Source organism: Ancylobacter sp. (assembly GCF_965249975.1).
Taxonomy (GTDB): domain Bacteria; phylum Pseudomonadota; class Alphaproteobacteria; order Rhizobiales; family Xanthobacteraceae; genus Ancylobacter.
In genome coordinates this window covers 1-54,762 of sequence record NZ_CBDFNE010000006.1, presented here as the reverse complement: position 1 = coordinate 54,762, position 54,762 = coordinate 1, and the positions used below count along the sequence as shown (strand labels likewise).

The window sequence follows — 54,762 nt, the reverse complement described above, 5'->3', positions numbered from 1 at the left end:
GCCGGCCGCCACCGAGCGGAGCGACCTCGCGCTCCTGCAGCACCCGCAACAGGCGCGATTGCAGCGCCAGCGGCATATCGCCGATCTCGTCGAGAAACAGAATGCCGCCATCGGCCTCACGCAGCAGGCCGCGCCGCCCCTGCCGGCGGGCGCCGGTGAAGGCGCCATCCTCATAGCCGAACAGTTCGGATTCGATCAGCGTTTCGGGAATGGCGGCGCAGTTCACCGCCACAAAAGGCCCGCCAGCGCGGGCGCTCTGGCGGTGAATCTCGCGCGCGGCCATTTCCTTGCCGGTGCCGGTCTCTCCGCGGATCAGCACCGGAACGTCCGCCGCCACCATGCGCACCGCGCGGCCGAGCGCCGCCCGCTCCTCCGCCCCGAGCAGCGGCCCCTCCTCTCGGGGCACGCGGGAACGCGGCGCCGGCTGCGGCCGGGTGCGGGCGCCCTCGAAGCGGCCGAACAAGGTGCGCCCGCCCGGCTGGCGCAAGGCGTGGGTGTCGCCGTCCGAGCCCGGCAGCCGTTCCAGCAATTCGCCGGCGCGCCTGGCGCCGAGCGCCGACCAGTCGGCGCCGACAAGGCCGAGCCCGGCGCGATTGGCCGCCACCAGCCGGTCGTCTTCGAACACCAGCACGCCCTCGCGCGAGGTGCCGAGCAGCGCCCGGTCAGCCTGCAGGCGCAGCACCCGGCGGTCGGAAAAACCCTCGTCGAAGAAGCGGTGCTCGATCTGCTCCACCGCCAGCCGCACGAGGCCGAGCGCGTGGCGGTGGTCCACCGCCGCCGGGCCGGACATGTCGAGCGCGCCGACCGTGTGGCCATAGGGGTCGAGGATTGGCGCGGCCGAGCAGCTGAGAATGGCGTGGGGGTCGTAATAATGCTCGCCGCCATGCACGGCGATCGGCCGGCCTTCCACCAGCGCCGTGCCCACCGCATTGGTGCCGGTGGAGCTTTCGCCCCACAGCACGCCCGGCCGCAGCGCCACCTGCGCCGCGCGCGCGGCGAAATCGGCATTGCCGAGCGCGTCGAGGATCATCCCCTCCGCATCGGTGAGAATGACCACGCAGCCGGTCTGCATGGCATCGGCATAAAGGCTTTCCACCTCCGGCCGGCACAGCCGGCGCAGCCGCTCATGCCGCTCGGCGATGGCGCTGAGTTCGTGCGCGGTGAGCGGTTCGAGGCGCGGCAGGGCTGCATTGTCGAGCCCACGCTCGGCACAGCGCTTCCAGGAACGCAGGATCGGCTCGGGCAGCAGCGCCGCCAGCGGGCGGTCGTGCAGACCCTGCTGGAAGAACTGCCGGCGCGCGGCCAGCACGGCGCGCGGCGAGACCTCTTGGCGCATGCGATCCTCCCGGAGTGTTGCAAAATGCCACACATGTCGCAGGTCTTGTTGTTCTTTCCGACAGTTTCTACCAAGTTTTCCGGCGGCGTCTATCGGTAGAATCCTCACGCCCTCGCGAGTACTGAGCGAAAGTGAGGTATTTCAATATTTTGCCGTGTCGCAACGACGATTTTGTGCATTGCGAGAGAAGGACTGGCACGGGCGGTGCAATCTTGAGTGTCCCTATCAGGGAGGATCCAATGAACAAGCCAGAACTCGCCATCACCAAGCAGTCTCCGTTCAAGGCCCGCTACGGCAATTTCATCGGCGGCCAGTTCGTCGAGCCGGTCTCCGGCCGCTATTTCGACAACACCTCGCCGGTGACCGGCGGCAAGATTTGCGAAGTCGCGCGCTCGGACGCCGCCGACATCGACAAGGCGCTCGACGCCGCCCATGCCGCCAAGGCCGCCTGGGGCAAGACCTCGGCCGCCGAACGCGCGCTGATCCTCAACAAGATCGCCGACCGCATGGAGGAGAATCTCGACCTCCTCGCGCTGGCCGAGACCTGGGACAATGGCAAGCCGATCCGCGAGACGACGGCGGCCGACATTCCGCTCGCCATCGACCATTTCCGCTATTTCGCCGGCGCGGTGCGCGCGCAGGAAGGCGGCATCAGCGAGATCGACCACGACACCATCGCCTATCACTTCCACGAGCCGCTCGGCGTGGTCGGGCAGATCATCCCGTGGAACTTCCCGATCCTGATGGCGGTGTGGAAGCTGGCTCCCGCGCTCGCCGCCGGCAACTGCGTGGTGCTGAAGCCCGCCGAGCAGACCCCGTCGAGCATTCTGGTGCTGGTGGAACTGATCGCCGACCTGCTGCCCCCGGGCGTGCTCAACGTGGTCAACGGCTTCGGCCTCGAAGCCGGCAAGCCACTCGCCAGCTCGAACCGTATCGCCAAGATCGCCTTCACCGGCGAGACGACGACGGGCCGGCTGATCATGCAGTATGCCAGCCAGAACCTCATCCCCGTCACGCTGGAACTGGGCGGCAAGTCGCCGAACATCTTCTTCGCCGACGTGGCGGCCGAGGATGACGACTTCTTCGACAAGGCGATCGAAGGCTTCGTCATGTTCGCGCTCAACCAGGGCGAGGTCTGCACCTGCCCGAGCCGCGCGCTGATCCAGGAAAGCATCTATGACCGCTTCATGGAGAAGGCGCTGAAGCGGGTGGAAGCCATCATCCAGGGCTCGCCGCTCGACCCGGCGACCATGATCGGCGCCCAGGCCTCCTCCGAGCAGCTGGAGAAGATCCTCTCCTATATCGACATCGGCAAGCAGGAAGGCGCCGAGGTCCTCATCGGTGGCGAGCGCAACAATCTCGGCGGCGACTTCGCCGGCGGCTTCTATGTGAAGCCCACCGTGTTCAAGGGCCACAACAAGATGCGGATCTTCCAGGAGGAGATCTTCGGCCCGGTCGTGTCTGTGACCACCTTCAAGGACGATGCGGAAGCGCTGTCCATCGCCAATGACACGCTGTACGGCCTCGGCGCCGGCGTGTGGACCCGCGACGGCAACCGCGCCTACCGCTTCGGCCGCGCCATCGAGGCCGGCCGCGTGTGGACCAACTGCTACCACGCCTACCCCGCCCATGCGGCGTTCGGTGGCTACAAGCAGTCGGGCATCGGCCGCGAGAACCACAAGATGATGCTCGACCACTACCAGCAGACCAAGAACATGCTGGTCAGCTACTCCCCGAAGAAGCTCGGCTTCTTCTGAGCCTCAATGCGGGGCGCTTGCGCAGATGGCAGGCGCCCCGCAATGAGCCGTCATCCCCGGGCCCGGCCCGGGGATTCGTGCCTTTCATCCGTGCGCAAGGCGTGAAAAACCGGGACAAGCCCGGCCATGACGGCTTGCCCGGTGAGAGTTGCCCGCTGCGTGCTTCGAGTCGCGGCGCGATGCGCCGCTCCTCAGCACGACGAAGGCGTGGGAGTGATTACTTCCCAGGTTCCTCGTCATCCTGAGGTGCCCGGCACTGCCCGGCCTCGAAGGACGCACAGCCTCTCCCGGCTCGCGCCCTCTCTCCGCGCGATACCGCCCTCCCCGGGCTTGACCCGGTGATGCCGGCTCCTCACCTTTCACTCCAATGCTCAGTCCCTGAGACGAGGGACAGGAAGGGAGCCCCCCATGGACACGCAGACCGCGCCGCCACCCGCCACCGCAGGCACCATCCCCCGCGTTCTCGCCACCGAGGCGGCGCTGGCGCTGATCGACACCTTGCGGGCGCAGCATGGGCCGCTGCTGTTCCACCAGTCCGGCGGCTGCTGCGATGGCTCCTCGCCCATGTGCTACGCCCAGGGCGACTACATGCTCGCCGACCGCGACGTGCGGATGGGCGTCATCGGCGGCGCGCCCTTCTATATGAGCCCGTCGCAGTTCGAATATTGGCAGCACACCCAGCTCATCATCGACGTGGTGCCGGGGCGCGGCGGCATGTTCAGCCTGGAAAACGGGCGCGACGTGCGCTTCCTCACCCGCTCGCGGCTGTTCACCGACGACGAGCTCGACCGCCTCGCCCCGCTCGCCTATGGCCCGGACGCGTGAGCGCGGGGTCCAGAGCAATTCCCGCAACAGTGCCGAACGGCCTTTGCGAGAGGACTTGCGTCTAATCAGACAGTTAGAGCCGTTCCGGTAAATGCGAATTCACCGGAACTACTCTAGCGCGGCGTCAGCGCGGTCACCGCCAGCGCGGTGGCCGCCGCCCGATTCTCGACGCCGATCTTGGCGTAGATCTGCTCCAGATGCTTGTTCACCGTGCGCGGCGACAGGCCGAGAATCTCGCCGATGTCGCGATTGGCCTTGCCGCGCGCCAGCCACACCAGCACCTCCGCCTCGCGCAGCGTCAGATTGAGCTTGGATTTCAGCACCTGCTCCGGCGGAATGCCGGAATCCTCGACAATGCGCAGCAGCAGCTCCTCCGGCCCGATCTGCCCGACAAAGGACAGCTTCAGCCGGCGCGGCGAACCCTCGACCGACACCTCCACCGCCGCCATCTCGCCGCCGGCGCCATCCCCGTTGCGCCCCTCCAGCCAGCGCCGCACCGGCTCCGGCAGGGTGAAGCTGTCGCCCGGCGCGGCGGCGCTGAGCGCGGTCAGCAGCGCGGTCGCCTGCGGCGTCGACCACAGGACGCGCCCGGCGCGATTGGCAGAGAGCAGATAGCGCCCGGCGGCATCGAGCGCCGCGCGGGCGCTGTGGGTCTGCCGTGCATTGGCGAGATGCACGCGGATGCGGGCGATCAGCTCGTCCGGCGCGATCGGTTTGGTCACATAATCCACCCCACCGGCCTCGAGCCCCTTCACGATCTGCTCGGTTTCCGACAGGCCGGTCATGAAGATGACCGGCACATGCGCCACCGCCTTGTTGCGCTTGAGCTGCCGGCACGCCTCGAATCCATCCATCCCGGGCATGATCGCGTCCATCAGAATCACGTCGGGGGTAATGCGCTCGACCAGCGCCAGCGCGTTGGCGCCCTCGGTGGCGACCAGCACGGTCGTCCCCGCCGCCTCCAGCGCGTCGGTGAGCAGGCTGAGGGTTTCGGGCGAATCGTCCACCACAAGGACGATGTCGCGGCGCTCCACGCTAGGATTCATTGGCGCGCATCGCCTCCAGGACGGACATGTATTGCTTGAGATCGAAGGTTTCCATCAGCTCGCGCATATGGGCGACGAAGGCCTTGCTGTCGGGCGAGGCGCTTTCGATCTCCCGCAGCTTGGCCTGGATGCCGCGCACATAGCCGATCTCCCCCAGCTTCATCAGATCGTCGAGATGCACCCCGGCCGGTGCCCGAAGCTCGCCCGGCTTGGCGGCCTCGCCGGCGGCCAGCGCCGCGAGTTCGCCATCGCCCACCCATTCGAGATCGAGCAGCGCCGCCATCTTTTCCAACAGCGTGCGCAGATGCACCGGCTTGACCAGATGGTCGTCATGCTGGGCGAGGCCATCGCCATGGATTTCCCCGGCATTGGCCGAGATCATGATGATGCGCAGCCGGCCGAAGCCCTCGTCGCGCAGCTGCCGCACCACCTCCCAGCCATTCAGCCCCGGCATGGAGATGTCGAGCAGCAGCAGGTCCGGCTCCCATTCGCGCACCATGTCCAGCGCCTGCACCCCATCGGCGGCGGCGAGCACGGTGAAACCAAGCGGCACCAGCAATTCATGCATGAGGTCGCGATGGGCGATGTCGTCGTCGGCCACCAGCACCGTGCGGCGCGCGCCCGTATAGCCGGCGATATGGCGGTGCTGGATCGGGCCGAGGCGCGAGGGGTTGGTCACCTCCGACAGCATCATCTTGACGCGGAAGACGCTGCCCTCCCCCGGCGCCGATTTCAGCGCGATCTCCCCGCCCATGATCTCGGTGAGCAGCTTGGTGATGGTGAGGCCGAGGCCGATGCCGGCGGTGGAATAGGTGCCCGCCCGCTCCCCGCGCTCGAACGGCTCGAAGATGCGCTTGTGGTCGGCGGCGGGAATGCCGATGCCGCTGTCCTCGATCTCGAACTCCGCCACCTGGTTGCGGTAGCCGACGCGCAGCGCCACGCGGCCGCGATCGGTGAACTTGATGGCGTTTGACAGCAGGTTGATGAGGATCTGCCGCAGCCGCTTCTCGTCGGTGAACACCACCGCCGGCAGGCGCTCGGGCCGCACATAGACGAAATCGATGCCCTTGGCGGTGGCCTGCAGCCGGAACATATCGACCAGCTGGTCGAGAAACTCGCCGATCCGCACCTCGTCGCGGGTGAGATAGAGCCGGCCCGCCTCGATCTTGGAAATATCGAGCAGCCCGTCGATCAGGCCGGACAGATGCTCGGCCGAGCGGCGCACCACGCGGATGGCGTCGCGCCGGTGCGGAGGAATGGCGACGTCGCGCTCCAGGAGCTGGGCATAGCCGAGAATGGCGTTGAGCGGGGTGCGCAGTTCATGGCTGATGCCAACGACATAGCGGCTCTTGGCGAGATTGGCGGCCTCGGCGGCTTCCTTGGCCTTTTGCAGCTTGGCGTCGGTGCGCTTATGCGCCTCGATCTCGCGCATCAGCAGCGCGGTCTGGCGGTTGCTCTCCTCCTGCGCCACCCGCCGGCTTTCCTGCGCCAGCACGAACAGCCAGGCGGCGACGCCGGCGATGATGAGCAGGATGAAGTAGAGCGTGAACAGCACATTGCCGACCGTCTCCGCCTGGTCCGGCGGGGCGAAGGTCGACTGGAAATAGATCACCCCCAATATGCCGCCGATGACGGTCGCCAGCAGCGCCATCACCCCGATATAGTGGCCGAGGCGGGAATTGAGCTGCGCCACCATCCAGCCCGGCAGCGTCGCCCGCAGCGCCGCCAGAATCTGGTCGGGGAAGCGCGCCTCCTCCTTGCAGCGATCATTGCAGCGCGCATCGAGCGAGCAGCACAGCGAGCAGATCGGCCCGGCATAGACCGGGCAATGCGCCATGTCCTCCGGCTCGAATTTGTGCTCACAGATGCAGCATTTGAGCGTGTGGCGCGCCTCCCAGTTCTTCGCCGTCCGCCGCGCGATGTAGTAGCGCCCGCCCGTGGCATAGGCGATGCCGGCGGCGGTGACGAAGGACACCACCAGAGCGAGGAACGGCGCGAAGGCCTTCAGCGTCGGGCCGAGAAAGCCGGCGAAGGCGATGACGCCCACCAGCGTGCCCGCCAGCAGCGCGCCGACGCCGACGGGGTTGATGTCGTAGAGATGCGCCCGCTTGAACTCGATGCCCGGCGGGCTCCAGCCCATCGGCTTGTTCACCACGAGATCCGCCACCAGCGCCGCCACCCAGGCCACCGCGACGATGGCGTAAAGGCCGAGGATCTGCTCCAGCACCTTGTAGATGCCGAGCGCCATCAGCATCAGCGCGATGGTGACGTTGAACACCAGCCACACCACCCGGCCCGGATGGCTGTGGGTGAGGCGGGAGAAGAAGTTCGACCAGGCGATCGAGCCCGCATAGGAATTCGTAACGTTGATCTTCAGCTGGGCGAGGATGACGAACACCCCGGTGAAGGCCAGCGCCACCTCGGGCGAAAACACCGTTTTGAACGCCACCAGATACATCTGGGTGGGCTCGGCCGCGTGCAGGAACGGGATGCCCTGGGTGACGGCGAAATAGGCCAGAAACGAACCGCCCAGCATCTTGATGCCGCCGGGGATGATCCAGCCCGGCCCCGCGCTCAGCAGCGCCACCCACCACAGCGCATTGCGCCGTGCCTCGGTGCGCCCCGGCGCGCGGCGCGGCAGAAAGCGCAGGAAATCGACCTGCTCGCCGATCTGCGCCACCAGCGCGAACACCACGGTCGTCGCCGTGCCGAACAGGACGAGATCGAAGGAACCGTCGGGATGGCCGAAGCGGCCGGTATAGGCCGTCCAGCCGGCGAAAGGGTCGTTGTCGAGGGCGAGGATGAAAACGAAAGGGATGATGTTCAGCACCAGCCAGACCGGCTGGGTCCAGAGCTGGAACCGGCTGATGAAGGTGATGCCGTGCGTCACCAGCGGGATCACCACCAGCGCGCTGATGAAATAGCCCACCATCAGCGGCACGCCGAAGCACATTTCCAGCGCCAGCGCCATGATCGCCGCCTCGATGGCGAAGAACAGATAGGTGAAGGAGGCGTAGATCAGCGAGGTCAGCGTCGAGCCGATATAGCCAAAGCCCGCGCCGCGGGTCAGCAGGTCGATATCGACGCCGAACTTGGCGGCGTAATAGCTGATCGGCAGGCCGGCGGCGAAGATGACGACGCAGACGACGAGGATCGCCGCCACCGCGTTGGGAAAGCCATAGGCCAAGGTGATGGCGCCGCCGATCGCCTCCAGCGCGAGGAACGACACCGCGCCGAGCGCGGTATTGGCGACCCGCAGCGCCGACCAGCGCCGCGCGCTCTTGGCCGTGAAGCGGAGCGCGTAATCCTCCAGCGTCTCGTTGACGACCCACTGATTGTAGCGACGCCGAACGCGAACGATCTTCTGCTCCGCCGCCATGGGGGTGTGCCTCGCCGTGCCAACGCCAGACATGCTTCCGTGCCACCCTCCCCCGGGGATTTTCTTGTTTGTTGCACCGCGACGGCGGCGGGTTGCCACCCGCGCCGACGCCACCCCCAAGCATAAATCATTCCACACGCCGGACAGGCCGAAGACAGCTTAGCGCGGCGACTTATCCTGCATTAAATTACCTTTCCATTCGCCATCACAGCATTAAATGCCCAATAATCGGGCTAATTAGCGCCGGTTCTGTCCACTTTCCCTACACTTACCTCGCGCGCGCGCGAAAAACTCTATTCGACGCGAGGGAAAAACCTCCGCGTCGGACATACGATCCATTTTCGCCTTCACAGTGCGCGAGACACGACGTTTCCCCTATACGTCAATCGACGTATTGCTGCATCGCGACATCGACCGCCACGATCCGGCCAATGCAAGCACAAGAGAAGCTTGTTGAGGCCACGTCAAACCCGTGGAGGGGAATCGTATGTCTTCGAAGAATGATCCGTCGAACACGTTTTCAGCGACGCGGCGCAAGCTCTTGATGGGTATTGCCGCGCTCCCGGCCGTACCTGTTCTTGCGTCCACCGGCCTTTTTTCAACCCCGGCACAGGCCCAGGCCCCGGCGACATCGGCGGTGAACACCACCGGCCTCGCCGTGACCGACACGGAGGTCACCGTCGGCATCCTGCATTCCGTCACAGGCACCATGGCGATCTCCGAGACCGGCTCGGTGCAGGCGGAAAAGCTGGCGATCGAGCAGATCAACGCCATGGGCGGTGTGCTCGGCCGCAAGATCAAGTTCATCCAGGAAGACGGCGCCTCCGACTGGCCGACCTTCGCGGAGAAGGCCAAGAAGCTGCTGGTCAACGACAAGGTCGCGGCCATCATGGGCTGCTGGACCTCGGCCTCGCGCAAGGCGGTGCTGCCGGTGGTCGAGCAGTATAACGGCATGCTCTACTACCCGACCTTCTATGAAGGTCTGGAGCAGTCCAAGAACGTCATCTACACCGGCCAGGAAGCCACGCAGCAGATTCTCGCCGGCCTCGACTGGGTGCAGAAGACCAAGGGCGGCAAGACCTTCTACCTCATCGGCTCGGATTATATCTGGCCGCGCACCTCGATGAAGATCGCCCGCAAACACATCGAAGGGCATCTCAAGGACTCCTCGGTCGTCGGCGAGGAATATTTCCCGCTCGGCCACACCCAGTTCAATTCCGTCATCAACAAGATCAAGCTGAAGAAACCGGACGTGATCTACGCCGCGGTCGTCGGCGGTTCGAACGTCGCCTTCTACAAGCAGCTCAAGGCCGCCGGCATCGACCTCAACAAGCAGACGCTGCTGACCATCTCCGTCACCGAGGACGAGATCGACGGTATCGGCGGTGAGAACTTCGCCGGCGCCTATAGCTGCATGAAGTACTTCCAGTCGCTCGACAACCCGAACAACAAGGACTTCGTCGCCGCCTTCAAGAAGATGTGGGGCGAGAAGACCGTGATCGGCGACGTGACGCAGGCCGCCTATCTCGGCCCGTGGCTGTGGAAATTCACCGTCGAGAAGGCCGGCTCCTTCGATGTCGACAAGATCGCCGCGGCCTCGCCCGGCATCGAGTTCACCAAGGCGCCGGAAGGCTACGTCAAGATCCACCCGAACCATCACCTCTGGTCGAAGACCCGCGTCGGCCTCGCCCAGCCGGACGGCCAGTTCAAGGTGGTGTTCGAGACCCCGGACCTGATCGAGCCCGATCCGTTCCCCAAGGGCTACCAGTGATCGGCTGACGCTCCCACCCGGAGAGGGTCCGCCCTCTCCGGGACTTCACGCCGTTGATGCCAAGAGCGCGCTCGCGCGCCCGCCGGGGGATTCCTGAATGTTCGCTGACTATTCGCTGGCCGAGCTTGGCTCGATTTTCGTGATGCAGGGCTTTGCCGGCCTCATCCTGTTCTCGGTCTTCGTGCTCATGGCGCTCGGCCTCGCCATCATCTTCGGCCAGATGGGCGTCATCAACATGGCGCATGGCGAGTTCATGATTCTCGGCGCCTATGTCACCTATTTCACCTCGCAATTCTTCCTGAATTATCTGCCTAGCCTGTTCGGCGCCTACTTCTTTCTCGCCATGGTGCTCGCCTTCTTCGCCGCCGGCGCGCTCGGCATGGCGGTGGAATGGCTGATGATCCGGCGGCTCTATAAGCGCCCGCTCGACACGCTGCTCGCCACCTGGGGCCTCAGCCTCATTCTTCAGCAGGTCTACCGCTCCGTCTTCGGCCCGCGCGAAGTGGGCGTGGAGCTGCCGAACTGGATGATGGGCTCGATCTCGCTCACCGACTCGATCGAAGTGCAGATCAACGGCCTGTTCGTCATGGGCCTTACCATCGCCATCACCGTTGCCGTCGCCCTGCTGATGTACAAGTCGGCCTGGGGAAAGCAGGTGCGCGCCGTGGTGCAGAACCGCGTCATGGCCGGCGCCGTCGGCATCAATACCGAGAAGATCGACCGCTACACCTTCGGCCTCGGCTGCGGCATCGCCGGTGTGGCCGGCTCGGCCTTCACCATGATCGGCTCGACCGGCCCGACCTCCGGCCAGCTCTACATCGTCGACACCTTCCTGGTCGTCGTCTTCGGCGGCGCGCAGAGCCTGCTCGGCACCATCGCCTCCGCTTTCACCATCTCGCAGGCCCAGTCGACCATGGAGTTCTTCCTCTCCGGTTCGATGGCCAAGGTCCTCACGCTGCTCGGCGTGGTCATCATCCTGATGCTGCGGCCGCAGGGCCTGTTCGTCATCAAGGTCCGTCGCTGAGGAGGCGCATATGAGCAAGTCATCCGGCCGCACCTTCTTCCTGCGCCCGCAGGACATGATCGGGATCGCGATCCTGGCCTTCATCCTCCTCGTCGTGCTTCCGCTGGCGCTGGACAATTTCCGCCTGCAATTCGTCGGCAAGTACCTCACCTACGCCTTCGTCGCGCTCGGCCTGGTGCTGTGCTGGGGCTATGCCGGCATCCTCTCGCTCGGCCAGGGCGTGTTCTTCGGCCTCGGCGGCTACTGCATGGCCATGTTCCTCAAGCTGGAAGCCTCCAGCGTCGAGAACACCAAGATCCAGACCACGCCCGGCATCCCGGACTTCATGGACTGGAACCAGATCACCGCCCTGCCCTGGTTCTGGGAGCCCTTCAAGAGCTTCACCTTTTCCACCGTCGCCGTCGTGCTGGTGCCGGCCTTCTTCGCCCTCATCCTCGGCTTCGCCCTGTTCAAGCGGCGTGTGGGCGGCGTGTATTTCGCCATCATCACCCAGGCGCTCGCCGCGATCATGACCATCCTGATCATCGGCCAGCAGGGCTATACCGGCGGCATTAACGGCATCACCGATCTGCGCACCCTGCATGGCTGGGACATCCGCACCGACAGCGCCAAGACGATCCTCTATTTCGTCTGCGTCGGCCTGCTGCTCGCCTGCATCCTGCTGGCCTTCTACGTGAAGTCGTCCAAGCTCGGCCGCATCCTCGTCGCCATGCGCGACAAGGAGGACCGCGTCCGCTTCTCCGGCTACGACGTCGCCAGCTTCAAGATCTTCGTCTTCTGCCTGGCGGCGGCGCTGTCGGGCATTGGCGGGGCCATGTTCGCCCTGCAGGTCGGGTTCATGTCGCCGTCCTTCGTCGGCATCGTGCCGTCGATCGAGATGGTGATCTACACGGCGGTGGGCGGGCGCCTGTCCATCCTCGGTGCCATTTACGGCACGCTGCTGGTGAACTGGGCCAAGACCTCGTTCTCCGAGAGCTTCCCGGAACTCTGGCTGTTCGGCCTCGGCGGCCTGTTCATCGCCGTGGTGCTGATCTTCCCGAACGGTATTGCCGGCCTCTGGCAGAGCTACATCGCCCCGCGCCTCGGCCCGCTTTTCGGCGGCGCGGCCCGCCGGACGACGCCCCCTGCCCCGACGCCGCCCGCCGCCCCGTCCCCCGGGACGGCCGCCCCCGCCGCCGCCGAATAGGAGCCGGAGCCATGAACAGCCAAGTCATCACCGACTCCATGAACAAGGACTTCGTCCTGGCGGTGGAAGGGCTCACCGTTTCGTTCGACGGGTTCAAGGCGGTCAACGACCTGTCCTTCTATGTCGACGAGAACGAAATCCGCGTCATCATCGGCCCCAACGGCGCCGGCAAGACCACGGTGCTCGACCTCATCTGCGGCCGCACCAAGGCGACCACCGGCTCGATCCGGTTCAAGGAGCGCGAGCTCACCCGGATGAAGGAGCATGAGATCGTCCGCGCCGGGGTCGGGCGGAAGTTCCAGAACCCGTCGATCTATGAAGACCTCACCGTCTTCGAGAACCTGGAAATTTCCTATCCCAAGGGCCGCTCGGTACCGGGCGCGCTGACCTTCCGCCGCGACCGGGCGGTGAAGGAGCGGGTGCAGGAGGTGGCGGAAACCATCTTCCTCGCCGACCAGCTCGACCAGCGGGCCGAATATCTCTCGCACGGCCAGAAGCAGTGGCTGGAGATCGGCATGCTGCTGATCCAGGACCCGGAACTCCTGATGCTCGACGAGCCGGTGGCCGGCATGAGCGTCTCCGAGCGCAAGAAGACCGCCGAACTGCTCAACACCATCATCAAGAACCGGTCGGTGATCGTGATCGAGCACGACATGAAGTTCGTCGAGGACATCGCCCACAAGGTGACGGTGCTGCACCAGGGCAAGATTCTCTCGGAAGGCTCGATGGCCAAGGTCCAGGCGGACCCGAAGGTCATCGAAGTCTATCTCGGCCATTGAGGGGGGCGGATCATGCTGAACGTATCCAGGCTGCACGTCTCCTATGGCGAGAGCGAGGTTCTGCACGGCCTCAACTTCACCGTGGCGCCGAACGAGATCATCGCCATCATGGGCCGCAACGGCATGGGCAAGACCACGCTCATGAAGTCGCTCATGGGCATCGTGCCGACCAAGAGCGGCGCGGTGAGCGTCGGCGCCACCGACATCACCCGGCTGAAGAGCTATGAGCGCGTCAAGAACGGCGTCGCCTATGTGCCGCAGGGCCGCATGATCTTCTCCACCATGACGGTGCAGGAGAACATCGAGACCGGGCTGATCCCGCGCGGCGAGAGCAAGGTGCCGCCCGACATTTACGAGCTGTTCCCCGTCCTTCTGGAAATGAAGGGCCGGCGCGGCGGCAACCTTTCCGGCGGCCAGCAGCAACAGCTCGCCATCGCCCGGGCGCTCGCCACCGCGCCCAAGGTGTTGCTGCTCGACGAGCCGACCGAGGGCATCCAGCCCTCGATCATCCGCGACATGGCCCGCACGCTGAAGCGCATCCGCGACGAGCGCGGCCTGTCCATCGTGGTGTCGGAGCAGGTGCTGTCCTTCGCCCTCGACATCGCCGACCGCGTGCTGGTGATCGAGAACGGCGAGATCGTCCACGAGGACAGGCGCGCCGATGTGGACGAGGCCAAGGTCGCCCGATTCCTGTCGGTCTGAGCCCCGCCGGACCGCTCCACCCGCCTTTACCGCTTGCCCAAGATCCCAGCTTGTCCACGGGGAGTGAGACGCATGACCGAGACGCTTATCAAAGTCGACCTGAACCAGTCGGCCTATGACAACGACATGGTTCACAACCGCTGGCACCCGGACATTCCGATGGTGGCCTGGGTGAAGCCGGGCGATGATTTCATCGTCGAGACCTATGACTGGACCGGCGGCTTCATCAAGAACAACGATTCCGCCGACGATGTGCGCGACATCGACCTGTCGATCGTGCACTTCCTTTCCGGCCCCATCGGCGTGAAGGGCGCCGAGCCGGGCGACCTCCTGGTAGTCGACCTGCTCGACATCGGCGCCATGCCGGACAGCCAGTGGGGCTTCAACGGCTTCTTCTCCAAGAAGAATGGCGGCGGCTTCCTCACTGACCACTTCCCGCTGGCGCAGAAGTCGATCTGGGACTTCAAGGGCATGTACACCTCCTCGCGCCATGTGCCGGGGGTGAACTTCGCCGGGCTGATCCATCCCGGCCTGATCGGCTGCCTGCCCGACCCGAAGCTGCTGGAGACCTGGAACACCCGCGAGCAGGCGCTGATCGACACCAACCCGACCCGCGTGCCCGCGCTCGCCGTGCCGCCCTTCGCCGCCACCGCCCATATGGGCCGGCTGACCGGCGACGCGCGGGACGCCGCCGCCGCCACCGGCGCGCGCACCGTGCCGCCGCGCGAGCATGGCGGCAATTGCGACATCAAGGACCTGTCGCGCGGCTCCAAGATCTACTTCCCCGTCTATGTCGAAGGCGGCGGCCTCTCCATGGGCGACCTGCATTTCAGCCAGGGCGACGGCGAGATCACCTTCTGCGGCGCCATCGAAATGGCCGGCTGGGTTCACCTCAAGGTCGAGGTGCTGAAGGGCGGCATGGCCAAGTACGGGATCAAGAACCCGATCTTCAAACCCTCGCCGGTGACGCCGAACTACAAGGACTATCTGATCTTCGAGGGCATCTCGGTCGACGAGGCCGGCGGCCAGCATTATCTCGACGTGCACATCGCCTATCGCCAGGCCTGCCTCAACGCCATCGAATATCTCAAGAAGTTCGGCTATTCCGGCGCCCAGGCCTATTCGATCCTCGGCACCGCACCGGTGCAGGGCCATATCTCCGGCGTGGTGGATATCCCCAATGCCTGCGCCACGCTGTGGCTGCCGACCGAGATCTTCGACTTCGACATCAACCCCACCGCGGCCGGACCGACGAAATTCCTCGACGGCTCCATCGACATGCCGCTGTCACCGGACCTTTGACCCCCTCTTACGTCCGGTGCATGCGGGGCGACGCACAGCGTCGCCCCGCCCTTACCCTTAGCAAACATGGGGCGACGCCACGCGTCGCCCCGCTCCCTCTCAGGAAACGCCCAAGGGGTCGCGCTCAAGACCCGTACACAGGGACATGCCGATGCCCGTCTATGAATATGAATGCGAAAGCTGCGGCGATTTCACCGCGATGCGGCCAATGAGGGAGTATCAGGCCCCGCAGCCCTGCCCGGATTGCGGCGCGATGGCCCCGCGCGTGATGCTCACCGCCCCGCATTTCTCCGGCATGTCGCGCGAGAGCCTCACCGCCCATGCCACCAATGAGCGCGCCAGCCACGCGCCGATGACCACGGGCGAATATGCGGCGAAGAAGCACCCGTCGAGCTGTTCCTGCTGCTCAGGCGGCATGAAGAGCCGCTCGAAAAAATCGAAGACCGCCACCGCCGCCTCAGGCGCCAAGAGCTTCCCCTCCGCCCGGCCGTGGATGATCAGCCATTGAGGCCCTGAGCGCCCTCATTCCCGGGCTTGACCCGGGGACCCAGCCTTTCGGCCGTATGCAATGTCGCCGCTGGGTGGCCGGGTCAAGCCCGGCCAGGGGGGTGAAAGGTGGTGCGAAGCGACACGTCTCCTGCGGCCTTCGCGTCTCGCAACGTCATCCTGAGGTGCGAGCCAAGCGAGCCTCGAAGGGTGACGGCCGGGCTCGCCCTCACTCCCCAATCGCCACGCCCTCGCGGCGGGGGTCGGCGGCCCCGAGCAGCCCCTGCGGCGTGATCGCCACCGCCTGTACGCCGGATGTCATCGCCCCGACCTTCACGCTGAAGCCGAGCGCGGCGAGGCCCGGCGCCAGCGCCTCCGCCGCCGTTCCCGCCTCGATCTCCACCGCGTCGAAGCGGGCCAGCACATTGGGCGCGGCGATGGCGTCGGGCAGGCTCATGCCCCAGTCGAGATGGGCGATCAGCGTCTTGGCGACATAGCCGATGATCTGGCTGCCGCCGGGCGAGCCCAGCGCCAGCACCGGGCGCCCCTCCTTCAGCACGATGGTGGGGGTCATTGAGGAGCGCGGCCGCTTGCCCGGCTCCACCCGGTTGGCCACCGGCACACCGTCCTTGTGCGAGCGGAAGGAAAAGTCGGTCAGCTCGTTGTTCAGCAGGAAGCCGCCCACCATCAGCCGCGAGCCGAACCCCGCCTCGATGGTCGAGGTCATGGAGACGACGTTGCCCTGCGCGTCGACAATGGTGATCTGGGTGGTGGAGGGCAGTTCCGGCGCCAGCCCGTCCGCCCGCTCCGGCGCCACCGAGGCGTGGTCCCAGGTCGGCTTGCCGGGCGAGACCTCGGGCAGCGCATCGTCGCCGGCCAGCAGCTTGGCCCTCTGGGCGAGATAATCGCGCGCCAGCAGCCCCTTGATCGGCATCGGCACATAGTCGCTGTCGGCCATGTAGCGTTCGCGGTCGGCGAAGGCGAGGCGCGAGGCGTCGGCGATCAGTCGCCACGCCTCGGGCGAGGTCGGGCCGAGCGCCTTCAAATCATAGGGCTCCAGCAGGCCAAGGATCTGGCCCAAGGTGAGCGCGCCGGACCCCGGCGGGCCCATACCGCAGACCTCCAGCCCACGATAGGCGCCGCACACGGGAGGACGCTCCTTCACCCGATAATCGGCGAGATCCTCCCCGTCCAGCAGGCCGGGATTGGCCGCGCCGCGCACCGCCGCGACGATTTCCTGTGCCAGCGCGCCGTCATAGAACGCCGCCGCGCCGCCGTCGCGCAGCAGGCGCAGCGTCTGCGCATAGGCCGGGTTCTTCAGCAGCGTGCCCGCCGCCCGCGGCACACCAGCGGCATCGAGGAAATAGGCCTTTGCAGCGGGATCGCGCGCGAGCGTGTCGACATCGCCGGCGATCAGCCCGGCAAGGCGGGGCGAGAGGGCAAAGCCGTTCTCCGCCCGCTCCAGCGCCGGAGCGAACAGCGCCTCCCAGCCGAGGCGGCCAAAGCGGCGATGCACCGTCTCCAACAGAGCCGGCGTGCCCGGCGTGCCGACCGAGCGCCCGCCGACCACCGCCTCCATGAAGGCGAGCGGCTGGCCCTGTGCGTTCTGGAACAGGGTCGGCGTCGCCGCGCGCGGGGCGGTCTCGCGCCCGTCAAAGGTGGTGAGCGTGCGGGTCGCGGCGTCCCAATAGACCAGGAAGCCGCCGCCGCCGAGGCCGGAGGATTGCGGCTCGACAAGGCCGAGCATCAGTTGCACCGCGACCATGGCGTCGACGGCGTTGCCGCCCGCGCGCAGCATCTGCGCGCCCGCTTCCGCCGCCAGCGGGTTGGCGGCCGTCACCATCCAGCGCGTGCCGGTGGCGGATTTGGGCGCAGCCGCCAGCACGCCCGCCGCCTCCGGCGCCCGCACGTCGGAGGCCTGCTGCGCCTGTAGCGGGCTCATCGTCAGCACCAGGGCGATAAGCCCTTGCCACAGCTTCATGTCCGTCCGCTCCTGCCTGTCGTGCACTCAAGATTGCGCGCCGTAACGCGATGTGAACAGCCGAATCCCGCCCCGCACTGCAACAAGCGCGTGACCTTTCCACGAATCGGTCTAAGCTCCAGTTGTCGTCAACAATCGAAAGGAGGTGATCCAGTGTCTGATCGTCTTGATCCGCGGTCGTCGGTATCCGTGACCTGGACGCTTGCCTCTTCTGAGGTTCGTTCCGCGTGATGCGATACGTCGCGCTGCCCTTCTAGGCAGTTACTGGACCGAACCGCGGTCTGACATGGGAAGGGCTGCCCTCGCGGGCAGCCCTTCTTTCTTGGGTCACCGCACCTCACCGCAAGGACTACTTTGCCGAAGCCGATCCTCATCTATATCGACGCCGATGCCTGCCCGGTTAAGGACGAGACCTATCGCGTCGCCGCCCGCCACCGGCTGAAGGTGTTTCTCGTCGCCAATTCCTGGATCGCCATCCCGCGCGACGCCGAAGTCGAGCGTGTCATCGTCGCCGCCGGGCCGGATGTCGCCGATGACTGGATCGTCGAGCGGGTGGAAGAAGGCGACCTCGTCATCACCGCCGACGTGCCGCTCGCCGCCCGGGTGGTGGCGAAGGGCGCAGAGGCCATCGGCCCGACGGGGAAACCCTTCACCGCCGCCTCCATCGGCATGCAGCTCGCCACCCGCAATCTGATGGCGGACCTGCGCGAAGCCGGCGAGATCACGCGCGGGCCCCGCCCCTTCTCCCCGCGCGACCGCTCGGAATTTCTGCAATCGCTGGAACGCGCCGTGCAGCGTTTGAAACGAAAGGGCTTTGTGGCGGGTTGAAGGGGCAGAAACCAGGAGACGTCGATGCTGCAGGCCTGCCTCAACGGAGCGCGCGACCGCGCCTTCCATGCCTACACGCCGCTCACCCCCGCCGAGCTTGCGGCGGACGCTGCCGCCGTGGTCGCTGCCGGGGCGAGCGAACTGCACCTGCACCCGCGCGACGCTTCCGGCGCCGAGACGCTGGACCCCGCCATGGTCGCCGCCGCGCTCGAGGCCATCCGCGCCCGCGTGCCGGATGTGCCCATCGGCCTGTCCACCCATGCCGGGATCGCCCCCGGCGGCGCGGAGCGGCTGAAGGCGGTGAAGGGCTGGAGCGTGAAGCCGGACTATGTGTCGGTCAATCTGATCGAGGACGACGCGCCCGAGATGATCGCGCTCGCGCTGTCGCGCGGCATCGGCGTCGAGGCGGGGCTGTGGTCGGTGGCGGATGCCGAGCGCTACATCGCCCTGCCCGAGGCGAGGAAATGCCTGCGCATTCTCATCGAGATCAATGAGCAGGATGTCGAGGAGGGGCTTGCCGTCGCCGCCGCGATCCGCAAGCTTCTGGCCCGCGCCAGCCTCGACGTGCCGGTGCTGCAGCACGGCTATGACGCCACCGTCTGGCCGCTCTATCAGGATGCGCTGATGCGCGGGCTCGACGGACGCATCGGGCTGGAAGACGGCAAGCACCTGCCCGATGGCAGCGAGGCGGCGGACAATGCGGCGCTGATCAAGGCCGCCTTCCGCCTCGCCCGCGTGCCGCCGAACCTGCCGCCAGAAGCGGTGCCGCCGCTGGCGGGGTGAGGACATTCCCGCCAACAAGAGGCCTCAGCCGCCGAGAGGCCTCAGCCGCGCCGCGTCGGGATCATGTCCGCCACGCGCCGCTCGTCCGGGCGCTCGCTGCCGGCGAGCCCGGCCGCCACCCCAGCGCGGTCGGCGTCGGAGCGGTTCTGGCTCATCTTGCGCTTGCCCTCCAGCCGGGTGATCGGCAGCCGCACCCCGACAATGCCGCGAAGCTGCGCGGCGACAAAGGCCTCCGGCGCGTCGCTCACCGCCCAGGGCTCGGCGCGCGGCTGCTCATACAGCGCGGTGAGCCGCGTCACCGCCTCCAGCAGCCGTGCGGGATCGTCGAAGAACTCGGGCACGCCATAGGCGTGAACGGCCTCATAATTCCACGTCGGCACCACCTTGCCGTGCTCGGCCTTGGCCGCGTACCAGCTGGGCGTGATGTAGGCATCCAGTCCCGAAAACAGAACCAGTGCCTCGCCAATCGGCGCCGCCTTCCATTGGCCATTGGCCCGGGCGAGATGGCCGTAGAGCACACCATGCTCGCCCTCGCTCGGGTCGAGAAACAAAGGCAGCGGCGTCGCCATCAGCCCCTCGGCGGTGGCGGTGACCAGCGTCGCCAGCCGCGCCTCGCGCATGATGCTGTGCAGAATAGCGGGGTCGTCTTCGCGGAAGGCGGGCGGCGTATACATGAGAAGCCCCGGCAGGGATGGTGGCTGCCGGCACTCTACAACCGGCCCGCGCCGCAGCCTATTTCATCGTGCCTATTTCATCTCCACTTCGACGAAGCTCATCGGCGCGTCGCCGGCATTGCGTACATCGTGGCGGATGCCGGCGGGGCGGGAATAGGCGCCGCCGGCGCTCATGCGCACCTGCGTCACCACCCCGTCGACATCGATCTCCATCAGCCCGTCGGTGACGAACACGATGGCATAGTCCATCGCGTGCTCGTGCCAGCCCGTGGTGGCGCCCGGCGCGAAGTCCCAGCGGGTGATGCGCACCCGCGCATCGTCCGCCAGCTGGGTCGCGACGGCCGGAATGGTGCAGGCGAAGGCCATGAGGTCTATCCCGAGTTCCGCAGCCCGGCGGAGATGCCGTTAATGGTGAGCTGGATGCCTTGCAGCACCTTCTCGTCGGTATCGCTGGCGCGGTATTTGCGCAAGAGGCCGACCTGCACATGGTTCAGCGGGTCGATATAGGGGAAGCGGGCGCGGATCGAGCGTTCCAGCAGCGGGTTGGAGCCGAGCAGGGCCGGCTGCTGCGAGATCGCCAGCAGCGCGTCGATGGCGCCCTGGTGCTCGGTGCGGATGCGGCCGAAAATGCTCTCGCGCAGCTCCGCGTCCTCCACCAGCGCCGCGTAGCGCGAGGCGATGGCGATGGAGCTCTTCGACAGCACCATGTCCATGTTGGACAGCTGGGTGCGGAAGAACGGCCATTCCCGGTACATCTCCTGCAGCAGCGGCAGCCCGTCCGGGTGCGCGTCCAGCCACTGGCGGACGGCCGTGCCGAAGCCGTACCAGCCCGGCAGCATCAGCCGGCACTGCGCCCAGGAAAACACCCAGGGAATGGCGCGCAGATCCTCGATCCGCCGCGTCTTCTTGCGCGAGGCCGGGCGCGAGCCGATGTTCAGCGTCGCGATCTCGTTGATGACGGTGGATTCCCAGAAATAGTCCTCGAAGCGCGGGGTCTCGTAGACCAGCGCCCGATAGGCGGCGAAGGCGGCGTCGGAAAGCGCCTCCATCACGGTGAGATATTCCTCGCGCGGCGCCATGGCGTCGCCGGAGAGCAGCGTCGCCTCCATCGTCGCCGCCGCGAGGATTTCGAGATTGCCGCGCCCCACCGCCGGGTTCGAGTACTTCGACGAGATGATCTCGCCCTGTTCGGTGATGCGGATCTGCCCCTGCACCGCCCCGCCCGGCTGAGCGAGGATGGCGTCGTAGCTCGGCCCGCCGCCGCGCCCGACCGAGCCGCCGCGCCCATGGAACAGGCGCAGCCGCACGCCATGGCGCTTGAACACCTCGATCAGCTCGATCTCGGCCTTGTAGAGCTCCCAGCCGGAGGTGAGGAAGCCGCCATCCTTGTTGCTGTCGGAATAGCCGAGCATCACCTCCTGCACGCCGCCGCGGCTGTCCACCAGCTTGCGGTATTCCGGCAGGCGGAACATCTGCTCCATCACCTTGGCGGCGTTGCGCAGATCGCCGATGGTCTCGAACAGCGGCACGATATGCACCGACGCCGCGCCGGCGGGGTCGACCAGGCCGACTTCCTTCAACAGCAGCGCCAGCTCCAGCATGTCGGAGACGCTCTCCGCCTTGGAGATGATGCAGGTCTGGATCGCCTCCGGCCCGTAAATCGCGTGGATGCGGGCGCAGGTACGCAGCATGGCGAGTTCGCCCACCGTCTCGTCGGAATAGGCGGCGAAGGGCGAGGTCAGCGGGCGCGCCGTGGTCAATTCGCGCAGCAGCAGCGCGACGCGGGTGCCCTCCGGCAGCGCCTTGTAGTTCGTGCCGGGTGCGGCGACCTCGAACAGCTCGGCGACGCAGCGCTCATGCACGTCGGAATTCTGCCTGGAATCGAGCACGGCGAGGTGGAAGCCGAACGCGTCCACCGCCCGCCGCAGCGCCCGCAGCTTGCCGCCGGCGATGGCGCCCGACTTATGCGCCTTGAGCGAGGCGTCGATGATGTCGAGATCGGCGCGCAATTCCGCCGCCGAGCCATAGGGCCGGGCCGCCGGCATCTGGGTAATGCCCAAGAGATCGGCAACTTCCAGCCGGAAGGCGGTGGCGCGCAGGCGCGAGGCGATGGCGGTCACCGCGAGGCGGTAGGGCTCGTTGCGCCGGTGCGGCGAGAGATCGGGCGAAGCGTCGACCAGCGCCAGCAGGTCGCTCGACACGCTCACACGGATGGTGCTGATGGAAAGTTCGGCGCCGAGGCTGTCCAGCTCTTCCAGATAGAAGCGCACCGCCTGAGCGGACTGCATGCGCATCGTCTCGCGCGTCACCTCGGCGGTGACGAAGGGATTGCCGTCGCGGTCGCCGCCGATCCAGCTGCCCATGCGCAGGAAGGAGGCAATTTCCGGCGCCTCCCCCGTGCGGCCTTCCATCGCCGCCAGCCGGTCCTCCAGCGCGGCATAGAGCGTCGGCAGCTGGCGCAGGAAGGTGTAGTCGTAATAGGAAAGCCCGTTCGCCACCTCGTCCAGCACGGTCAGCTTGGTGCGGCGCAGCAGGTTGGTCTGCCACAGCATCAGCACGCGCCGGCGCAGTTCCGCCGCCGCCATCTCCTGCTCTTCCGGCGTCGGGTCGCGGCGGGCGCGGTCGGCCAGCAGTTCCGCCACCTTCATCTCATGCGTCAGGGTGGAGCGGCGGCGCACCTCGGTCGGGTGGGCGGTTAGCACCGGGCTCGCCAGCGCGGTGGTGAAGAAGGCGCGCAGATCGTCGGTGGAAATGCCGGCCTCGCGCGCCCGCTCCAGCGCCCGCGCCACCGTGGCGGGGCCGGCCGCGCTGCCATTTGCCGCCGCCGCGCGCATGCGGCGGATGACGTTCTGGTCCTCGGCGATGTTGGCGAGATGCGAGAAATAGGAAAAGGCGCGGACGATGGAGATGGTCTGGTCCGGGCCGAGATCGCTCAGGATCGCTTCCAGCTCGTGCCTTGCGCCCTCATCCTCCTCGCGATGAAAGCGGGTGGAGACGCGGCGTATATGCTCCACCAGCTCATAGATCGCCTCGCCCTCCTGGTCGCGCAGCGTGTCGCCCAGCACGCGACCGAGCATGCGGATGTCTTCGCGCAGCGACAGGTCGAGTTCGCCATCGGCTTCAGGCTCGGCATCGGAAAGGGCGATGGTCAGGGCAACGGACATGGCGATACTCCTTAAGGCGTAGACAACTTAGCAATTAGCATGCCGTCGATGACACCCGTGCGGGCGCGCTTATCCCCGGCAAGGCGGGGCGCAGCGCGGCGGCAGACCGTCACGGGCGGGATCGCGTTACCTGCGGCTGGCGAGGCACACGGCAAGGTGCGGCTTGCGGGCCACACACCCACAGGTTTCTCAGCCTCGCCCCAGAGCCGCCGCGATTGTGAACGAATCCCCCGCCAGGATGAACGCCATGCTCAGGAAAGCTTCATGGTTGAGGGTTCATAAAGAGCGCATGAAGCGCCGACCTGCGGCGGTGCTTTTCGAAACAACCGGCCGAAAGCCGTGTTGAGCCGACAAGGCCGGCCGCGAGGCCGGGTTTAATTCACAGCGTAACGCGTATCAGGAAGGACGACGACAATGCCCCCCGTCATGAACCGCAACGAGGTTCAGGCTCCCCTCGCTTCCCCCCAATCCAAGGCTTCCTACACCGGCGCCGTCTCGCCGCTGCGTCCGGCCGACGCGCGCGAGAAGAAGGCCGTGAACGTGCCGGTGGGTTCGATCGCCGCGATCGAATCGCAGCTCGGCTTCTGACGCCGCGCCCCTTGTGGATCCCGCCATGCGCGACGCCGCCCCCGGCGCCGCGCCTCGATCCTTGATGAGCCCCTGCCCCTCGGCCATGGGCGTCTGATCACAGGATTGTGTGTCGCCCGCAAAGCGCGGTTTTGCACCGGCTCGCTGCGCCCCGACGGCCCTGCGGGGCCGCGGCGCAGCCCCAAAGCACTGGATTCCGGGCGACCTCTTCCCATATGGGTGACGTTGCGGCAACTCCGCACCAAACCCTTCGAGAGAGGCCAAGCCCTTGCTTTTCCCGCGTTCGCGTCCCTTCGCCCTGCGTCTGATGATCGGCGCGCTGTTTGTCGCCGCCGGCGTACTGGTGGCCACCGACTTCGCCGAGGCCCGCGCCGGCCGCAGCGGCAGCTTCGGCAGCCGTGGCACGCGCAGCTATTCGACGCCCGCTCCCACCCCGACCGCGCCCACCGCCCAGCCGTTGCAGCGCTCCGCGACGCCGCAGAACCAGGCCGCGACGGCGGCCCGCGCTCCTGGCGCCCAGCCTGGCGGCTTCTTCAACCGGGGCGGCTTCATGGGCGGGCTGATGGGCGGCCTGCTCGGCGCCGGCCTTTTCGGCCTGCTGATGGGTTCGGGCTTCTTCTCCGGCCTTGGCAGCCTCTCCGGCATTCTCGGCCTGCTGCTGCAGGTGGCGCTCATCTTCATCGTCGTCCGGCTGGTCATGGGCTGGCTGCGCTCGCGCAACCAGCCTGCCTATGCCGGCGGCGCGCGGCCCGACCCGATGAACCGGGACGCCATGAACCGCGATGCCATGAACCGCGAGGCCATGAATGGCGGCGGTCAGGCACCGCAGCCCGGCGCCATGGGCGGCACGGCCGCGCCGCGCGCGGGCTTCGGCACCGCGCCGCGCGGCAAGCCGCTCAAGCTGGAAGGATCGGATTTCGACACGTTCGAGCGCACGCTCACCGAGGTGCAGGCCGCCTATAGCCGCACCGACAAGGCGGCTCTTTCCACGCTGCTGACGCCGGAAATGGCCGGCTATATGGCCGAGGAGCTGGACGAGCTGGCGCGCGATGGGCTGGAGAACCGCGTCACCGATGTGAAGCTCCTGCAGGGCGACCTGTCGGAAGCCTGGTCGGAAGGTGACACCGAATACGCCACCGTCGCCATGCGCTACGAGCTGAAGGACGTAACGCTCGACAAGGCCACCGGCCGCGTCGTGCAGGGCGATCCGGACCGTCTCGAGCAAGCGGTGGAATTCTGGACCTTCGCCCGCCCCCCGCGCGGCCAATGGAAGCTCAGCGCCATCCAGCAGGGCTGAGCGGCATCCGATCCTAAATGAGCGAAAGGGCGGCCGGCGAGCCGCCCTTTTTCATGCGCGTCAGAGTTCCAGCGGGTCCGGTCCGAAATGGTTCGGCCCATGCGTGCCGCGCACCATGAACCAGAAGAAGATGACGATGGCGCCGATGCCGGTAAAGGCGAGCAGCAGCCACCAGCCGCTGCGCCCGAGGTCGTGGAAGCGACGCACCGCGACGGCGATCGAGGGGATCAGCAGCGCGAGACCGACCAACGTGGTGATTGGGGTGAACACACTCGTTACGCCGCCATAGATGGCGCCATCGACCTCGACGAACGAGAAGGTGCCGAACAGCGCCGCGTCGACAAACGACGTCACCCACTGCACCACAACGGTGAACAGCACCCACCACCAATAGGCCGAGCGCGACGCGCGCCCGGAAAAAGTGGCGTAATTGCCGAGACCGCTGGAAACCGCCTGCGTGAAACTCATGTCATCCCCCGTGCCCCATTAGTGGCGCGGGTATTGTTGGCATGAAAGCGGCGGAACGCCATAGGGGCGACGGGACGCCGCCCCCTCCTCGCTAGGGTTCAGGCTTGCAGAGGATCCGGCCCGAAGCGGTTCGGACCGGTGGTGCCTTTCAGTATGAACCAGACGATGAGGACCGGAATGCCGATAAGGGTAAAGGTGATCAACAGCCACCAGCCGGTGCGATCCGTGTCGTGCAATCGGCGGACTGCGACGGCCAAAGACGGAATGAACGTTGCCACCCCGAACAACACGTTGGGCACGTCGAGTATCATGGGCTCTCCGCCTATTTCGGCAATCTGCACAAGAAAGAAGTCGCCGAACAGCAGCGCCGTGACAAATGTGAGGACCCAGGGCGTGACAATGAGGAACAGCTCGAACCACCAGAATTCCGAACGCCGCGCGCGGCCGGAAAAGGTGAAGTACTGTCGCATTGCACTGGAAACGGCTTGCGCGAAATTCATGAGGTTTCCCCGCCCTTAGGCACACCTGCCGTGCCCGTGGACAAATGGGAAACTCACAACCTCAAGCTGTCAAGAGGCACCAAAGCACCCCTTTCACCGCTTGAGCGCGCGCCCGGAAAAGGTGGCGTACTTGCCGAAAACGCTGGAAACCGCCTGCGTGAAACTCATGTCATCCCCCGTGCCCCATTGGCGCGAAGCCATATTCTTGGCACGAAAGGCGCCGAACACCATCCCCCGCGCCGCCTCGCCCGGCGCCGGGTGTGCGGGAGGAGCGGCTTTTGAAGTTCACCATTGAAACCGACCCCGGCGCCGAGGTCCGCGACCTCATCGATCGTGGCCTCGATATCTTCAACGAGGCCAAGGCCGGCCCTTTGGGGGCGTCGCAGCTTTGGGTCATCGCCCGCGATGACGCCGGGGTTACGACAGGCGGCATCAAGGCCAGCACCTATTTCGGCTGGATGCACATCGCCTGGCTATGGGTGTCGCCCGAGGCGCGCGGCAGCGGGGTCGGCAGCGCCCTTCTGAACGCGGCCGAGGCAGAGGCCCGCGGGCGCGGCTGCACCGGGGTTCATCTGGAAACCTATAGCTTCCAGGCACCGGATTTCTACGCGCGGCACGGCTATGAGCGTTTCGGGCAGATCGACGATTATCCGCCCGGCCATTCCAATATCTGGTTGAAGAAGCGCTTCTGAACGCCCGCCCTCACCGCTTCGGCGCGCGCCGCCCGCCCTTGCGATAGCCCTTGGTCATCGGGTCCGGCCGTTCCGGGCGCACCCAGTCTTCCACCCGCAGCGGTTCCACCCGGTCGGTGCCGGGGCCCATATCGTCGAGCGACGGCTTGACGATGCGCGACGTGCCCGACGGGCCGAAGATGGAAGGCTCGCCCGGCTCATAGGCCGCCTGCGCCTCGTCGGCCCGCGCCTCATGGCCGGAGGAGACATGGCCCGGCGAGGAGCGCCGGCCGGACGCGCCGCCTTTGCCCTTCTTCTCCGGCAGATTGGCGGCGCGGCCATATTTGCGCTCGCCGCGATAGCCGCCGGTGCGGTCGTCGACGCTCTCCTGCCGGGCCAGCGGATCGTCCGACAGCACCAGCTCGGTCGCCTGCAGCCGCTTGACCTCGTCGCGCAGCCGCGCCGCCTGCTCGAAATCGAGATCGGCCGCCGCCTTGCGCATGCGCTTTTCGAGGTCGGCGATCACGGTGGCGAGGTTGTTGCCATAAGTGCTCGCGCCCTCGGCGAGGCCAGCATCCACCGTCACATGGTCGCGCTCATAGACGCTGTTGAGAATGTCGCCGATCGCCTTCTTCACGCTCTCCGGGGTGATGCCGTGCTCGACATTCCACGCCACCTGCTTGGTGCGGCGGCGCTCGGTCTCGGCCATCGCCCGCTCCATCGAGCCGGTGATGTTGTCGGCATAGAGCACCACCCGCCCGTCGACATTGCGCGCGGCGCGGCCGATGGTCTGGATCAGCGAGGTTTCCGAGCGCAGGAAGCCCTCCTTGTCGGCATCGAGGATCGCCACCAGCCCGCATTCGGGAATGTCGAGCCCCTCGCGCAGCAGGTTGATGCCGATCAGCACGTCGAAGGCGCCGAGGCGCAAATCGCGCAGGATTTCGATCCGCTCGATCGTGTCGATGTCCGAATGCATGTAGCGCACGCGGATGCCATTCTCGTGCAGATACTCGGTCAGGTCCTCGGCCATGCGCTTGGTGAGCACCGTCACCAGCGTGCGGTAGCCCTTCGCCGCCGTGGCGCGCACCTCGCCGAGCAGGTCGTCCACCTGCGTGCGGGCCGGGCGCACCTCCACTTCCGGGTCGACGAGGCCGGTCGGCCGGATCACCTGCTCGACGAACACGCCGCCGGTGCGCTCCATCTCCCATTTGCCTGGTGTGGCGGAGACATGCACCGTCTGCGGGCGCATCGCCTCCCATTCCTCGAAGCGCAGCGGCCGGTTGTCCATGCAGCTCGGCAGGCGGAAGCCATATTCCGCCAGCGTCGCCTTGCGGCGGAAGTCGCCGCGATACATCGCGCCGATCTGCGGAACGGTCACATGGCTCTCGTCGCAGAAGATCAGCGCATTGTCGGGGATGTATTCAAACAGGGTCGGCGGCGGCTCGCCGGGGAGCCGGCCGGTGAGCCAGCGCGAATAATTCTCGATGCCGGCGCAGCTTCCCGTCGCCTCCATCATCTCGATATCGAAGGTGCAGCGCTGTTCCAGCCGCTGCGCTTCCAGCAGGCGGCCCATGGCGTGCAGTTCGTCGAGACGGTGCTTCAACTCGGCCTTGATGCCCTGGATCGCCTGAATCAGCGTCGGGCGCGGCGTCACATAATGCGAATTGGCGTAGAGCTTGACGAATTTGAGGTCCTGCGACTTCTGCCCGGTCAGCGGGTCGAACTCATGGATGCTCTCCACCTCGTCGCCGAACAGCGAGACGCGCCAGGCGCGGTCCTCGTAATGCGCCGGGAAGATCTCGATCACGTCGCCGCGCACCCGGAACGTGCCGCGGCCGAAATCGCCCTGGGTGCGCTTGTACTGCAGCGCCACCAGGTCGGCGAGCATCTGCCGCTGGTCGATGCGCTCGCCCACCTCGATCTTGAAGGTCATCGAGGCATAGGTCTCGACCGAGCCGATACCGTAGATGCAGGACACGGAGGCGACGATGATGACGTCGTCGCGCTCCAGCAGCGAGCGGGTGGCGGAGTGGCGCATGCGGTCGATCTGCTCGTTGATCGACGATTCCTTCTCGATGAAGGTGTCGGTGCGCGGCACATAGGCCTCGGGCTGGTAGTAGTCGTAATAGGAGACGAAATACTCCACCGCATTGTCGGGGAAGAAGCTCTTGAACTCGCCATAGAGCTGCGCCGCCAGCGTCTTGTTCGGCGCCAGAACCAGTGCCGGGCGCTGTACGCGCTCGATGACATTGGCCATGGTGAAGGTCTTGCCCGAGCCGGTGACGCCGAGCAGCACCTGGTCGCGCTCACCCTGCTGCGCCGCCTTGCACAGTTCCTCGATCGCCTGCGGCTGGTCGCCATTGGGCGTGTAGTCGGACTTCAGCACGAATTTGACGCCGCCTTCGGATTTCTCCGGTCGCGCCGGGCGATGCGGCACCCAGATCTGTCCGTCCACTTCGGGCCGGCCGCTCTCGATCAGCGCCGAGAGCGCGGCGACGGTGGCGGAGGCGCCCGAGGTCGGCGCCACGCCGAGCTTTTCGGCAAGGGCGGGATCGAGCGTGGCGGATTGCGCGGGCTCGAAGGCGCGCTGGGAGCGCTCGGAGAACCCGCCGGGACGTGCTGCTTTGGCCATGGCCGCAATATGGGGTGCGGCCGCGACGGTGGAAAGCCCCGCCGCGACCGCCGTGCGCCCGTTTCAGTAGCCGGTGCCGGTCTTGGTCTTGCCGACGAAGGCGAAGACCATTCCCTTGCCCTTGAAGCTGAGGTCGGTGTCGCGCGACAGCGCCGCCTGCACCGCCGGCGCGCTCAGTTCGCCGGAGAGGCTGGCCCCTGTCTTCCTGCGGAAGACGATGTCGCCGACATAGGCCTTGGTGACCTGGACGACCGAGCCGCTGGCCAGTTCTTCGGCCACCTGCGTGCGGCAGTCGGCCTTCTTCATCAGCTTGGCGAAGACCGTGCTCGCATCCGCGAGGCCCAGCTCATAGGAGTACGCATTGACGATCTTGTATTCGTAATAGTCGGAAATCGTGCCGGAAAGCCCCGCCTTGGCGACGGCAACGTTCAGCCCGGATACCGACGCCGACAGCTTCCGGGTCGCCAACAGATCGATATCCGCGATGGCGTTCCCCTCCGGCGCCGGCACGCCGAACTCGCTGAGCGTGGTGGAGACGGTGCAGATGCGGATGAGATTGACCGGCGCCGAGCTACGGCTGCTACCGCCAATCGGCTTGTAGAGCCCGCCGACATAAACGCCCTTGGTCGGCGGCTCGATATTCGTCGCGCCGCGAATGATTGGAGTTTGGCATCCGCCAAGACACAGGCTCGCGGCTATCACGACCGGAATGAACGCCTTCATTGTAGCCCCCAAGGTTGAAACACCAAAAGGTTGCACAACCAGCGTATGCCACTCAAGACATTTCGGTAACTGAGTGCCAGAAACTGCCAGTGGATTCAGTTTGCCTACTTTTTACGCAGACTTGATCCTTCTGACCTGCGCTCATGCAGCCTTCACGCCGGGAAAGACAACGCGATGCCTCCTTAATATATTGAATTATAAGTATTTATTTTTCTCTCCGCGGCGGCACGGTTTCTGCATGCAGCGCTGCATGCAACGAACAAGGCAGGCCGCTCATGCCCGCAACACCGTCCGAAGCCCTCCTCGCCGCCGAGCCGGCGCCGCTCGCTTTCGCCCCGGCCCGCGCCGCGCTCATCATCATCGACATGCAGCGCGATTTCCTGGAGCCGGGCGGCTTCGGCGAGACGCTGGGCAATGACGTGTCGCGCCTGCAGGCGGCGGTGGAGCCTTGCAAGGCCGTGCTCGCCGCCGCCCGTGCCGCCGGCCTGCTCGTCATCCACACCCGTGAGGGCCATCGCCCGGACATGATGGACGCGCCGCCGGCCAAGGTGGAGCGCGGTTCCCCCACGGCCCGCATCGGCTGCGCCGGGCCGATGGGGCGCATCCTCATTCGCGGCGAGCCCGGCCACGACATCATCGCCGAACTTGCCCCCGCGCCGGGCGAGCCGGTGCTCGACAAGCCCGGCAAGGGCGCCTTCTACCAGACCGACCTCGAACTGATGCTGAAGAACCGGGGCGTCGACACGCTGCTGGTTGCCGGCGTCACCACCGAGGTCTGCGTGCACACCACCATCCGCGAGGGCAATGACCGCGGCTATCGCTGCGTGGCGCTGGCCGATTGCTGCGCCTCCTACATCCCCGAATTCCATCGCGTCGGCCTGGAGATGATCAAGGCGCAGGGCGGCATTTTCGGCTGGGTGTCGGATTCCGCCGCCCTGCTCGCCGCGCTCGACACTTCACCCGCGATGGCGGCCTCCGCCAGCGCCGCCTGAACCCGCCTGCCGCCACCGGCGCCCGGCGCCGCTTTCACCGCGTCCCCGTCATTCGTTCTTCGAGGGATACCGAGCATGTCCGCGACTGAAATGACCCCGATCTCACCCGCCCGCGTCGGCATGCGCCCGACCCTGTGGACGCGCGGCGACTGGAACGCCCTGTTCGGCTTCGGCACCAATATCCTGGTCAACATGCTGGTGCTGACCGGCCTGCTGCAATTCGTGCTGAAAATGCCGCCCGACATCGTCTTCGGCCGCATCCTGCCGGCGGTCGGGCTGATGATGTTCCTCTCCACCGTCTATTACGCCTGGCTCGGCTACCAGCTGGCCAAGCAGACCGGGCGCGACGATGTCTGCGCCCTGCCCTCCGGCATTTCCGTGCCGCACATGTTCGTCGTCACCTTCGTCATCATGCTGCCGATCGGCGCAGCGACCGGCGATCCGATCCAGGGCTGGGAAGCGGGGCTCGTCTGGGTGTTCTTCCAGAGCTTCATCCTGATGATCGGCGGCTTCGTCGCGCCCTATATCCGCAAGATCACCCCCCGCGCGGCACTGCTCGGCACGCTGGCGGGCGTGTCCATCGCCTTCATCTCCATGCGCCCGGCCTTCGAGATCTTCGCCACCCCGGTCATCGGCCTCACCTGCTTCGCCATCATCATGGTGAGCTGGTTCGGCGGGGTGAAATACCCGCGCGGCATCCCCGCCGGCCTCATCGCCATCGCGGTGGGCATGGCCATCGCCTGGGGTTCGAACCTCGTCGGGCTGAACTATGGCGGCATGAGCCTCGCCAACGTCGGCGCCGCCTTCGCCACTTTCGGATTCGCGGTGCCGCTGCCGGCCTTCGACCATGTCTTTCACGGCTTCAGCTATCTCGGCGTCATCCTCGTCACCGCCATCCCCTTCGGCATCTATGATCTCGTCGAGGCGATGGACAATGTGGAAAGCGCCGAGGCGGCGGGCGACCATTACCCCACCACCCGCGTGCTCACCGCCGATGGTGTGGTCAGCCTCATCGGCTGCCTGATGGGCAACCCCTTCATCAACGCGGTCTATATCGGCCACCCCGGCTGGAAGTCGATGGGCGGGCGCATCGGCTATTCCGCCGCCACCGGGCTCATGGTCATCGTGCTGTCCTGGTTCGGCATCATCGCCCTTTTGCTGGCGCTGATCCCGGTCGTCGCCATCTCGCCGATCCTGCTCTATATCGGCATGCTCATCGGGGCGCAGGCGTTCCAGACCACGCCGTCCAAGCACGCCCCCGCCGTGGTGCTGGCGCTCACGCCCCACCTCGCCGCCTGGGCCAAGCTGCTTATCGACAATTCGCTGGCCGTCGCCGGCACCTCCGCGAGCGCGCTGGGGCTGGAGAAGCTCGGCGCGGTCGGCGTGCTCTATCACGGGCTGGAAGTGATGGGCGGGGGCGCCATTCTGGTCGGCCTGGTGCTGGGCGCCATCGGCGTGTTCGTGGTCGAACGGCAGTTCATCAATGCCGCCGCCTTCGCCCTCGCCGGCGCCGTCCTCACCTTTTTCGGCTTCATGCACGGGGAAAGTGTCGGATTCGGCGTGACACCGACGGTAGCATTTGCTTACCTTCTGGTTGCCGGCTTTCTCTTCGCCTGCGCTAAATACGCGGCGCTGGAGAGCGCCCCCGCCGCTCAGACGGCGGCAGGGCCGCAGCCGGCACCGGCGGAATAGACCTTCGCTTCGATGCTGGGGGGTATCGAAGCAGCTTGAGACGGCGCGGCACATCCCGCAGGATGTCCCGCGCCGCTCTTGTTTTCGGCCCGGTCGCACGCCGCGCCGCTCCCCGCCCCTGCCGTCCGCGAGGTCTCCATGTCGTTCCTGCTTTCCTTCGACCCGGCCACACTCGGCGCTCCGGAGGAAACCGCCCCGCCCGCCGACCGCCTCCTTTCCGGCGATCCCCGCCACCGCACCTGGAACGCCGAGACGCTGCCGGACGGCGCGCTGTTCGCCGGCATCTGGGAATCCACCCCCGGCGCCTGGCGGGTGGATTATGAGGAATGGGAGTTCTGCTCCATCCTCGAAGGCGTCTCCATCCTGCACGAGGATGGCGAGGCGCCGGTGACGGTAAAGGCAGGCGACACCTTCGCCCTGCGGCCGGGCTTCAAGGGGGTGTGGGAAGTCGTCGAGACCACCCGCAAGCACTATGTCATCCGCCTCATCTGAAGCCGGTGCGCAAATCCGGCGAAGTGTGGCCTTGCCGTCATTGACCGCGCGGCAGGCGCGACGCATCTTCGCCGCAGACTCTGTAGGAGACGCGCGATGCCGGCCGACACGAAGCATGCCAAGGGACGGGTGACGCGGGCGATGGCGCGGACGGCCGCCGGTGCTGGCGCGCTCTTCCTGCTCGCCGCCTCGCTCGGCAGCGCCGAGGCCGCGAACTTCTTCGAGAAGAACTTCTGGCTGTCCGGCCCGAACTACAGCGGCAACGTGCCGGCCTGCGACACGCCCGGCGCGCTGTCGAAGATCCGGAGCGACTTCGCCACCACCGAATCGCGCTTCTGGAACTCCAAGCTCACCATTGACCGCATCGACGATGTGCGCGAGGTGGCGTTCCGCCCGTGGGGCGAGCAGTACATTCCCCGCCGCTACTGCCGCGCCGAGGTCATTATCTCCGGCATCGAGGGCACGCCGCATTTCGAGAGCGAAGGCGCCTATGGCAGCGGCGCCTATGACGGCCACATGACCGGCAAGGCGGCTGCTCAGCCGGTGGGGAAGGCCTATGGCAAGGCGCCCGGCCTGCCGCGCACCCACACCGTGTGGTATTCGATCATCGAGGATGGCGGCTTCCTCGGCGCCTCCTGGGGCGTGGATTTCTGCGTCGAAGGCTTCGACCGCTCCTGGACCTACGCCCCGAATTGCCGCATGGCCCGTCCATGAGGCGGGCGCGGGCGGCGGGGCTCGCCCTCGCCGCGCTGCTTTTCGCGCCGCACGCCGCCAGCGCCCAGAACAAGGGCGAACCCGGCCAGTTCGACCATTACGTCCTCGCCCTCTCCTGGTCGCCCTCCTATTGCGAGGCGATGGGCGCGCGCGCCGAGCCGGCGCAATGCGCCACCGCCCGGCCCTTCGCCTTCGTCATCCACGGGCTGTGGCCGCAATATAAGCGCGGCTGGCCGGAGAACTGCGTCGCCCCCGCACCCTTCCTCCCGGAGCCTCTGCTGCGCTCCATGCTCGACGTGATGCCGAGCCGCCGGCTGGTGCTGCACCAGTGGCGCAAGCACGGCACCTGCGACGGCAACGATTCGGCCGCCTATTTCGCCACCGTCCGCCGCGCTTATGAGCGGGTGACCATCCCCGAGGCTTTCCGTCGGCTCGACGACTACCGCATGGTCTCCCCCGGCGAGGTCGAAGCCGCCTTCCGCGCCGCCAATCCGGGCCTGGCGCCGGACATGATCGCCGTCGCCTGCGACGGCCGCCGGCTGACCGAGGTGCGCATCTGCCTCAGCCGGACGCTGGAATTCGCCCCCTGCCCGGAAGTCGACCGCCGCGCCTGCCGGGCGCAGCGGGTGGCGATGCCGCCGCAGCGCGAGGGGCAGGACGCGCCACAGAGGACCGAATGAACTACCGCCACGCCTTCCATGCCGGCAATTTCGCCGATGTCGTCAAGCATGTCGTGCTCGCGCGCATCCTTGCCTATCTCGGGCACAAGGATGCCGCCTATCGCGTCATCGACACCCATGCCGGCGCCGGCCTCTACGACCTCACCGGCGACGAGGCCCGCCGGACCGGCGAGTGGGAGGGCGGCATCGGCGCCGTGCTGCGCGCCCGCTTCACCCCGGCTGTGACCGAACTGCTCGCCCCCTGGCTCGACGCGGTGCGGGCGGTGAACCCGGCGGCGGCGGACGATGCCGCGCTGGCCGCCGCCCTCTCCCGCTATCCCGGCTCGCCGCTCATCGCCCAGGCGCTCACCCGCCCGCAGGACCGGCTGCTGCTGTGCGAGACGCAGCCCGGTGTGCGCGCGGCGCTGGAGGAATCGGTCGGCCGCGACGCCCGCGCCAAGGTGCTCGCCACCGATGGCTGGCAGGCGCTTAGCGCCTATGTGCCGCCGAAGGAGCGGCGCGGCGTGGTGCTGGTCGATCCGCCCTTCGAGGAGCCAGGCGAGTTCCACCGCCTCGCCCAGGGGCTCGCCGAGGCGCATCGGCGCTGGGCGGGGGGCATCTATCTCTTGTGGTACCCGATCAAGGATGTGCGCGCGGTCGATGCCTTCCGCCGCGAGATCGAGCGCGCCGGCATCCCGAAGACGCTGAACATCCAGTTCGACCTGCGCGCCGTGCGGCAGGCCGACACGATGACCGGCTGCGGCCTCATCGTGGTCAACCCACCCTTCACCCTCGCCGAGGAGCTGCGCAGCGTGCTTGGCGCCCTTGCCCCGGTGCTGGCGACGGACGGCGCCGGGCGCGTGCGCGTCGGCTGGCTGACGCCGGAGCGCGGTTCCGGCGCCTTGTAGCCCCGCCGCGTCATCATCCGGCATCGGTCTTGCTTCACCCTGGCCCGAACCGACGTAACCGGCGGATGGGCACGCCCGTCCGGGGGTAAGGAGCAGGCGCATGGCGACGATGGGCACCGTCAAATTCTTCAACACCGACAAGGGCTATGGCTTCATCCGGCCGGATGATGGGGGGCGCGACGTGTTCGTGCACGTCTCGGCCGTCACCCGCTCCGGCCTCGGCGCGCTGACGGAAGGCCAGCGCGTGAGCTTCGAGATCGAGCCGGACAAGCGCGGCAAGGGGCCGAAGGCCATCGACCTGCAGCCGGCCGACTGATAAGCCTGCCGGCCGAAGCTGCGGCGCCGCCGCGGCCGGGCGCAGGCGTCACCGGGCATCCGGAACGGGGGCGGCTGGCCCCTCAGAAGGTGCCGAACCCGATGAAGCTTCGCTCCTCCCCGCTGTCTCCGTTCGGACGCAAGGTCAAGATCGGCGCCATTCTGTGCGACATCCATCTCGATGTCGTGCCGGCGGACACGACCGACCCCGCCGACTCCCTGCGGGAGCAGAACCCGCTCGGCAAGATTCCGGTGCTGCTGCGCGAGGACGGGCCGGCGATCTACGATTCCCGCGTCATCGTCGAGTATCTCGACATGGTGGCGGGCGGCGGCGTGCTGATCCCCGCAAGCGGCGAGGACCGCATCGCGGCCTTGACGATGCTCGCGCTCGGCGACGGCATTTCCGACGCCGCGCTGCTGCAGATCTATGAGAGCCGCTTCCGTGACGCCGAGACCCACAGTGCCCGCTGGCTCGACCATCAGGCGGGCAAGGTGGCGCGCGGGCTGGCGGCTTTGGAAGCCGCGCCGCCGCAGAAGCTGCCGGTCAGCGGTGCCGCGCATATCGGCGAGATCGCGGTCGCCTGCGCGCTCGGCTATCTCGACCTGCGTTTTGCCGGCGCCTGGCGCGCCGGCCATCCCGCGCTGGTGGCCTGGCTCGACGCCTTTGCCGCGCGTGTGCCCGCTTTCGAGGCAACGACGCCGCAAGCCTGATCTTTCGCGCTGATCTTTCGCCCTGATCTGTCGCATCGCCACCCCGCAATGAAAAAGGCCCCGGATCGTCGATCCGGGGCCTTTCTCTTTGAGGCAGCGTCAGCCGCGCATCAGAACTTGTAGTTCACGCCCGCGCGGACGATGTTCGCGGTCAGCCCGGTCTTGTAGCCGATGCTGTCGTAATAGTCCTCGCCGAGATCCATGTAGAGATACTCGCCCTTGATCGTCCAGTTGTTGGTGAGGGCGTATTCCACGCCGCCACCGACCGTCCAGCCGGTCTGGGTCTTGTCCGTGGACAGGCCGAACAGATTGTCGCGCACTTCGGTGTGGCCGTAGGCGAGACCGCCGGTCACGTAGGGAAGGATGTTGCCGAAGGCATAGCCGAGGCGGGCGCGGACGGTGCCGAAATAGTCCATCTTGGACTCATAGCCGGCATAGGTGTCCTTGATGTCGGAGCCCTGGAAGTCGGCTTCGACGCCCACGACGACATTGTTGGCGAACTGGTAGTTCACGCCGATCTGACCGCCGCCGAGGAAGCCCGACGGATCGAGATTGACGATGCCCGCGCCGCCTTCGCCCGAACCCCAGGCATAGCCGGCATTGGCGCCGAGGTAGAAACCGGTCCAGGTGAAGGCCGGCTCGACGATCATCGGCGCCGCCTTGGTGGGATAGGGCTGCTGCCGCGCCAGATCGGCCGCGAAGGCGGGGGCGGCGGCGAGGAGGGCGGCCGCAGCGACGCCCGAGCAGAGGATCTTCTTCATGGCTATTCTCCGAAAGATTCCTGAAACCAGGAAAGGCGTGCGCAATCCCTTGGGCTTGCGTCTCGGAGCATGAAGTAGAAGCGCAGATGGGCAGGCCAAGGGCTGGATTGGGGCAGTCTCGCCGCATTTCCGACCCCCGCCCTGCCCGTGACAGGCCGGAAGGGGTGGAAAACCGTTCGCATGCAACGGTTCTCGCGCCCTTGACCGCCATTCACAGAACCGTGAGCTGCGCAACAATTCCGCCATGATCGACTGACGATCCTGAAAAGGGTGTGTCGCGCATGTCACAAATTCCGGGCCTTTGTCGCCGCACGGCAGGATGACGGCGCGGAATCGGGGCGCCAGCGCGCCCCGCCGGGGGTCAGAAGCGGTAATTGACGCCGGCGCGCAGCACATTCGCGCTCATGCCGACATCGCGCGGGCCGAAGAAGCTGGCATAGGTCTCGTCGCCGAGGTCGATATAGAGATACTCGCCCTTGACGCTCCAATTGCCGCCCAGCGCATATTCGGCGCCGGCGCCGAGTGTCCAGCCGAGATGGTTGCGGTCGTTGGACAGGCCGAGCAGCTGGTAGCTGCCGCCGCCATAGGCGAAGCCGCCGGTACCGTAGATCAGGAACTGGTCGAAGGCGTAGCCGATGCGGGCGCGCACCGTGCCGAAATAATCGAGCGTGAACACAGAGCTCGACACATCCGCATACTGGATGTCGGCTTCCACGCCGAACACCAGCGGCCCGGCGCCCTGCCAATTATAGCCCGCCTGCAGGCCGCCGATAAAACCGTCCACATCCGGCGAGGCGTCGGCCTCGCCCCAGCCATAGCCGGCATTGGCGCCGAGATAGAAGCCGGTCCAGGTGAACACCGGCGCGGGCGCATAGGACGCCACCGGGGCGGGCGCGGGATAGGACATGTCCGCCGCCGCGGCAGGAACGGCCATCAGGGCCACAAGCCCGAGACCGGCACGGATGCTGTTGTTCATGGTCGTCTCCTGAAAACCTGGCTCAGCCACAGGCGAGCCAACACATCTCGCCTGCACTGAAACAATTCCGAAGAGACGACAAAGATGCGGCTGAAATTGCGCGGAAATCTGGAAGACAATATTATGCTTAACGAAGCGTATACTTCATGTATACGAAAGTACCACCAAACGACGCGAGCCTTGGACCCTTGGTCAAAAGCGCAGCGCAAGCACTCTATGGCCTCACGGTGCGCGCAACGGTAAGGAAGAGCGCCTTTCGGGCATCTAAGTACCAAGGAGCGGCAGGAAAATACCCATCCGCCTCCCGCGCCGTCATCCACCATCGTGCCTCGCCCGTATTGCTGGCCGGGCGAGGTGTCGCCCACCCTACCCTGCCAACCCCCTTGAGACCGAATGTCCCCTTCCCCCGCCTCCGCCTCGGCTTCTCCCCGTCCCGTCGCCCTCGTCACCGGCGGCGCGGTGCGGATCGGCCGCGCCATCTCCTTGCGGCTCGCGCAGGAGGGCTATGACATCGCCCTGCATGTGCGCCGGCCCGGCCCGGCGGCCGAGGCCACGGCGGCGGAGATCGCGGGGCTGGGCGGACGCGCGGTCATCCTCACCGCCGAGCTGGTGGAGGCGGAGGCGGTGGACGCACTTGTTCCCGCCGCCGTCGCGGCGCTGGGGCCGCTCAGCCTGCTGGTCAACAATGCGTCGGAATTCCAGCCCGACGCGCTCGAGACGCTCGACCTCGCGCGGTGGGAACGCCACATGGCGGCGAATCTGCGCGCGCCGGTGCAGCTGGCCCGCGCCTTTGCTGCGCAGCTGCCGGAGGGCGCGCGCGGCGGCGTGGTCAACATCATCGACCAGCGCGTGCTGAAGCCGACGCCGGCCTATTTTTCCTACAGCGTCGCCAAGGAGGCGCTGTGGTCCGCCACCCGCATGATGGCGCAGGCGCTGGCGCCGCGCGTGCGGGTCAATGCCGTCGGCCCCGGCCCGACGCTGGCCAATGACCGGCAGGACGACAGCGCCTTCGCGCGCCAGTCCGCCGCGGTGCTGCTGGGGCGCGGCCCGCAGCCGGAGGAGATCGCCGACGCTGTCGCCTATCTCGCCCGTGCCGCCAGCGTCACCGGGCAGATGATCGCGGTGGATGGCGGCCAGCACCTCGCCTGGCGCACGCCCGACGTGGAAGAGGACTGAGCGCCGGCGCTCAGCGCTTGCGCGCGTCGCTCAGGGTGAACCAGCCGATGCTGGTCATGACCAGCACCGCGCCGGCAATCTCCGCCGGGCTGGCGCTCTCGCCGAGAAACAGCACCGCCAGCACCATGGTCGCCACCGGGCTCACCGTGCTGATCATCGAATTGGCCTGCGCCGAGATGCGCTTCAGCGCCGCGTTCATCAGGAAGGTCGGCAGCACCGTGGCGCCGATGGCGACCATCACCGCCAGCATCAGCCCGTGCGGCGACACCATCAGCGCTTCCACCGGCCGCATCAGCGCGAACTGGCCGATCGCCATCACCGAGGCCGCGATCATGGCGATGCAGGTGAACAGCGCCGAACCGACTTTCTGCAGCAGCGAGCGGGCGCACAGCAGATAAAGCGCGAAGCTGATCGCCGCCAGCGTCACCAGCACCGCGCCCTTCACCACATCCGAACCCATGACGCTGACATTCTGCAGGAAGATCAGCGCCAGCCCGCCATAGCACACCGCGAAGGCCAGCATGGCCTTGGGGCGGATCGGCTGGCCGAACAGCAGCGCGCCGAACAGCGCGACATAGATCGGATAGGTGAAGAGGATCAGCCGGCTGAACGAGGCCGAGGCATATTGCAGCCCGGCGAAGTCGAGATAGCTCGCCAGCCAATAGCCGAGCGCGCCCACCAGCATCGACTGCACCACCAGCTTTCCCCCCGGCAGAGGCTCGCCCATGCCGCGCAGCCGCAGCAGCGCCAGCGCGCCGATGACGAGATAGAACGGCAGCGAGAATGCCATGCGCAGCGCCAGCAGCGTCTCGGGATCGATGCCCTCGGCATAGGCGAGCTTGATGATGATGCCCTTGGAGGCGAACAAAATCGCCCCGGCGGCGCCGAAGGCATAGCCCGCCCAGGGCAGCGGCGGGGAGGCGACGGTGGGGCTCGACGCGGACATGACGCTCCCTTAAGCCCTTTTTCCGGCGGCGGCACCCTCCCCCGGCGCAGGACGGCCCGGCGCCCCGCGCATGTTCCGCCCCCTGACAGATCGGGAACAGGCACGGGGAAGACGCGCCCGGCCCCTGTTCGCCCGCGCCGCAGATGCGTATCTAGGGGACATGATCGCCCGACCCACACGCGACGTGCCCGACCTCGACACCGACGATGCCGACATCGCCGAGATCGACCAGGACGAGGCCCTCATTGCCGACCTTGCCGAGGAGGCCGAGCCCGCGCCGGGCTCCGTCGCCATGGGCCGCGCCGCCATTGCGCGCGCCCTCAAGCACGCGCCGAGCGGGCCCGGCGTCTACCGCATGCTCGGGCCGGATGGCACGGTGCTCTATGTCGGCAAGGCCAAGAGCATCAAGCGCCGCATCGTCGCCTATACAAGGCCGACGGGGCTGACCGCCCGCATCATGCGCATGGTGGCGGCCACGGCCGAGATGGAGTTCGTCTCCACCGGCACCGAGACCGAAGCGCTGCTGCTGGAAGCGAACCTCATCAAGCAGCTGCGCCCGCGCTTCAACGTGCTGCTGCGCGACGACAAGTCGTTTCCCTATATCCTCATCACCAAGGACCACGTCTCGCCGCAGATCACCAAGCATCGCGGCGCCCGCAACCGGCCGGGCGACTATTACGGCCCCTTCGCCTCAGTCTGGGCGGTGAACCGCACCATCAACGCGCTGCAGAAGGCGTTTCTGGTGCGCTCCTGCTCCGACAGCTTCTACGAGGCCCGTACCCGCCCCTGCCTGCTGTTCCAGATCAAGCGCTGCGCTGGCCCCTGCACCGGCGAGGTCAGCCACACCGTCTATGCCGAATATGTCCGCGAGGCGCGCGATTTCCTCTCCGGCCGCAGCAAGGCGGTGAAGGAGCAATTGGCGCGGGAGATGGAAGCCGCCTCGCAGGAGCTGGAATTCGAGCGCGCGGCGGCGCTACGCGACCGCCTCGCTGCGCTCTCCGCCGTGCAGGGCACGCAGGGCATCAACCCGCGCTCGGTGGAAGAGGCGGACGTGTTCGCCATCCATCAGGAAGGCGGGGCGACCTGCGTGCAGGTGTTCTTCTTCCGCACCGGCCAGAACTGGGGCAACCACGCGCTCTATCCGCGCGCCGACCGAACGCTGGAGATCGGCGAGGTGCTGGAATCGTTCTTGGCCCAGTTCTACGAGGACAAGCCCTGCCCGCGCCTCATCCTGCTCAGCCACGACATTGCCGAGCGCGAGCTGCTGGAAGAGGCGCTTTCCACCCGGGCCGGCCATCGCGTCGAGATCGCGGCCCCCAAGCGCGGCGAGAAGCGCGAGCTGGTCGAGCACGCGCTGCAGAACGCCCGCGAGGCGCTGGGCCGCAAGCTGGCGGAAAGCGCCAGCCAGGCCCGGCTGCTGGAGGAACTCGCCCGCGCCTTCGCGCTCCAGGGCCCGCCGAAGCGGATCGAGGTCTATGACAACAGCCACATCATGGGCTCGAACGCCGTCGGCGGCATGATCGTCGCCGGGCCGGAAGGCTTCGCCAAGAGCCAGTACCGCAAGTTCAACATCCGCTCGACCGAACTCACCCCCGGCGACGATTACGGCATGATGCGCGAGGTGCTGACCCGCCGCTTCTCCCGCCTCTTGAAGGAGAATCCGCGCGCGGGCGCGTCGCCTCTTCCCGAGGGAGAAGCGGCGCCCCCGCCACCGACGGGAGAGGGCGAGGAAGCCTCCGCCGCCTCCTCCGCCTGGCCGGACCTTCTGCTTATCGACGGCGGCCCCGGCCAGTTGAAGGCGGCGCAGGAAACCCTCACCGGCCTCGGCGTCACCGATGTGCCCATGGTCGGCGTCGCCAAGGGGCCGGACCGCGATGCCGGCCGCGAGACCTTCTATGTCGAGGGGCGCGAGCCCTTCCGGCTGGAGCCGCGCGACCCGGTGCTGTATTTCGTCCAGCGCCTACGCGACGAGGCGCACCGCTTCGCCATCGGCTCGCACCGCGCGCGGCGCAAGAAGGACCTGACCCAGGCCGGGCTGCAGGAAATTCCCGGCATCGGGCCGACCCGCAAGCGCGCGCTGCTGCACCATTTCGGCACGCTGAAAGCCATTGAGCGCGCCTCGCTCGCCGATCTCGAAGGCGTGCCGGGGGTGAACGCGGCGACGGCGCGGGCGGTTTACGACTTCTTTCATGCCAAGGCGACATGAAGGACCGGAACGGCCATGCGCGTCATGCGATGGCCACAGCCCTGACGCATCGTGATAAGCCTGCGGCAGGCAAGGCTGGGGACCGGGACGCGATTGACGCGGCCGGCTCGCATGTTTACCTGCCTGTGAGGGAGCCGGCGCAGTATGGTCGATGTCGCATCTAACCCGCAGACGGATCGGGAGCCGGCCAAGGTGACGCGCGGACACGCCATGTCGCTGCCCAACATTCTCACCTATGGCCGCTGCGTGGCGGTGCCGCTGGTGGCGGCCTGCCTGTTCTGGTCCGACATTCTCGAAGGCGGCCTGTGGCTGCGCTGGGTCGCCGTAGCCCTATACGCGGTCGCGGCCATCACGGATTTCTTCGACGGCTATCTCGCCCGCGCCTGGTCGCAGCAATCGGCCATCGGCCGCATGCTCGACCCCATCGCCGACAAGCTGCTGGTCTCCGCCTCGCTGCTGATGCTGGCCTCGGACGGCACCATTCGCGGCTGGTCGCTGTGGGCGGCGCTGGTGATTCTGTGCCGGGAGATCCTCGTCTCCGGCCTGCGCGAATTTCTCGCCGAGCTGCGGGTCAGCGTTCCCGTCACCCGCCTCGCAAAATGGAAGACCACCGCCCAGCTGGTGGCGGTCGGCGTGCTGCTCGCCGGCCCGGCGGCGGACCTCGTGGTGCCCGGCATCACCTTGTTCGGCATCGGCCTGTTGTGGATCGCGGCGCTGCTGACGCTCTACACGGGCTGGGACTATTTCCGCGCCGGCGCCCGCCATCTGATCGGGGACGCGCCGTGAAGGTGCTGTATTTCGCCTGGGTGCGCGAGCGCATCGGGCTGGAGGCGGAGGAGGTCGCGGTGCCGGAAGGCGTCGCCACCGTCGCCGAACTCGCCGCCCATCTCGCCGCCCGCGGCGAGGGCTATGCCCGCGCCTTCGAAAATCCGCGCATCGTCCGCGCGGCGCTCGACCGGCGGCACGCACGGCCCGACACGCCGCTCGGCGGCGCGCGCGAGATTGCCTTCTTCCCGCCCATGACGGGCGGCTGAACGAGCGAGGTGAGCATGTTCACCGTCCGCATCCAGGCGCAGGATTTCGACCCCGCGCATGAGGCCGCCGCCCTGTCGAAGGGGCGCACGGATATCGGCGCCGTCGTCACCTTCACTGGCCTGTGCCGGGCGCAGGACGCCCCCGGCGGCGCCCCGCTCATCGCGCTGACGCTGGAGCATTATCCCGGGATGGCGGAGGAGGAGATCGGCCGTCTGGTCGAACAGGCCCGCGCCCGCTGGCCGCTCATCGGCGCCACCGTCATTCACCGCTATGGCCGCATGGTGCCGGGCGACAATATCGTGCTCGTCGTCACCGCCTCCGCCCACCGCGCCGCCGCCTTCGAGGCGGCCGCCTTCCTCATGGACTGGCTGAAGACCAGCGCGCCGTTCTGGAAGATGGAAGAGCGCGACGAGGGCACCGCCTGGGTCGCGGCCAAGGACGAAGACGACGACGCGGCGGAACGCTGGAACTAGTCGCCGTTGCCTCCGCCCTGCGGCCGGGATGACGGCAGGAGCCCACGCAAACGAAAAATGCCGGCCCGAGGGCCGGCATTTCCATTATGCGCTCTCAGCGGCCCTCAGGCCGCTTCCGCCTTCTTCGGCTGCACCTCGGACATGTAGTCCTCCAGCAGCGTCTTGGTCACCGGGCCGGGCTGGAAGTGCTGGCCGGCGATCTCGGACACCGGCGTCACCTCGGCGGCGGTGCCGGTGATGAAGCACTCGTCGAAGCTCGCCAGCTCTTCCGGCATGATCGCCCGTTCCACCACCTCGATGCCGCGCCGCTTGGCGAGCGCGATCACCGTCTGGCGGGTGATGCCGTTGAGGAAGGCATCGGCCTCCGGCGTGTGGACGACGCCGTCCTTGACGAAGAACACATTGGCGCCGGTGCATTCGGCGACACGGCCGCGCCAGTCCAGCATCAGCGCGTCGGCGAAGCCCTCGCGCTCGGCGGCGTGCTTGGAGATGGTGCAGATCATGTAGAGGCCGGCGGCCTTGGAGGTCGAGGGCGCGGTCAGCGGGTCGGGACGGCGGTACTTCGCCATGCCGATGCGGATGCCCTTGAGCCGCTGCGCCGGGTCGAAATAGCTCGGCCATTCCCACGCCGCGATGGCGAGGTGGATCTGGTTGTGCTGGGCGGAAACGCCCATCATGTCCGAGCCGCGCCAGGCGACGGGGCGGAGATACGCGTCCACCAGCTTCTGCCGCACCAGCAATTCGCGGCAGGCGGCATTGATCTCGTCTTCGCTGTAGGGAATCTCGAAATCGAGCAGTTCGGCGCTGTGCTTCAGCCGCGTCGTGTGCTCGTCGAGCTTGAAGATCTCGCCGCCATAGGCGCGCTCGCCCTCGAACACGCAGCTGCCATAGTGCAGCCCGTGGGTCAGTACATGGACCTGCGCGTCCTGCCAGGGCACGAAGGCGCCGTCATACCAGATCCAGCCGCTGCGTTTGTCGAAAGGTTCGCTCGCCATGGTTAAGTCTCCCAACCGGTGCGCCGGCGCGCCATGGGGAGGCGCCGGAGCCCTTCTTTCCTTCGGCATGGTGGCTACGGCCTGCCCGGCGAGAGCGCAACGCTTTGCCTCGCGGCCGAAGTCCCGTTATCGTCGCCGCTCGGCACGAGCGGGTACGACTTTGTCCTGTTCCGAGGCGGATCGGGCGGCGTGCCGAACGATCCTTTCGTTGAACGGGACATCTGGGTAACGATCATAACGAAAAAAGTCAACATGGCTGACATAAATGTCTCGCTGACAGCGCGCACCGGCAAGAGCGAGCCGGGGGCGGCGCGTGGCTCTTCGTCCTCTGAGGGCGAGCCGATGCTCGACCTGATCGAGCTGTTGTTCTTCGCCTATCGCAATTTCGTCAGCGATCCCGACGAGATCCTGCAGGGCTTCGGCTTCGGGCGGGCGCATCACCGGGTGCTGCATTTCGTCAACCGCCATCCCGGCATGCGGGTCACCGATCTGCTCGACATTCTGCGCATCACCAAGCAGAGCCTTGGCCGGGTGCTGCGGGAACTGGTGGATCAGGGCTTCATCGACAGCCGCGCCGGTGCCTCCGACCGGCGCCAGCGCCTGCTCTACCTCACCCCCAAGGGCGAGGCGCTGACCCAGGAATTCGTCGCCATCCAGTCGCGCCGCATCCGCCGCGCGCTGGAGGAGAGCGGCGGCGAGTCGCGCGAGCTGGTGCGCCGCTTTCTTGTCGCCATGATCGACCCGGAAGATCGCAGCTCGACCGAAAAGCTGATCGCCCGCGCCGACCAGGCCGTGGAGGCGCGCAGCGCCGCCCGCGGCCGGCCGGCCGGCTGACGGGAGGACCGCCATGCTCGACGCCCGCCTGAGCCCGGCCGAAGCGGCAAGGGAATCCCGCACCATGCCTGCCGACGACGCCTTCCACCTGCTCATCGTCGATGACGACCGCCGCATTCGCGACCTGCTGTCGCGCTTTCTCACCGAGCACGGCTACCGCGTCACCACGGCGGAATCCGCCGCCGATGCCCGCGCCCGGCTCGGCGGCCTCGCCTTCGACCTTTTGATCCTCGACGTGATGATGCCGGGCGAGAACGGCTTCGACCTCGCCCGCTCGGTGCGCGCCGATTCCGCCGTGCCCATCCTCATGCTCACCGCCCGCTCCGAGCCGGGCGACCGCATCGAGGGGCTGGAGATCGGCGCCGACGACTATCTCGCCAAGCCGTTCGAGCCGCGCGAATTGCTGCTGCGCATCGGCAACATCATCAAGCGCGCCGCCCCGCCGCCGGCGCAGGCCATCGAGGCGGTGCGCTTCGGCCCCTTCACCTTCCACCTCGCGCGCGGCGAGCTCACCCGCGACGGCGAGCTGGTGCGCCTCACCGACCGCGAGCGCGACATGCTGCGGGTGCTGGGCGAAGCACCCGGCCAGACCGTGCCGCGCCAGGACCTCGTCGCCCCCGGCGTCGCCGCCGGCGACCGGGCGGTGGACGTGCAGGTCAACCGGCTGCGCCGCAAGATCGAGCGTGACCCGGCCAATCCCGCCTATGTGCAGACGGTGCGCGGCGTCGGCTACCGGCTGGTCGTCGCTCCTTGAGACCCCGCGACACCAGCGTGGTGGGCGCCGCGCGGGCGCGCCTGCGCCTCACCCAGCGCCGCATGCGGGAGAACAATGCCCGCTTCGGCGCGTGGTTCAACCGCGTCATGCCGAAGGGCCTGTTCGCCCGCTCGCTGATCATCATCGTCACCCCGGTGGTGATCCTGCAATCGGTGCTCGCCTTCGTGTTCATGGAGCGGCACTACAACACGGTGACGCGACGCCTCTCCGCGGCGGTGTCGCAGGACATCACCGCCGTCACCCAGCTCGCCGTGGCCTTCCCGACCGAGGCCGACCAGGACAAGATCAAGCGCATCGCCCAGCTCACATTGGGCCTGACGGTGGATTTCCTGCCCGGGGAACGCCTGCCGCCGCCCGGCCCGAAACCCTTCTTCTCCACCCTCGATTCCGCCTTCACCAGCGAACTCGCCAAGCGCCTGCACCGGCCGTTCTGGACCGACACGGTCGGCAATTCCAACCTCATCGAGGTGCGGGTGCAACTGGACGACATGGTGCTGCGGGTGTTCGCCCGCCGCAGCCAGGCCTATCTCTCCAATTCCCACATCTTCCTGTTGTGGATGGTGGGCACCGCGCTGGTGCTGATGGCGGTGGCCATCCTGTTCCTGCGCAACCAGATCAAGCCGATCGAGGCGCTGGCCGATGCCGCCATCGCCTTCGGCAAGGGGCGCGACGTGCCCGGCTTCCGCCCGCGCGGCGCACGCGAGGTGCGCGGCGCGGCGCTGGCCTTTCTGGAAATGAAGCGGCGCATCGAGCGGCAGATCGAGCAGCGCACCACCATGCTCGCCGGCGTCAGCCACGACATGCGCACCATCCTCACCCGCTTCAAGCTGGAACTGGCGCTGCTCGGCGACAGCGCCGACACCGAGGCGCTGCGCAAGGATGTCGATGACCTCCAGAGCATGCTGGAGGCCTATCTCGCCTTTGCCCGCGAGGATGTGGCGGAAACGCCGGCGCTCGCCGACATGGCGCGGCTGATCGAGGACGCACGGTTCAATGCCGAGCGGGAGGGCGCCAAAGTAAGCGCCAGCTATAGCGGCGATCCGCTGGTGATGGTGCGCGTCGACGCCTTCCGCCGCTGCCTCGCCAATCTCGTCGGCAATGCCGGCCGGCATGCCGCGCGCATCGAGATCGCAGGCACGCGTGACGAGCGCTGGCTAACCATCACTGTCGACGATGACGGGCCGGGCATCGCGCCCGATCTGCGCGAGGATGTGTTCCGTCCCTTCTTCCGGCTGGACGAGGCGCGCAATCAGGATGCCGGCGGCTCCGGCCTTGGCCTCACCATCGCCCGCGACGCCGCCCGCGCCCATGGCGGCGATGTCATCCTCGGCGAGAGCCCGCTCGGCGGCCTGCGCGCGACGATCCGGATTCCGGTGTAGAAGCCCCGTTCAGAACAGCCGCGCGCCGTTCGGCACATCCTGGTCCGGCTTGAACAGCACCACCGCGCCATCAGCGTCGGGAAAGCCGAGGGTCAGCACCTCTGACATGATCGGGCCGATCTGGCGCGGAGGAAAGTTCACCACCGCCGCCACCTGTCGCCCGACGAGATCTTCCGGCCCGTAATGCACGGTGATCTGCGCCGAGGATTTCTTGCAGCCGATATGCGGGCCGAAATCGATCACCAGCTTGATCGCCGGCTTGCGCGCCTCCGGGAAGGGCTCGGCCTGGATGATGGTGCCGACGCGGATATCGACCTTCAGGAAGTCCGTGATCGTGATCTGTTCGGTAGGGGCAAGACTCATGATGAACGCCTCAAGCTGAACGCCGCACTCCCGCGCGATACCCGGCGCGGGGGTGATTCCGGCGGTCAGTCTACGCGAAAGCCCCGCGTCGCTGTCACGCCATGACCGGCGCGTCCGGCGGAACCGGGGTCTCTGGCTCGGTGGGGGTGTCGGTGTCGCGACGCCTCCGGCGCCCGCCGGTGGCGAGGCACACCGCGCCCTCGATCAGTCCGAGCGCCCGCTCGCCGCGCGCCAGCTCGCGGTCCAGCGCCGCCATGGTGCGGGCGAGCGCGGGGTCGTCGTCGCTGAGGAAGGTCTGCAGCACGCGGCCGAACACCAGCGCCAGCCCCTGCGCCCGAACCGCGCCCTTCAGGCCGGCGGTGTCGATGCGCGCCGCCGCCAGCATCCATTGCTGCGAGCGCACGGAAAGCTTGTTCAGCGCCAGGGCGAAGAACGGGTTGCGCCGCGCCGAATCCATCAGCGAGCGGAGCGCCGCCTTGTGCGGCGCCAGCACATCGAGCCGGCGCATCAGCACATCGACCAGACGATCACGGGCCGGCTCGTCCGCCATGTCGTCAGTGGGCGCGGCCAGCACCTTGGAGTCGACCTCGCGCAGGAAGCCGGACAGCATGTCGAAGGTGGAACCGAAGGCGGCGCGCAAGTCGGCAAGCGGCATCTTTGCCTCGTCCGCCACCTCGCCGAGGCTGATGCGCTCGAAGGGTTTGCGCGCCAGCAGCCGCATGAAGCTGTCGAGGGCGAGGGCGCGCCCCTCGCTCACCTTCTCGGTGGTCGCTTTCGTTCCCGGGGAGCGTGCCATGATGACCTCCAGTCCTGAACGTTGCCTCACCCAGATGTAAGGCGCGCCACGGCGCGGGAGAAGCCCCCGCGCGGCAAATCCCGGCAAGGTCCGCGCACGAAAGCGGGAGCGCTCAGCCCGCGAGTTCGCGCGAGCGGCGCGCCGCCGCCGCCACCGCCTCGGCCAGAAGCGGGCCGAAGCCCTTGTCCTCGTCCATCAGCACGGCGAGCGCCGCCGCCGTGGTGCCGTTGGGCGAGGTGACATTGCGGCGCAGCTGCGCCGGGTCGATGCCGGTGCGAAGCATCAGCTCGCCCGCCCCCGCCACGGTCGCCCGCGCCAGCCGGTCGGCCATGTCGGCGGGCAGGCCCGCCTGCGCCCCCGCCGCCGCCAGCGCCTCGGCCAGCAGGAACACATAGGCCGGGCCGGAACCGGAAACGGCGGTGGCGACATCGATCAACGCCTCGTCCTCCACCCATTCCACCCCGCCCGTGGCGCGCAGCAGCGCGTCGGCGATGTTCATCTGGTCCGGGCTCACGGCGCCATTGGCCACCGCCACCGTCACCCCGCGCCCGATCGCCGCCGGCGTGTTGGGAATGGAGCGGACCACGGCCGCCCCGGCGGGAAAGTAGGATTCGAGAAAGCCGAGCGTGCGCCCCGCCATGACCGAGACGATCAGCGTGCCGGCATCGGCCAGCCCTGCCACCCGGGCGAGCACGTCGGGGGCCACCTGCGGCTTCACCGCCAGCAGCATCACCGCCGGCGGGCCGCCATTGAGCGGGTTCAGCGCCACGCCGCGCGCCTCGATGAGGGCGGCGACTTCCGCCGGCGGCGCCGGGTCGATCACCGCCGCCCGCGCCGGATCGAGCCCGAGATCGAGCCAGCCTTCCAGCATGGCGCCGCCCATCTTGCCGGCGCCGACAAGCAGCACCCGCCCGGGAATGTCGGAAAGTGTGGCCATCGTGGAACTCTGCGTCTGATACGGAGGGAAAATCCTCGCGTTCAGCATAGCCCGTCCCACGCCGCTATGCCTCGTCCCGCCGCGACGCATCCACGCTTTTTGGCAAGCAGCGGAAGGGCGATCCTTCGAGGCCCGGCTATGCCGGGCACCTCAGGATGACGGTGTATGGATGGCGGCGACGGCGGCGGGCGCCACCGCTCCTCCACGCCCGGGGTTCGTCATGCTGAGGTGCCGGCCTTTGGGCCGGCCTCGAAGCACGCAGGCCGTACCCGTGGCAGGTGCGCACGGGAGAGCAACAGGCGACCCGCGCCCGTCTTTCTCAAGGCGCCGCTCAGGCCTCGCCGACCGTCTCGAACAGGGTGGCGTCCATCGCCTCGCGGGCGCTCTTGCCGGCCCAGACGACGAACTGGAAGGCGGGGAAATAGCGTTCCACCGCCTCGATGGCACATTCCATCAGCACTTCGCACTGTCGGTCGGTGGCTTCCGCCCCGGCCAGCAGCAACGCGTGGCGGAACATGATGACGCCTTCCTTCGACCAGAGGTCGAAATGGCCGACCCACATCTGCTCATTGATGAGCGAGAGCAGGCGAAGCACCTCGGTCTTGCGCTTCTCCGGCACCTTGAGATCGAAAGCGCAGGCGATGTGCAGGGCCTCGACCTCGTCCATCCACTGGAACGAGACATGGCAATCCGTCCAGCGCCCTTCGAGGGAGATGGTGATCTCGTCCTCGGCCGAGCGCTCGAACGCCCATTCGTTGAGCGCGGCCATGCGCTCGACGAGATCCAGCGGGTTGAGGCTGATGTCGGTCTCGAAGTCACTAGTATGGGTCATGCTCGACCTCGCGAGGGTGGGACGCGGAGGGGGTCGAACGCACGCAACGCGACGGTTGCGGCAAGCCGTTCAAGAATCGAACGAATCGCCGTCTTCCCAACTATATCGCGCTGAATCCGTACCTCGCTACGACCGTTGTACCATGGTCCGTATAAAAACGGGCCATGGCGAAAATTGGCACTATTGACTTGTCGCGGGATTCGGCGCGGCGCGGCAAGCGCCGTGTCGAAGCGTCCACAAGCCAGGCGGGTGAAAGGCTCAGCCAAGCGAATCGGGCGGATCGATCGTCGCCTCAAGCTTGGCCTCCAGCGCGGCGATGCGGGCGGCGAGCCGCTCATTCTCCTCGCGCGCGGCGGCGGCGAGTTCCTTCACCGTCTCGAATTCCTCGCGGGTGACGACATCGAGCTCGCGCAGGATGCGCTCGGCCTGGGCGCGCATCACGCCTTCCGCCTCGCGGCGCACGCCGGTGGCGACGCCGGCCGCGTCGTTCATCAGCTTGGCGAAATCGTCGAAGATCCGGCCGGTGGTCTGGGTCATGGTCATCTCCCGGGATGAGGCCGGAACTATGCCGTGCCTTTGCAGAAACAATGGGGCGGCCGGGCGGTGATCGCAAGGGGAGCGGCCTTTGCGCGGTGCGCTGTGGCGACAGGCGCCTTGATCCCGTCACGCAACGGGGGCAAAGCGAAGATGCCGCCTTCCGCACGTCCGCCGCCGGCCGCGCGCCCTTCCGCCGAGAGGTCCGATGCTGCTCACACCGCCGCTGCTCGCTTTGCCCTTCCCGAACATCGACCCGGTGCTGATCGAGCTCGGCCCCTTCGCCATACGCTGGTATGCGCTGGCCTATATTGGCGGGCTGCTGTTCGGCTGGTGGATGGCCAAGCGTCTGTGTTCCAGCCCGGCGCTGTGGGGCGGGCAGGCGCCGATCAAGCCGGAGGAGTTCGACGACGCGGTGGTGTGGATCGCGGTCGGCGTCATCCTCGGCGGGCGCATCGGCTATGTGCTGTTCTACAACCTGCCCTTCTATGCCGAAAATCCGTTGCAGGCCTTCACCCTGTGGCATGGCGGCATGGCGTTCCATGGCGGCTTTCTCGGCTCCATCCTCGCCATGTACCTGTTCTGCCGGCGGCGCGGCCTGCCCTTCGTCTCCATGCTGGATATCGCCGCCTCGGTGGTGCCGGTCGGCCTGTTCCTCGGGCGGCTGGCGAACTTCATCAATGGCGAATTGTGGGGCCGGCCGACCGATGTCGCCTGGGCCTTCGTCTTCCCGCATGGCGGGCCGGAGCCGCGCCATCCCAGCCAGCTCTATGAGGCGGGGCTGGAGGGGCTGGCGATCTTCCTCATCCTGCAGCTCGCCATCCGCGCCGGCGCGCTGGCCCGGCCGGGCACGGTGGCCGGAATGTTCGTGTTCCTCTATGGCTGCGCCCGCATCTTCGTGGAGTTCTTCCGCGAGCCCGACCCGCAGCTCGGCTATCTCTTCGGCGGCTGGCTGACCATGGGCATGCTGCTCTCCCTGCCCATGCTGGCGCTGGGGGCCTGGCTCGTCTGGCGCGCCCGCCAGCGCCCGGCGCTCAGCGCGGGTGCCGCATGAACGCGCTGGCGGAACAGCTCGCCCGGCAGATCGCCCTCACCGGCCCGATCACCGTCGCCGACTATATGGAACAGTGCCTGTTCCACCCCACGCTCGGCTACTACACTACGCGCGAGCCCTTCGGCACATCCGGCGACTTCATCACCGCGCCGGAAATCAGCCAGATGTTCGGCGAACTGCTCGGCCTGTGGGCGGCGGAAACCTGGCTGCGCCTCGGCTCGCCCGCGCCCTTCGTCCTCGCCGAGTTCGGCCCCGGCCGTGGCACGATGATGGCCGACATGCTGCGCGCCACCGCCCGCGTGCCCGGCCTGCATGAGGCCGCCCGCGTGGTGCTGGTGGAAGCCTCCCCGCGCCTGCGCGCCCGGCAGGCGGAAACGCTGCGCGGCCATGCCGTCGAGTGGGTGGAGCGGATCGAGGCGCTGCCGCCCGGCCCGCTGATCGCGCTCGGTAACGAGTTCATCGACGCGCTGCCCATCCGCCAGTTCGTCCGCACGCCGGACGGCATCGCCGAGCGCATGGTCGGCCTCGATTCCGCCGGCACCCTCGCCTTCGGCCTGCGCCCCGGCGCCCGGCTCGATGCGCGCGGCGACGCCCGCCTCGCCGCCGCCCCGCTGGGCGCGGTGCTGGAAACCTGCCCGCTCGGCCTCTCCATCGCCGCCACCCTCAGTGCCCGCATCGCCATGAGCGGCGGTGCGGCGTTGCTGGTCGATTACGGCCATGCCGGCGAGCGCGAGCGAGGGGGCGGCTTCGGCGACACGCTGCAGGCGCTTTATCGCCGGGCCTTCGACGATGTGCTGGCCCATCCCGGCGAAGCGGACCTTACCGCCCATGTCGATTTCGCCGCTCTCGCCCACGCCGCCACGGCCGCTGGCGCCCGCGTCTTCGGCCCCATAGGCCAGGGCCTGCTGCTGGAGCGGCTCGGCCTCGATGAGCGCGCCTTCCGGCTCAAGCGCGCGGCGCCCGAGGCCGACCGGGAAATGGTGGAGGCGGCGCGCCTGCGCCTCGCCGGCACGGACGAGGGACAGATGGGCGCCCTCTTCAAGGCGCTCGCCCTGGTGCATCCTGCCCTCGACATGGTGGCCGGATTCGCCCCTTCCGAGCTGTTCGAGGACAATCCCGCATGAAGGTCAAATCCCCCGCGCTGAGCGCCCTGCCGGGCATCCGCCACGCCTTCTTCACCCGCGAGGGCGGGGTCTCCGAGGGCATTTATGCCGGGCTCAATGGCGGCACCGGCTCGCGCGACGACCCCGCCCATGTCGCGGAGAACCGCGCCCGGATGGAAGCCGCGCTCGGCGTGCCTTCCGGCCATCTGCTCACCGCCTGGCAGATCCATTCGCCCGACTGCGTGATCGTGGACCGGCTGTGGGACGAGCGGCCGAAGGCCGATGCGGTCGCCACCGCCACACCCGGCATCGCCGCCGCCGTCACCATCGCCGATTGCGGGCCGGTGCTGTTCGCCGACCCGATCGCCCGCGTCATCGGCGCCGCCCATGCCGGCTGGAAGGGCGCGGTCGGCGGCGTGCTCGACGCCACGCTCGCCCGCATGGAAGAACTCGGCGCCCGCCGCGCCAATATCGTCGCCGCCATCGGCCCCTTGATCCGGCAGCCGAGCTATGAGGTCGGTCCCGATTTCATCGCCACCCTCACCGGCCTCGACGCCAGCAATGACCGCTTCCTGATTCCGGCGGCGCGGCCGGACCATGCGCTGTTCGACCTGCCCGGCTACATCGCCGCCCGGCTCACCGCGCTCGGCGTCGGCACGATCGACGATCTCGGCCTCGACACCTATGCGGACGAGGCGCGCTTCTTCTCCTATCGCCGCGCCACCCATCGCGGCGAGGCCGACTATGGACGCCTGATCGCCGCCATTACTCTGGTGTGAGGGCGCCCAATCCCGCACCATAGGGTGGAGCCGCCCCGGCGCGCCGTCATCCTGAGGTGCCCGGCCCCAGGCCGGGCCTCGAAGGATGGTCGTTGGGCACACCAGGAAAACCATCCTTCGAGGCTCGCGTAGCCCGTCCTCGGGCTTGCCGTCGGCAAGACCCGTGGGCTCGCGCCTCAGGATGACGAACGACGACGGAAGGCGGCAATGCGCGCACCGATCGCCAGACGCGAGGCACTGCCATGACCCTGCATTTCACCGGCCCGGAATTCGAGCGCCGCCGCCAGCGCCTGCTCACCGTCCTGGCGGAACAGCGGCTCGACGGGCTGCTGATGTTCCAGCAGGAGTCCATGTACTGGCTCACCGGCTACGACACGTTCGGCTTCTGCTTCTTCCAGGCGCTGTGGCTCGGCGCCGATGGGC

Annotated in this window: 55 protein-coding genes (1 of these 55 only partly in view); 34 read left to right on the top strand and 21 right to left on the bottom strand. The window is 67.5% G+C overall.

Annotation, left to right across the window (positions count from 1 at the left end; all coding sequences use genetic code 11):
- Positions 1-1,336: the 5' portion of a sigma-54-dependent Fis family transcriptional regulator gene (locus ACP2AH_RS08705; protein WP_425105436.1), read on the bottom strand. 503 nt of this gene lie to the left of the window's left edge; only the first 1,336 of its 1,839 coding nucleotides appear in the window; its start codon is at positions 1,334-1,336; the stop codon falls past the left edge of the window.
- A 239-nt stretch (positions 1,337-1,575) separates the two neighbouring features.
- Here ACP2AH_RS08705 and adh point away from each other — a divergent pair, with 239 nt between their 5' ends.
- Together adh and ACP2AH_RS08695 are read left to right on the top strand one after the other, a co-directional pair.
- Positions 1,576-3,093, top strand: coding sequence for an aldehyde dehydrogenase (adh, locus tag ACP2AH_RS08700; RefSeq protein WP_425105435.1), 1,518 nt, complete (start codon positions 1,576-1,578; stop codon positions 3,091-3,093).
- 408 nt (positions 3,094-3,501) lie between these two features.
- On the top strand, positions 3,502-3,918 hold the full coding sequence (locus ACP2AH_RS08695) for a DUF779 domain-containing protein (RefSeq protein ID WP_425105434.1): 417 nt from the start codon (positions 3,502-3,504) through the stop codon (positions 3,916-3,918).
- 113 nt (positions 3,919-4,031) lie between these two features.
- On the opposite strand, the gene ACP2AH_RS08690 is transcribed toward ACP2AH_RS08695, so the two are convergent.
- Both ACP2AH_RS08690 and ACP2AH_RS08685 read right to left on the bottom strand, forming a co-directional pair.
- A complete protein-coding gene (locus ACP2AH_RS08690; RefSeq protein ID WP_425105433.1) occupies positions 4,032-4,964 on the bottom strand; it encodes a response regulator in 933 nt (310 codons plus the stop codon).
- Positions 4,954-8,343 carry a hybrid sensor histidine kinase/response regulator gene (locus ACP2AH_RS08685; protein ID WP_425105536.1) on the bottom strand — a complete coding sequence of 1,130 codons (3,390 nt, stop codon included), beginning with the start codon at positions 8,341-8,343 and terminating at the stop codon, positions 4,954-4,956. The genes ACP2AH_RS08690 and ACP2AH_RS08685 overlap by 11 nt, the downstream gene beginning before the upstream one ends.
- Before the next feature lie 487 nt (positions 8,344-8,830).
- On the opposite strand from ACP2AH_RS08685, the gene urtA reads away from it, so the two are divergent.
- The 7 genes from urtA (at position 8,831) to ACP2AH_RS08650 (ending at position 15,615) form a co-directional block, all read left to right on the top strand.
- Complete coding sequence (gene urtA, locus ACP2AH_RS08680) at positions 8,831-10,114, top strand: urea ABC transporter substrate-binding protein (protein ID WP_425105432.1); 1,284 nt, start codon at positions 8,831-8,833, stop codon at positions 10,112-10,114.
- 97 nt (positions 10,115-10,211) lie between these two features.
- The gene (gene urtB, locus ACP2AH_RS08675) at positions 10,212-11,138 is read left to right on the top strand and encodes an urea ABC transporter permease subunit UrtB (RefSeq protein ID WP_425105431.1); all 927 of its coding nucleotides are present in this window, start codon (positions 10,212-10,214) and stop codon (positions 11,136-11,138) included.
- Between the two features lie 10 nt (positions 11,139-11,148).
- The gene (gene urtC, locus ACP2AH_RS08670) at positions 11,149-12,324 is read left to right on the top strand and encodes an urea ABC transporter permease subunit UrtC (protein ID WP_425105430.1); all 1,176 of its coding nucleotides are present in this window, start codon (positions 11,149-11,151) and stop codon (positions 12,322-12,324) included.
- Positions 12,325-12,335: 11 nt separating this feature from the next.
- On the top strand, positions 12,336-13,103 hold the full coding sequence (gene urtD / locus ACP2AH_RS08665) for an urea ABC transporter ATP-binding protein UrtD (protein WP_244375752.1): 768 nt from the start codon (positions 12,336-12,338) through the stop codon (positions 13,101-13,103).
- A 12-nt stretch (positions 13,104-13,115) separates the two neighbouring features.
- Positions 13,116-13,805 carry an urea ABC transporter ATP-binding subunit UrtE gene (urtE, locus tag ACP2AH_RS08660; protein ID WP_307019895.1) on the top strand — a complete coding sequence of 230 codons (690 nt, stop codon included), beginning with the start codon at positions 13,116-13,118 and terminating at the stop codon, positions 13,803-13,805.
- Positions 13,806-13,877: 72 nt separating this feature from the next.
- Positions 13,878-15,107, top strand: a complete 1,230-nt coding sequence (fmdA, locus tag ACP2AH_RS08655) for a formamidase (RefSeq protein WP_371346887.1) — start codon at positions 13,878-13,880, stop codon at positions 15,105-15,107.
- A gap of 151 nt (positions 15,108-15,258) precedes the next feature.
- Positions 15,259-15,615 (top strand): FmdB family zinc ribbon protein, encoded by a 357-nt coding sequence (locus ACP2AH_RS08650; RefSeq protein ID WP_425105429.1) that lies wholly within the window; start codon positions 15,259-15,261, stop codon positions 15,613-15,615.
- 207 nt (positions 15,616-15,822) lie between these two features.
- Here ACP2AH_RS08650 and ggt read toward each other — a convergent pair whose 3' ends face one another.
- A complete protein-coding gene (ggt, locus tag ACP2AH_RS08645; RefSeq protein ID WP_425105428.1) occupies positions 15,823-17,574 on the bottom strand; it encodes a gamma-glutamyltransferase in 1,752 nt (583 codons plus the stop codon).
- A gap of 354 nt (positions 17,575-17,928) precedes the next feature.
- Here ggt and ACP2AH_RS08640 point away from each other — a divergent pair, with 354 nt between their 5' ends.
- Both ACP2AH_RS08640 and ACP2AH_RS08635 read left to right on the top strand, forming a co-directional pair.
- Positions 17,929-18,402: a YaiI/YqxD family protein gene (locus ACP2AH_RS08640; RefSeq protein WP_425105427.1), complete on the top strand. Its 474-nt coding sequence runs from the start codon at positions 17,929-17,931 to the stop codon at positions 18,400-18,402.
- Between the two features lie 24 nt (positions 18,403-18,426).
- The gene (locus ACP2AH_RS08635) at positions 18,427-19,185 is read left to right on the top strand and encodes a 3-keto-5-aminohexanoate cleavage protein (RefSeq protein ID WP_425105426.1); all 759 of its coding nucleotides are present in this window, start codon (positions 18,427-18,429) and stop codon (positions 19,183-19,185) included.
- Positions 19,186-19,226: 41 nt separating this feature from the next.
- Here ACP2AH_RS08635 and ACP2AH_RS08630 read toward each other — a convergent pair whose 3' ends face one another.
- The 3 genes from ACP2AH_RS08630 to ppc form a co-directional block, all read right to left on the bottom strand.
- Positions 19,227-19,859, bottom strand: a complete 633-nt coding sequence (locus ACP2AH_RS08630; RefSeq protein ID WP_425105425.1) for an FMN-binding negative transcriptional regulator — start codon at positions 19,857-19,859, stop codon at positions 19,227-19,229.
- Between the two features lie 72 nt (positions 19,860-19,931).
- Positions 19,932-20,225, bottom strand: a complete 294-nt coding sequence (locus ACP2AH_RS08625) for a cupin domain-containing protein (RefSeq protein ID WP_425105424.1) — start codon at positions 20,223-20,225, stop codon at positions 19,932-19,934.
- Positions 20,226-20,230: 5 nt separating this feature from the next.
- Positions 20,231-23,023, bottom strand: coding sequence for a phosphoenolpyruvate carboxylase (gene ppc / locus ACP2AH_RS08620; RefSeq protein ID WP_425105423.1), 2,793 nt, complete (start codon positions 23,021-23,023; stop codon positions 20,231-20,233).
- Between the two features lie 414 nt (positions 23,024-23,437).
- On the opposite strand from ppc, the gene ACP2AH_RS08615 reads away from it, so the two are divergent.
- Positions 23,438-23,611 carry a hypothetical protein gene (locus tag ACP2AH_RS08615; RefSeq protein WP_244375733.1) on the top strand — a complete coding sequence of 58 codons (174 nt, stop codon included), beginning with the start codon at positions 23,438-23,440 and terminating at the stop codon, positions 23,609-23,611.
- A gap of 268 nt (positions 23,612-23,879) precedes the next feature.
- Positions 23,880-24,908: a Tim44 domain-containing protein gene (locus tag ACP2AH_RS08610; RefSeq protein ID WP_425105422.1), complete on the top strand. Its 1,029-nt coding sequence runs from the start codon at positions 23,880-23,882 to the stop codon at positions 24,906-24,908.
- Positions 24,909-24,968: 60 nt separating this feature from the next.
- Here the strand turns inward: ACP2AH_RS08610 and ACP2AH_RS08605 are convergent, their stop codons facing one another.
- The 3 genes from ACP2AH_RS08605 to ACP2AH_RS08595 all read right to left on the bottom strand — a co-directional run bounded on the left by ACP2AH_RS08605 (position 24,969) and on the right by ACP2AH_RS08595 (position 26,107).
- On the bottom strand, positions 24,969-25,376 hold the full coding sequence (locus ACP2AH_RS08605) for a DUF805 domain-containing protein (protein ID WP_425105421.1): 408 nt from the start codon (positions 25,374-25,376) through the stop codon (positions 24,969-24,971).
- 98 nt (positions 25,377-25,474) lie between these two features.
- Positions 25,475-25,876 (bottom strand): DUF805 domain-containing protein, encoded by a 402-nt coding sequence (locus ACP2AH_RS08600; RefSeq protein WP_425105420.1) that lies wholly within the window; start codon positions 25,874-25,876, stop codon positions 25,475-25,477.
- Between the two features lie 93 nt (positions 25,877-25,969).
- Positions 25,970-26,107 (bottom strand): hypothetical protein, encoded by a 138-nt coding sequence (locus tag ACP2AH_RS08595; RefSeq protein WP_425105419.1) that lies wholly within the window; start codon positions 26,105-26,107, stop codon positions 25,970-25,972.
- 47 nt (positions 26,108-26,154) lie between these two features.
- Here ACP2AH_RS08595 and ACP2AH_RS08590 point away from each other — a divergent pair, with 47 nt between their 5' ends.
- A complete protein-coding gene (locus tag ACP2AH_RS08590; RefSeq protein WP_425105418.1) occupies positions 26,155-26,568 on the top strand; it encodes a GNAT family N-acetyltransferase in 414 nt (137 codons plus the stop codon).
- 10 nt (positions 26,569-26,578) lie between these two features.
- On the opposite strand, the gene uvrB is transcribed toward ACP2AH_RS08590, so the two are convergent.
- Together uvrB and ACP2AH_RS08580 are read right to left on the bottom strand one after the other, a co-directional pair.
- Positions 26,579-29,179, bottom strand: a complete 2,601-nt coding sequence (gene uvrB, locus ACP2AH_RS08585) for an excinuclease ABC subunit UvrB (protein ID WP_425105417.1) — start codon at positions 29,177-29,179, stop codon at positions 26,579-26,581.
- Positions 29,180-29,242: 63 nt separating this feature from the next.
- A complete protein-coding gene (locus tag ACP2AH_RS08580; RefSeq protein WP_425105416.1) occupies positions 29,243-29,902 on the bottom strand; it encodes a hypothetical protein in 660 nt (219 codons plus the stop codon).
- 275 nt (positions 29,903-30,177) lie between these two features.
- Here ACP2AH_RS08580 and ACP2AH_RS08575 point away from each other — a divergent pair, with 275 nt between their 5' ends.
- The 8 genes from ACP2AH_RS08575 to ACP2AH_RS08540 all read left to right on the top strand — a co-directional run bounded on the left by ACP2AH_RS08575 (position 30,178) and on the right by ACP2AH_RS08540 (position 36,385).
- Entirely contained in the window at positions 30,178-30,894 is a 717-nt protein-coding gene (locus tag ACP2AH_RS08575; protein WP_425105415.1) for a cysteine hydrolase family protein, read from the top strand.
- A gap of 75 nt (positions 30,895-30,969) precedes the next feature.
- A complete protein-coding gene (locus ACP2AH_RS08570; RefSeq protein WP_425105414.1) occupies positions 30,970-32,586 on the top strand; it encodes a regulator in 1,617 nt (538 codons plus the stop codon).
- Between the two features lie 138 nt (positions 32,587-32,724).
- Positions 32,725-33,078 carry a cupin domain-containing protein gene (locus ACP2AH_RS08565; protein WP_244375718.1) on the top strand — a complete coding sequence of 118 codons (354 nt, stop codon included), beginning with the start codon at positions 32,725-32,727 and terminating at the stop codon, positions 33,076-33,078.
- A gap of 96 nt (positions 33,079-33,174) precedes the next feature.
- Positions 33,175-33,792: a hypothetical protein gene (locus ACP2AH_RS08560; RefSeq protein ID WP_425105413.1), complete on the top strand. Its 618-nt coding sequence runs from the start codon at positions 33,175-33,177 to the stop codon at positions 33,790-33,792.
- Complete coding sequence (locus ACP2AH_RS08555) at positions 33,789-34,472, top strand: ribonuclease T2 family protein (RefSeq protein WP_425105412.1); 684 nt, start codon at positions 33,789-33,791, stop codon at positions 34,470-34,472. The genes ACP2AH_RS08560 and ACP2AH_RS08555 overlap by 4 nt, the downstream gene beginning before the upstream one ends.
- Positions 34,469-35,359 carry a 23S rRNA (adenine(2030)-N(6))-methyltransferase RlmJ gene (locus ACP2AH_RS08550; RefSeq protein WP_425105411.1) on the top strand — a complete coding sequence of 297 codons (891 nt, stop codon included), beginning with the start codon at positions 34,469-34,471 and terminating at the stop codon, positions 35,357-35,359. Before ACP2AH_RS08555 ends, ACP2AH_RS08550 begins: the two co-directional genes overlap by 4 nt.
- 100 nt (positions 35,360-35,459) lie before the next feature.
- The gene (locus ACP2AH_RS08545; RefSeq protein ID WP_421700288.1) at positions 35,460-35,675 is read left to right on the top strand and encodes a cold-shock protein; all 216 of its coding nucleotides are present in this window, start codon (positions 35,460-35,462) and stop codon (positions 35,673-35,675) included.
- 101 nt (positions 35,676-35,776) lie between these two features.
- Positions 35,777-36,385, top strand: a complete 609-nt coding sequence (locus ACP2AH_RS08540; protein ID WP_425105410.1) for a glutathione S-transferase family protein — start codon at positions 35,777-35,779, stop codon at positions 36,383-36,385.
- 110 nt (positions 36,386-36,495) lie between these two features.
- Here the strand turns inward: ACP2AH_RS08540 and ACP2AH_RS08535 are convergent, their stop codons facing one another.
- Both ACP2AH_RS08535 and ACP2AH_RS08530 read right to left on the bottom strand, forming a co-directional pair.
- On the bottom strand, positions 36,496-37,146 hold the full coding sequence (locus ACP2AH_RS08535) for an outer membrane protein (RefSeq protein ID WP_244375709.1): 651 nt from the start codon (positions 37,144-37,146) through the stop codon (positions 36,496-36,498).
- Positions 37,147-37,507: 361 nt separating this feature from the next.
- A complete protein-coding gene (locus tag ACP2AH_RS08530; RefSeq protein ID WP_425105535.1) occupies positions 37,508-38,053 on the bottom strand; it encodes an outer membrane protein in 546 nt (181 codons plus the stop codon).
- A 462-nt stretch (positions 38,054-38,515) separates the two neighbouring features.
- Here ACP2AH_RS08530 and ACP2AH_RS08525 point away from each other — a divergent pair, with 462 nt between their 5' ends.
- Entirely contained in the window at positions 38,516-39,298 is a 783-nt protein-coding gene (locus ACP2AH_RS08525) for an SDR family oxidoreductase (RefSeq protein WP_425105409.1), read from the top strand.
- Positions 39,299-39,308: 10 nt separating this feature from the next.
- Here ACP2AH_RS08525 and ACP2AH_RS08520 read toward each other — a convergent pair whose 3' ends face one another.
- On the bottom strand, positions 39,309-40,244 hold the full coding sequence (locus ACP2AH_RS08520) for a DMT family transporter (protein ID WP_425105408.1): 936 nt from the start codon (positions 40,242-40,244) through the stop codon (positions 39,309-39,311).
- A 160-nt stretch (positions 40,245-40,404) separates the two neighbouring features.
- Here ACP2AH_RS08520 and uvrC point away from each other — a divergent pair, with 160 nt between their 5' ends.
- From uvrC to ACP2AH_RS08500, 4 genes are all read left to right on the top strand, one after another.
- Positions 40,405-42,450, top strand: coding sequence for an excinuclease ABC subunit UvrC (gene uvrC / locus ACP2AH_RS08515; protein WP_425105407.1), 2,046 nt, complete (start codon positions 40,405-40,407; stop codon positions 42,448-42,450).
- Between the two features lie 192 nt (positions 42,451-42,642).
- Positions 42,643-43,236 (top strand): CDP-diacylglycerol--glycerol-3-phosphate 3-phosphatidyltransferase, encoded by a 594-nt coding sequence (gene pgsA / locus ACP2AH_RS08510; protein WP_421700849.1) that lies wholly within the window; start codon positions 42,643-42,645, stop codon positions 43,234-43,236.
- A complete protein-coding gene (gene moaD, locus ACP2AH_RS08505) occupies positions 43,233-43,484 on the top strand; it encodes a molybdopterin converting factor subunit 1 (protein WP_307019871.1) in 252 nt (83 codons plus the stop codon). The genes pgsA and moaD overlap by 4 nt, the downstream gene beginning before the upstream one ends.
- A gap of 15 nt (positions 43,485-43,499) precedes the next feature.
- On the top strand, positions 43,500-43,958 hold the full coding sequence (locus ACP2AH_RS08500; protein WP_425105406.1) for a molybdenum cofactor biosynthesis protein MoaE: 459 nt from the start codon (positions 43,500-43,502) through the stop codon (positions 43,956-43,958).
- Between the two features lie 104 nt (positions 43,959-44,062).
- On the opposite strand, the gene ACP2AH_RS08495 is transcribed toward ACP2AH_RS08500, so the two are convergent.
- Positions 44,063-44,953 carry a branched-chain amino acid aminotransferase gene (locus tag ACP2AH_RS08495; RefSeq protein WP_425105405.1) on the bottom strand — a complete coding sequence of 297 codons (891 nt, stop codon included), beginning with the start codon at positions 44,951-44,953 and terminating at the stop codon, positions 44,063-44,065.
- Between the two features lie 252 nt (positions 44,954-45,205).
- Between ACP2AH_RS08495 and ACP2AH_RS08490 the strand changes: the two genes are divergently transcribed.
- The 3 genes from ACP2AH_RS08490 to ACP2AH_RS08480 all read left to right on the top strand — a co-directional run bounded on the left by ACP2AH_RS08490 (position 45,206) and on the right by ACP2AH_RS08480 (position 47,941).
- Positions 45,206-45,787, top strand: a complete 582-nt coding sequence (locus ACP2AH_RS08490) for a MarR family winged helix-turn-helix transcriptional regulator (protein ID WP_425105404.1) — start codon at positions 45,206-45,208, stop codon at positions 45,785-45,787.
- Positions 45,788-45,800: 13 nt separating this feature from the next.
- Positions 45,801-46,541, top strand: coding sequence for a response regulator (locus ACP2AH_RS08485; RefSeq protein ID WP_421700281.1), 741 nt, complete (start codon positions 45,801-45,803; stop codon positions 46,539-46,541).
- A gap of 62 nt (positions 46,542-46,603) precedes the next feature.
- Complete coding sequence (locus ACP2AH_RS08480; RefSeq protein WP_425105534.1) at positions 46,604-47,941, top strand: ATP-binding protein; 1,338 nt, start codon at positions 46,604-46,606, stop codon at positions 47,939-47,941.
- Positions 47,942-47,950: 9 nt separating this feature from the next.
- Here the strand turns inward: ACP2AH_RS08480 and ACP2AH_RS08475 are convergent, their stop codons facing one another.
- From ACP2AH_RS08475 to ACP2AH_RS08455, 5 genes are all read right to left on the bottom strand, one after another.
- Positions 47,951-48,304: a tRNA-binding protein gene (locus tag ACP2AH_RS08475; RefSeq protein WP_425105403.1), complete on the bottom strand. Its 354-nt coding sequence runs from the start codon at positions 48,302-48,304 to the stop codon at positions 47,951-47,953.
- 94 nt (positions 48,305-48,398) lie between these two features.
- Complete coding sequence (locus ACP2AH_RS08470; protein WP_425105402.1) at positions 48,399-49,100, bottom strand: TetR/AcrR family transcriptional regulator; 702 nt, start codon at positions 49,098-49,100, stop codon at positions 48,399-48,401.
- Between the two features lie 112 nt (positions 49,101-49,212).
- The gene (proC, locus tag ACP2AH_RS08465) at positions 49,213-50,037 is read right to left on the bottom strand and encodes a pyrroline-5-carboxylate reductase (protein ID WP_425105401.1); all 825 of its coding nucleotides are present in this window, start codon (positions 50,035-50,037) and stop codon (positions 49,213-49,215) included.
- A 331-nt stretch (positions 50,038-50,368) separates the two neighbouring features.
- Positions 50,369-50,869, bottom strand: a complete 501-nt coding sequence (locus tag ACP2AH_RS08460; protein WP_371346922.1) for a YbjN domain-containing protein — start codon at positions 50,867-50,869, stop codon at positions 50,369-50,371.
- 258 nt (positions 50,870-51,127) lie between these two features.
- Positions 51,128-51,406 (bottom strand): accessory factor UbiK family protein, encoded by a 279-nt coding sequence (locus ACP2AH_RS08455; protein WP_421700277.1) that lies wholly within the window; start codon positions 51,404-51,406, stop codon positions 51,128-51,130.
- 205 nt (positions 51,407-51,611) lie between these two features.
- Here ACP2AH_RS08455 and lgt point away from each other — a divergent pair, with 205 nt between their 5' ends.
- The 4 genes from lgt to ACP2AH_RS08435 form a co-directional block, all read left to right on the top strand.
- A complete protein-coding gene (gene lgt / locus ACP2AH_RS08450) occupies positions 51,612-52,457 on the top strand; it encodes a prolipoprotein diacylglyceryl transferase (RefSeq protein WP_425105400.1) in 846 nt (281 codons plus the stop codon).
- Positions 52,454-53,581 carry a class I SAM-dependent methyltransferase gene (locus ACP2AH_RS08445; RefSeq protein WP_425105399.1) on the top strand — a complete coding sequence of 376 codons (1,128 nt, stop codon included), beginning with the start codon at positions 52,454-52,456 and terminating at the stop codon, positions 53,579-53,581. Before lgt ends, ACP2AH_RS08445 begins: the two co-directional genes overlap by 4 nt.
- Positions 53,578-54,339 carry a peptidoglycan editing factor PgeF gene (gene pgeF / locus ACP2AH_RS08440; RefSeq protein ID WP_425105398.1) on the top strand — a complete coding sequence of 254 codons (762 nt, stop codon included), beginning with the start codon at positions 53,578-53,580 and terminating at the stop codon, positions 54,337-54,339. Before ACP2AH_RS08445 ends, pgeF begins: the two co-directional genes overlap by 4 nt.
- A gap of 242 nt (positions 54,340-54,581) precedes the next feature.
- Positions 54,582-54,762, top strand: a 181-nt coding sequence (locus ACP2AH_RS08435; RefSeq protein WP_425105397.1) for an aminopeptidase P family N-terminal domain-containing protein, incomplete at its 3' end; no start/stop codon positions are given.

Bases quoted from the DNA above. Each gene is read 5' to 3' on its own strand.
- urtA (WP_425105432.1), top strand. From the start codon at position 8,831: ATGTCTTCGAAGAATGATCCGTCGAACACGTTTTCAGCGACGCGGCGC.
- ggt (WP_425105428.1), bottom strand. From the start codon at position 17,574: ATGAAGCTGTGGCAAGGGCTTATCGCCCTGGTGCTGACGATGAGCCCG.
- ACP2AH_RS08490 (WP_425105404.1), top strand. From the start codon at position 45,206: ATGGCTGACATAAATGTCTCGCTGACAGCGCGCACCGGCAAGAGCGAG.
- ACP2AH_RS08500 (WP_425105406.1), top strand. From the start codon at position 43,500: ATGTTCACCGTCCGCATCCAGGCGCAGGATTTCGACCCCGCGCATGAG.
- ACP2AH_RS08560 (WP_425105413.1), top strand. From the start codon at position 33,175: ATGCCGGCCGACACGAAGCATGCCAAGGGACGGGTGACGCGGGCGATG.
- ACP2AH_RS08565 (WP_244375718.1), top strand. From the start codon at position 32,725: ATGTCGTTCCTGCTTTCCTTCGACCCGGCCACACTCGGCGCTCCGGAG.
- ACP2AH_RS08495 (WP_425105405.1), bottom strand. From the start codon at position 44,953: ATGGCGAGCGAACCTTTCGACAAACGCAGCGGCTGGATCTGGTATGAC.
- ACP2AH_RS08685 (WP_425105536.1), bottom strand. From the start codon at position 8,343: ATGGCGGCGGAGCAGAAGATCGTTCGCGTTCGGCGTCGCTACAATCAG.
- pgeF (WP_425105398.1), top strand. From the start codon at position 53,578: ATGAAGGTCAAATCCCCCGCGCTGAGCGCCCTGCCGGGCATCCGCCAC.
- fmdA (WP_371346887.1), top strand. From the start codon at position 13,878: ATGACCGAGACGCTTATCAAAGTCGACCTGAACCAGTCGGCCTATGAC.
- proC (WP_425105401.1), bottom strand. From the start codon at position 50,037: ATGGCCACACTTTCCGACATTCCCGGGCGGGTGCTGCTTGTCGGCGCC.
- ACP2AH_RS08615 (WP_244375733.1), top strand. From the start codon at position 23,438: ATGCCCCCCGTCATGAACCGCAACGAGGTTCAGGCTCCCCTCGCTTCC.
- lgt (WP_425105400.1), top strand. From the start codon at position 51,612: ATGCTGCTCACACCGCCGCTGCTCGCTTTGCCCTTCCCGAACATCGAC.
- ACP2AH_RS08635 (WP_425105426.1), top strand. From the start codon at position 18,427: ATGCTGCAGGCCTGCCTCAACGGAGCGCGCGACCGCGCCTTCCATGCC.
- urtB (WP_425105431.1), top strand. From the start codon at position 10,212: ATGTTCGCTGACTATTCGCTGGCCGAGCTTGGCTCGATTTTCGTGATG.
- ACP2AH_RS08580 (WP_425105416.1), bottom strand. From the start codon at position 29,902: ATGAAGGCGTTCATTCCGGTCGTGATAGCCGCGAGCCTGTGTCTTGGC.
- ACP2AH_RS08650 (WP_425105429.1), top strand. From the start codon at position 15,259: ATGCCCGTCTATGAATATGAATGCGAAAGCTGCGGCGATTTCACCGCG.
- ACP2AH_RS08535 (WP_244375709.1), bottom strand. From the start codon at position 37,146: ATGAAGAAGATCCTCTGCTCGGGCGTCGCTGCGGCCGCCCTCCTCGCC.
- ACP2AH_RS08690 (WP_425105433.1), bottom strand. From the start codon at position 4,964: ATGAATCCTAGCGTGGAGCGCCGCGACATCGTCCTTGTGGTGGACGAT.
- urtC (WP_425105430.1), top strand. From the start codon at position 11,149: ATGAGCAAGTCATCCGGCCGCACCTTCTTCCTGCGCCCGCAGGACATG.
- ACP2AH_RS08460 (WP_371346922.1), bottom strand. From the start codon at position 50,869: ATGACCCATACTAGTGACTTCGAGACCGACATCAGCCTCAACCCGCTG.
- ACP2AH_RS08625 (WP_425105424.1), bottom strand. From the start codon at position 20,225: ATGGCCTTCGCCTGCACCATTCCGGCCGTCGCGACCCAGCTGGCGGAC.
- urtD (WP_244375752.1), top strand. From the start codon at position 12,336: ATGAACAGCCAAGTCATCACCGACTCCATGAACAAGGACTTCGTCCTG.
- ACP2AH_RS08480 (WP_425105534.1), top strand. From the start codon at position 46,604: ATGCGGGAGAACAATGCCCGCTTCGGCGCGTGGTTCAACCGCGTCATG.
- ACP2AH_RS08695 (WP_425105434.1), top strand. From the start codon at position 3,502: ATGGACACGCAGACCGCGCCGCCACCCGCCACCGCAGGCACCATCCCC.
- ACP2AH_RS08485 (WP_421700281.1), top strand. From the start codon at position 45,801: ATGCTCGACGCCCGCCTGAGCCCGGCCGAAGCGGCAAGGGAATCCCGC.
- ACP2AH_RS08550 (WP_425105411.1), top strand. From the start codon at position 34,469: ATGAACTACCGCCACGCCTTCCATGCCGGCAATTTCGCCGATGTCGTC.
- ACP2AH_RS08630 (WP_425105425.1), bottom strand. From the start codon at position 19,859: ATGTATACGCCGCCCGCCTTCCGCGAAGACGACCCCGCTATTCTGCAC.
- ACP2AH_RS08555 (WP_425105412.1), top strand. From the start codon at position 33,789: ATGAGGCGGGCGCGGGCGGCGGGGCTCGCCCTCGCCGCGCTGCTTTTC.
- adh (WP_425105435.1), top strand. From the start codon at position 1,576: ATGAACAAGCCAGAACTCGCCATCACCAAGCAGTCTCCGTTCAAGGCC.
- ACP2AH_RS08545 (WP_421700288.1), top strand. From the start codon at position 35,460: ATGGCGACGATGGGCACCGTCAAATTCTTCAACACCGACAAGGGCTAT.
- ACP2AH_RS08595 (WP_425105419.1), bottom strand. From the start codon at position 26,107: ATGGTGTTCGGCGCCTTTCGTGCCAAGAATATGGCTTCGCGCCAATGG.
- uvrB (WP_425105417.1), bottom strand. From the start codon at position 29,179: ATGGCCAAAGCAGCACGTCCCGGCGGGTTCTCCGAGCGCTCCCAGCGC.
- ACP2AH_RS08605 (WP_425105421.1), bottom strand. From the start codon at position 25,376: ATGAGTTTCACGCAGGCGGTTTCCAGCGGTCTCGGCAATTACGCCACT.
- ACP2AH_RS08520 (WP_425105408.1), bottom strand. From the start codon at position 40,244: ATGTCCGCGTCGAGCCCCACCGTCGCCTCCCCGCCGCTGCCCTGGGCG.
- ppc (WP_425105423.1), bottom strand. From the start codon at position 23,023: ATGTCCGTTGCCCTGACCATCGCCCTTTCCGATGCCGAGCCTGAAGCC.
- ACP2AH_RS08530 (WP_425105535.1), bottom strand. From the start codon at position 38,053: ATGTCCTATCCCGCGCCCGCCCCGGTGGCGTCCTATGCGCCCGCGCCG.
- ACP2AH_RS08600 (WP_425105420.1), bottom strand. From the start codon at position 25,876: ATGAATTTCGCGCAAGCCGTTTCCAGTGCAATGCGACAGTACTTCACC.
- uvrC (WP_425105407.1), top strand. From the start codon at position 40,405: ATGATCGCCCGACCCACACGCGACGTGCCCGACCTCGACACCGACGAT.
- ACP2AH_RS08525 (WP_425105409.1), top strand. From the start codon at position 38,516: ATGTCCCCTTCCCCCGCCTCCGCCTCGGCTTCTCCCCGTCCCGTCGCC.
- ACP2AH_RS08470 (WP_425105402.1), bottom strand. From the start codon at position 49,100: ATGGCACGCTCCCCGGGAACGAAAGCGACCACCGAGAAGGTGAGCGAG.
- ACP2AH_RS08445 (WP_425105399.1), top strand. From the start codon at position 52,454: ATGAACGCGCTGGCGGAACAGCTCGCCCGGCAGATCGCCCTCACCGGC.
- urtE (WP_307019895.1), top strand. From the start codon at position 13,116: ATGCTGAACGTATCCAGGCTGCACGTCTCCTATGGCGAGAGCGAGGTT.
- ACP2AH_RS08540 (WP_425105410.1), top strand. From the start codon at position 35,777: ATGAAGCTTCGCTCCTCCCCGCTGTCTCCGTTCGGACGCAAGGTCAAG.
- ACP2AH_RS08570 (WP_425105414.1), top strand. From the start codon at position 30,970: ATGTCCGCGACTGAAATGACCCCGATCTCACCCGCCCGCGTCGGCATG.
- ACP2AH_RS08575 (WP_425105415.1), top strand. From the start codon at position 30,178: ATGCCCGCAACACCGTCCGAAGCCCTCCTCGCCGCCGAGCCGGCGCCG.
- ACP2AH_RS08455 (WP_421700277.1), bottom strand. From the start codon at position 51,406: ATGACCCAGACCACCGGCCGGATCTTCGACGATTTCGCCAAGCTGATG.
- ACP2AH_RS08475 (WP_425105403.1), bottom strand. From the start codon at position 48,304: ATGAGTCTTGCCCCTACCGAACAGATCACGATCACGGACTTCCTGAAG.